We start from the raw sequence: 55970 nt of genomic DNA, 5'->3' as shown, positions 1-55970 counted from the left end.
CGCCGACCAGGACGTCTACGTCTCCACCATCGGCGGCGCCCGCGTCACTGAGCCGGCCGCCGACCTCGCGACGGCCCTCGCGATCGTCTCCGCCCGCACCGGCGAGCCGCTGCCCACCGGCACCGTCGCGGTCGGCGAGGTCGGCCTCGCGGGCGACATCCGGCCCGTCACCGGGCTGGACCGTCGCGTCGGGGAGGCCGCCCGCCTGGGTTTCGTGCGCGCCGTCGTCCCCGCTGGGACGTCGGTCAAGGCGCCCGCCGGGATGCAGCTGCTCGAGGCCCGGCACCTCGCCGAGGCGGTCGAGCTCGCCGGGGTCGGCGTCCGATCGGCGGATCGCCGGGGCGATTCACCCCTGACGTCGTAGGATTCCCCCGTGGCTCCCTCCTCCGTGCACTCCGATGCCCTGCTCAGGGAGACCCTCGCCGCGGTCGCCCCCGGCACCGAGCTGCGCGACGGGTTGGAACGCATCCTGCGCGGGCGGACCGGCGCGCTCATCGTGCTCGGTCTCGACAAGACGGTCGAGCAGATGTGCTCCGGCGGCTTCGAGCTCGACGTCCAGTTCTCCGCCACCCGGCTGCGCGAGCTGTCGAAGATGGACGGCGCGTGCGTCCTCGACCACGACGCCACCCGCATCCGTCGTGCCGCCGTGCAGCTCCTGCCCGACCCGTCGATCGAGACCAGCGAGTCCGGCACCCGCCACCGCACCGCGGAGCGCGTGGCCAAGCAGTCCGGGCTGCCCGTGATCTCGGTCAGCCAGTCGATGCGGATCATCGCGATCTACGTCGGGTCGCACCGGCACGTGCTGGAGGACCCGGACACCATCCTGGGCCGCGCCAACCAGGCCCTCGCCACCCTCGAGCGGTACCGCTCCCGCCTCGACGAGGTGTCCGGCACGCTCTCCGCGCTGGAGATCGAGGACCTCGTCACCGTCCGCGACGTGTGCTCCGTCGTCCAGCGCCTCGAGATGGTGCGCCGGATCTCCGAGGAGATCGACGGGTACGTCGTCGAGCTCGGCGCCGACGGCCGCCTCCTCGCCCTGCAGCTCGACGAGCTCATCGGCGGCATCGGCGCCGACCGCGACTTCGTCGTGCGGGACTACGTGGAGCTCGAGCGCAGCGGTCGCTCCCTCGCCAGCGTGCACGCCGACCTCGCCGCCCTCGACTCCGCGCAGCTGCTCGACCTCGGCCACATCGGCCGCGTCCTGGAGCTGCCCGGCGGCGGGGTGGCGCTCGACGCCGCCGTCGCGCCCCACGGCTACCGCCTGCTGTCCAAGGTGCCGCGCCTGCCCGCCGCCATCATCGAGCGGCTGGTCGGGCACTTCGGCGGGCTGCAGAAGCTCCTCGCGGCGAGCGTCGACGACCTCATGGCCGTCGACGGCGTCGGCGAGCAGCGTGCCCGCGCCGTGCGCGAGGGCCTGTCCCGCCTCGCCGAGTCCAGCATCCTGGAGCGCTACGTCTGACGAGTCCGGGGCATCGGACCCGCACGGTCGACCTCACCCGCGCAGCGCCAGGCTCCACGCGACCTCCCGGTCGAGCTGACCCGTGCGGCGGAACAGCCTCACCTGCTGCGCCTCGGGCAGGGCCGCGGCGAGCGCGTCCGTCGTCGTGCGGGTGAACCCGAGCCGCTGCCAGAACGGCCCCGACCGCCGCGAGAACAGCCACGCCGTGGCGGCCCCGGACTCCCTCGCCCGGTCGACGGCGAACGTCGCCGCCGCGATCCCCGCACCCCGCCCGCGCAGGTCGGGCCGCACGGCGGTGCTGCGGATCAGCGCGTGCCGGCCGTCCGCGCTGAGCTCGTAGCCCGCGCTCGCCGCGATCCCCGCGTCGTCGCGCCGGGCCCACAGGCGCACGGCCGGCGCGTCCAGTCCCGCCACCGTGAGGTCGGCGCCGCGCAGGAAGTCGGTCAGGTCCGGGACGTCGACGGGGAGGACGGGTTCGAGCACGCCGGCACGCTACGCCACGGCGCCGGTGCCCGGTCGGCCGGTCCGCGGGCTGCCCCGGGCCCCGACGGTCAGTCGGTCGTGGCCTTCTCGTCCGCGGTGGCCTTGCGGTCGGCGGCGCGGTCCTCGGCACCCTTCGCGTCGTCGGCCTTGGCGTCGTCGGACTTCTCGTCATCGTCCTTCGCGTCCCCCGTGGACGTCTCCTGCTGCGTCGCGTCGTCGGTCGCGCCGCCGTCCGTCGTGCCCTTCGCGGCGTCGTCCGACGTCGCGCCCTCGTCACCCGCGTCCGGGGTCGGGGTGGTCTTCGCCTCGGCCTTGGCCGCGACGGTGAACGTCAGGGGCTCGCTGGTGGCGCCCGGGACGTCCTCCAGCGACGCGGTCGCCTCGTAGGTGCCCGCCCCGACGACCGGCGCCTTCTTCGCACAGCCCTGGACGGACTTCCAGTGCACCTCGCCGGCGTCGACGCCCTCGGGCCCGAGCAGCAGCGGTCGTGACCCGTCGGAGCAGTCCGCGGACGACCAGACCTTCTCCTTGCCCGTGTCGTCGGTGATCGTCACCGCGCGGCTGGCGGCGTCGCCGTCGAACAGGCACGGCACCCGGCCCACGTTCGTGACCCGCACCATGAAGGACATCGGGGACCCCGCCGTCACCGTCGGCGCGCTCGACGAGAGCCTCAGCTCGACGTCGTCCGCACGGCACGTGGTGGCCGGACCACCCAGCTTCAGCGGCTCGGGGGCCGCGACCTTGTCGGCCGGGAGGTTCTCCGGCCCGGCGAGCAGGCTCCGCGCACCGTCGACCGCCTGCCCCAGGCCGTAGCCGCCGACGACGCCCACCGCGCACAGCAGCACCACGACCAGCATCGAGACGATCAGCGACCGACGACCGCGACGCGCCGCCGGCTTCCGCGGCCGGGGACTCGTCGTCCGGCGGGACGACGCCGAGCGCGAGCCCGCGCGCGACCCGCCCGGGGCGACCAGCTGCGACGTGGTGGCGACGCGGCGGTCGCCCCGGCGAGCTCCCCCCGAGCGGGACGACGTCGCCCGCGTCCCGGTCTGGCGCGACGACGCCGCCCGCGCACCCGAGGAGCGCGACGTCGAGGAACGCGACGTCGCGGTACGCGACGTCGAGGAACGCGCGGCCGACGAGCGGGCAGCCGAGCCGCCGGCGCCGGAGGACCGACCGGACGACGTCGCGCCGCCCCGTGCGGAGCCGCCGCGCGAGCCACCCTGGGCCGCGCCCTTCGCGCTGCCCCGGCCGGTGGCGCCCTTCGGGGGGCTCTGCGACGCCTTCTTCGGTGCGCCCTGGGCGCCGCCCGACGTCGTCCTGCGCGTCCCGCCGCCGGAGCGCCCCGTGCCCGCGGAGCCGGACCGACCCGCACCGGAGCGCGCGCCGGAACCACGCGAGGTGCTGCCACCTCGACGCCCGTCCTCCGCACGTGCCACGGGCCACCCCTCCGTCTCGATCCCTGCCGCGGCGCCACCGTACGACGCACGTCCCCACCTGCGGCGGAGCCGCGCCGCGTCGCCCAGCACCCGCCGAGCCGTGGCCCTGACAACTCGTGGGTGAGAATGGGCGCCGTGCCCGTCGTCCCCGCCCCGCTCCGCTCGACGCCGTCCGTCCCGGACACCGCGGACCCGCTCGTCGCGCGCACGGTCGCCTGGTTCGACGACGCCGCCCGGGACCTGCCGTGGCGGCGCCCGGACCGGACCCCGTGGGGCGTGCTCGTCAGCGAGGTGATGCTGCAGCAGACGCCGGTGGTCCGGGTCGAGCCGGTGTGGCGCGCGTGGCTGGAGCGGTGGCCGACGCCCGCCGCCCTCGCCTCGGCGCCCACGGCGGACGTGCTGCGCGCGTGGGACCGCCTCGGCTACCCGCGCCGCGCGCTGCGCCTGCAGCAGTGCGCGGCCGCGATCGTCGAGCGGCACGACGGCGAGGTCCCCGACGACGAGGACGCGCTGCGCGCCCTGCCCGGCATCGGCGAGTACACCGCGGCGGCCGTGCGCGCGTTCGCTTTCGGACGCCGCTCCGTCGTCGTCGACACCAACGTGCGTCGCGTCCTGGCCCGCACGCTGGGCGGCACCGCGCTCGGCGCGCCCTCCCCCACGGCCGCGGAGCGCGGGCTCGCCGCGGGCGTCGTGCCCGACGACGACGCGACCGCCGCGCGCTGGGCGGCCGCGTCGATGGAGCTCGGCGCCGTCGTGTGCACCGCCCGGGCGCCGCGCTGCGGCGCCTGTCCCGTCGCCGACCTGTGCGCCTGGCGCGCCGCCGGCCACCCGCCCGACGCAGACGCCCACCGTCGTCGCACACAGGCCTGGCACGGCACCGACCGCCAGGTGCGCGGCCGGGTCATGGCGGCGCTGCGGGCCGCCGTCGAGCCGGTGCCGCGCGCGCTGCTCGCCGACTCCGGCCTCGACCAGGGCCAGGTCGACCGTTGTCTCGGCGGCCTGGTCGAGGACGGCCTCGTCGAGCAGGACGACGCCGGGCGCTACCACCTGCCCGTCTAGCGCCACGTCGTGGGCGCTGGACGGGTGCGGGTCAGAGCTCGAGCAGCATCCGCGTGTTGCCGAGCGTGTTGGGCTTCACGCGCGCCAGGTCCAGGAACTCGGCGACGCCGTCGTCGTGGGAGCGCAGCAGCTCGGCGTACACCTCGGCGTCGACGGGCGTGCCGTCGATCTCGCGGAACCCGTGCGTGCGGAAGAAGCCCACCTCGAACGTCAGGCAGAACACCCGGCGCAGCCCGAGGCGCCGCGCCCGGTCGACGAGGCCCTCGACGAGGGCGTGCCCGACGCCGCGGCCGCGCCACGCCGGGTCGGCGGCGAGGGTGCGCACCTCCGCGAGGTCGTCCCACATGACGTGCAGCGCGCCGCACCCCACGACGCCCCCGTCGACGTCGGCGGCCACGAGGAACTCCTGCACGGCCTCGTAGTAGCCGACCATCTCCTTGGCCAGGAGGATGCGCCGCTCGGCGTACGGCTCCACGAGACGGCGCACGGCGCGCATGTCGGCCGGCATCGCGGAGCGGACGGCGAACGACGCGCCGTGGTCCTGGGGCCGGCGGTCCGCGGGCGGTTCCGGAAGCACGCCGTCACTCTACGAGCGTGATCCCCGCGCGGCGCGCGCGTCCCGGTGCACGGACGTTCACGGTTCCTCCACGAGCGCGGCGGCCGTGACCTCGTCGATCACGAGGTCGGTCACCACGCCCGCCGCGAGCGCCGCCCGCAGGGGCGCCACCTTGTTGTCGCCCGCGACGGCGCACAGCCGCCGCGGGATGCGGCGCAGCTCGGCGGGCGCGGGCCCGGTGGCGCGGGAGTTGAGGGAGATGTCGCGGTAGGTGCCGTCGGCGCGCACGAAGACGGTGCAGACGTCGCCCACGACCCTTTCGGCGTCCAGCACGGCCACGTCGTCGGGCTCCAGGTACCCGGCGGAGTACACGTGCGAGGGCACGCCCCCGGTGAGGGCCCCCACGGAGAACAGGGCGATGTCGGCGCGGCCCTGGACGTCGAGCACGCGGCGCACGGACCGCTCCCGCCACATCGCGGCCTTGGTCTCGGCGAAGTCGAAGAACGCCGGCACGGGGAAGTAGTGGACGGACGCGTCGAAGGCCGTGCCGAACCCCGAGATCAGGTCGCCCGCGTAGCTCATCCCCGAGGTGCGGGTGTTGGCGGCGCCGTTGAGCTGCACGACGGCGGACCCGCGGGTCGGCTTGTGGGGCAGGTGCTCCGTGATCGCGGCGAGGGTGGTGCCCCAGGCCACGCCGAGCACCATGTCGGAGTCGAACCAGCGCGCCAGGAGCCGCGCGGTGGTGATGGACACCTGCTGCAGGCGGTCGTCGTCGGTGGCGGAGTCCGAGACGGGCACCACGTACGCGTCGATGCCGTGCCGCTCGGCGATCTCCTGGCCGAGGCCGGGCGCCCGGGACGGGCCGGGTCGCAGCGTGATCTCGACGACGCCGGTGTCCCGCGCGCGCTTGATCAGCCGGGAGACGGTGGAGCGGGACGTGCGCAGGTGCCGCGCGATCGTCTCCATCTTCATGTCCTGCAGGTAGTACATCGTCGCGGCCATGACCACGTCGCGTTCCCGGTAGCTCGCCATGCCACCAGGATGCACCCGTGCACGTTCGTGCACCCAGGTTGCGCGGACGTGCTGGCGGTGCTGCTCTGGGAGCGTCGTCCCGATCGGAAGGAACCACGATGGCCTCCACCCGGCTCACCGCCGAGTCACGCACCCAGGCCCTCGCCGCGCTCAAGGGCTCGCAGACCCCCAGCGGCGAGCTCGACGTGCTCGTCGTCGGCGGCGGGGTCACCGGCGCCGGCATCGCGCTCGACGCCGCCACCCGCGGCCTGTCGACCGCGATCGTCGAGGCGCAGGACTGGGCGTCGGGCACGTCCAGCCGGAGCAGCAAGCTCGTGCACGGCGGGCTGCGCTACCTGCAGATGCTCGACTTCCACCTCGTCAAGGAGGCGCTCACCGAGCGCGACCTCCTGCTCAAGGACATCGCCCCGCACCTCGTCAAGCCCGTGCCCTTCCTGTACCCGCTGGAGCACCGGCTGTGGGAGCGCGCGTACGTGGGCGCCGGCATCGCGCTCTACGACACGCTCGCGTCCCTCGCCCCGGGGCGTCGCGCCATGCCGCTGCACCGGCACCTGTCGCGCCGCCGGATGTCGACGAAGTTCCCCGACCTCGCGCACGACGCCGCCATCGGCGCGGTGCAGTACTGGGACGCGTCGGTCGACGACGCCCGGCTGGTGTCCACGCTCGTGCGCACCGCCGTCAGCTACGGCGCGCACGCGGCGTCCCGCACCCAGGTCGTGGCGCTCACCAAGGGCGCCACCGGCGCGGTGAACGGCGCCGTCCTCACGGACCTCGAGAGCGGCGAGGAGATCACGGTCCGCGCCCGGCACGTCATCAACGCCACCGGCGTGTGGACGGAGGACACCGAGGCGCTCGCCGGCGACACCGGCGGCCTGCGGGTGCTGGCCTCCAAGGGCGTGCACATCGTCGTCCCGCGCGAGCGCATCAAGGGCACCGTCGGCCTGATCCTGCAGACCGAGAAGTCGGTGCTGTTCGTCATCCCGTGGTCCCGATACTGGGTGGTCGGCACGACGGACACCCCGTGGACCCAGGACCCGACCCACCCGGTCGCCACCGCGCAGGACATCGACTACATCCTCGACCACGCGAACGCCGTGCTGGCCCACCCGCTGTCCCGCGACGACATCATCGGCACCTACGCCGGCCTGCGCCCGCTGCTGCAGCCCGGCACCAAGGAGGGCACCAGCTCCGCCAAGGTGTCGCGCGAGCACACCGTCGCCAGCCCGGTGCCCGGCCTCACCGTCATCGCCGGCGGCAAGCTCACGACCTACCGCGTGATGGCGAAGGACGCCGTGGACTTCGCCATCGGCCAGCGCGCCACCGCGCTGCCGTCGATCACGCACCAGATCCCGCTGCTGGGCGCCGTCGGCCTGCAGGCCACCCGTCGCCTCGCCCGCACCTGGGCGGCGAAGTACGGGTGGAAGCCGCAGATGGTGGACCACCTGCTGCACCGCTACGGCTCGTCGCTGCGCCAGCTCGTCGACCTGTGCGAGCAGGACCCGTCGCTGGCCCGTCCGCTCGAGCACGCCCCCGCGTACCTGCGCGCCGAGATCCACTTCGGCGTCAGCCACGAGGGCGCGCTGCACCTCGAGGACCTGCTGCTGCACCGCACCCGCCTCGTGTACGAGGTCCTCGACCGCGGACTGGCAGCGCTGCCCGAGATCGCCGACATCGCGGCACCTCTGCTCGGCTGGGACGACGCGGCCAAGCAGGCCGAGATCGACGCCTACACCGCCCGCGCCCAGGCCGAGGACGCGGCGGAGCACGAGCCCGACGACGCCACCGCGGAGGCCGTACGCCTCCGCGCCACCGACGTCGCCGCCATGCAGCCCCTGCGGGGCTGACCCGACCCCGGCCGGACGTCCGGCCGGCCTCCCGCAGGGCGCTCCGCCCGACGCGGGCTCTCTCCGACCCGGAGAGGACAACGTGGTCCCTCAAGAGAAAGAGATCCGACGATGGACTCATTGATCATGCAGGCGTTCTGGTCCGAGATCCTCGGGACCGCGACGCTGATCCTGCTGGGCGCCGGCGTCGTCGCCAACGTGGTGCTCCCGAGATCCAAGGGCTTCGACGGCGGCTGGCTGCTCATCAACTTCGGGTGGGGCCTCGCGGTCTTCGCGGGTGTCTTCACCGCGTACAAGTCGGGCGCGCACCTCAACCCGGCCGTCACGATCGGGCTCTACGCCGCGCAGTCGCCGTTCGCGACGCTCACCGGGCCGGAGGGGCGGGTCACCGCCACGATCGAGCCGACCGTCGGCAACATGTTCATCTACTTCGCCGCGGAGATGATCGGCGCCATCATCGGCGCGGTGCTGGCCTACATCGTGTACAAGAAGCACTTCGACCAGGAGGCGCCCGGCGCCACCAAGCTCGCGGTGTTCTCGACCGGGCCGGAGCTGCGCTCCTACGGCTGGAACTTCATCACCGAGGTCATTGCGACCTTCGTGCTCGTGTTCTTCGTCGTCATCTCGGGCAAGACGCCGTCCGGGCTCGGGCCGCTCGCCGTCGCACTCATCGTGGTCGGCATCGGCGCCAGCCTCGGTGGCCCGACCGGGTACGCGATCAACCCCGCCCGAGACCTCGGGCCCCGCATCGCGCACGCGCTCCTGCCCATCAAGGGCAAGGGGTCCAGCGACTGGGCGTACTCCTGGGTGCCCGTCGCCGGCCCGCTCGTGGGCGGCGTGCTCGCCGGCCTCCTGGGTTCCGTCTACTCCTGATCCACCCCGCCGGCCGGGCCGCCCGGCCCGGCCGGCACCCCGCACCACCCACACCGACGTGAAGGGCAACCCCCATGGCTGACTACGTCCTCGCCATCGACCAGGGCACGACGAGCTCGCGTGCCATCGTCTTCGACCACTCCGGCCGGATCGTCTCCACCGGCCAGCTCGAGCACGACCAGATCTTCCCCAGGGCGGGCTGGGTCGAGCACAACGCCGAGCAGATCTGGAGCAACGTGCGCGAGGTCGTCGGGCTGGCGCTCACGCGCGGCAACCTGGCGCACACCGACCTCGCCGCCATCGGCATCACCAACCAGCGCGAGACCGCCGTCGTGTGGGACAAGAACACCGGCAAGCCGGTGTACAACGCGATCGTGTGGCAGGACACCCGCACGCAGGCGATCGTCGACGAGCTCGGCGGCTCCGAGGGCGCCGACAAGTACAAGTCGATCGTCGGCCTGCCGCTGGCGACCTACTTCTCCGGCCCCAAGGTGAAGTGGATCCTCGACAACGTCGAGGGCGCGCGCGAGGCCGCCGAGAAGGGCGACCTGCTGTTCGGCAACACCGACACCTGGGTGCTGTGGAACATGACCGGCGGGCCCGACGGCGGCGTGCACGTCACCGACGTCACCAACGCGTCGCGCACCATGCTGATGGACCTCGACACCCTGAGCTGGCGCGAGGACATCGCCGCCGACATGGGCATCCCGCTGTCGATGCTGCCCGAGATCCGCTCCTCCTCCGAGGTGTACGGGCAGGGCCGCCCCCGCGGCCTCGTGCCCGGCGTGCCGATCGCCGGCATCCTCGGCGACCAGCAGGCCGCCACGTTCGGCCAGGCGTGCTTCGAGACCGGCACCGCGAAGAACACCTACGGCACCGGCAACTTCATGCTCCTCAACACGGGCACGGAGAAGGTGCCGAGCAAGAACGGCCTGCTCACCACCGTCTGCTACAAGATCGGCGACGCCCCCCAGGTGTACGCCCTCGAGGGCTCCATCGCCGTCACCGGCTCCCTCATCCAGTGGCTGCGGGACAACCTGGGCATGTTCGAGGACGCCCCCGACGTGGAGTGGCTGGCCCGCAAGGTCGAGGACAACGGCGGCGCGTACTTCGTGCCAGCGTTCTCCGGCCTGTTCGCCCCGTACTGGCGCCCCGACGCCCGCGGCGCGCTCGTCGGCCTCACCCGGTACGTCAACCGCAACCACATCGCCCGCGCGGCGCTCGAGGCCGTGGCGTTCCAGACCCGCGAGGTCGTCGACGCCATGAAGAAGGACTCCGGCGTCGACCTCACCGAGCTCAAGGTCGACGGCGGCATGGTCCAGAACGAGCTGCTCATGCAGTTCCAGGCCGACCAGCTCGGCGTCGACGTCGTGCGGCCCAAGGTCGCCGAGACGACGGCGCTCGGCGCCGCCTACGCCGCCGGCATCGCGGTCGGGTTCTGGAAGGGCGAGGAGGACGTCACCGCGAACTGGGCGGAGGACAAGCGCTGGTCGCCGGCCATGGCCGAGGACGAGCGCGAGCGGCTCTACCGGTCGTGGAAGAAGGCGGTCACGAAGACCTTCGACTGGGTTGATGCGGACGTGCAGTAGCCCTTCGGCTCGCCGCCGCTGAGGGGACGGCATCGCTTCGCCCGGACGCGTTCACGGGCGCCAGGGCGCCCTCCACTTCGGGAGGGATACGTCCGGGCGAAGCGATGCCGTCCCCTCGGCTCTGCCCTCGTCCTCCGCGTGTGGGGGGCTGAGGGGCCTGGTGCTGTGCTCCGTCCGCGCCAGGCCGTGCCGGGGGAGGCTGCGTCAGGGGACGACGACGAGGGCCGAGGCGGCGAGCGTCAGGGCGAGGCCGAGGGCCTGGCGACGGGCGAGCCGTTCGTGCAGGAGCTTGAGGCCCACCAGGACCGGGACCACCGGGTAGAGCGCCGACAGGGTGACCGCCACCGCGACGAGCTCGGTCCGGGCGGCGAGCAGGTAGCAGACCAGGGCCGCGGCGGCCAGGACGCCGCTGGAGGCCGCCGCGAGGCGCAACGCCGGGGTGGGGGCGGGTCGCGGCTCTGCGGGCGGGCGCCGGAGCGCCAGGAGCGCGAGCGCCGCGACGCACCCGACCGCCGTCACCCGGCCCGCGGCCACCGGCCAGATGCCCGACCCGCCACCGGACTGGGCGAGCGCGAGGTACTGCACTCCGATGCCGACGCTCGCGGTCAGACCGTCGCGCACGGCCCGCGCGTCCCCCGCCGGCGCCCCTGGCCCGCCCCGTGCCACGAGCCAGAGCGCGGGCAGGGCCAGCAGCACGCCCGTCCACGTCCACGGCGCGGGTCGCTCCCCGAGGGCCAGCGCTGCCACGACGACCGGCAGGGCGAGGCCGCCCACGGCGCTCACGGGTACCACCAGGGACATGGCGCCCCGGCTCATCCCCCGGAACAGCGCGACCATCGCGACCCCGGTGCCGACCCCGGAGAGGCCGCCCCAGAGCAGGTCGGCCGACGTCGGCCCGGCTCCCCCCGCGAAGGGCGCCACGACGCCCGTCACGACGAGGCCGCCGACCTGGCCCCAGAGCGCGACCCGGACGAACGGCATCCGCCGCGAGACGATGCCGCCCACGACGTCCGACACCCCGTACAGGAGCGCCGACGCGAGCGCGAGCAGGGCGCCCACGGTCAGGGGGTCGCACGGGAGAGGTGGGGGCACACGGCCATCCCTCCTGCCTAGCGGCGACCCCCGGTGGTCGCACCCGCGCCGGGGCCGTGGCCCGTCAGGAACTCCCGCGCCGTGGCGAGCAGAAGGTCCCGCTCGCCGTCGACGCTGAAGTCGGGGTCGGTCGCGACCCGTTCGAGGAAGCCGCCGGAGAGCAGGGCGAGCCACGAGGCGATGCGCGCGGGCGGGAGGTCGGCGCGGACCTCCCCCGCCGCCTGACCGCGCTCGACCCACGGCAGCAGCAGGTCGCGCTGGGCCCGGTCGTCCGCGGCGAGCGCGTCGGCGACGGCGGGCAGGTGCATGACGCCGGCGACGGCGCGCACGAAGCCGGGGATGCGGGCGTCGGCGGCGTCGTCGGCCCACGAGCCCACGAGCTCGAGCAGGACGGCGAGCGGGTCGGTGCGACCCTCGAGGGCCGCCGCCTTCTCGACCGTCTCGGCGGTGCCGAGCTCGAGGATCGCCAGGACGAGCTCCGTCTTCGTGGCGAAGTAGTGGAAGAACGTCCCCGACCCGATCCCCGCCTCGCGGCAGATCGCCGCGGTCGTCGCGCCCTCGTAGCCGCGCTCGGCCAGCACCGTCAGCCCGGCCGCGACGATCTGCAGGCGGCGCGCCTCGTGGCGCTCCGGGTCAACCCTGCGCGCCACGGGCGTCCTTCATGGGCACGACGCCGAGCCGCCGCACCTGCAGCCGGTCCTCGCGGACGCGCGCGGCGAGCCCGTGGGCGGCGAGCGCCCCGTCGACCTCGGCGACGGCCGCGGCGTCCTTGCGCTCGGCGAGCCGCCGGCGCAGCAGGGCGTGCTCCTCGGCCGAGAACCCGGGCCGGCCGTCCATCCACCGCTCGTACGCGTGCTCGTGCGGGTCGGCGTCACGCCACGGCCAGCCGTGCGCCTCGAACGCGGCCTGGAGCTCGTCGCGCCGCAGCGTGTCCGCGTCCAGCCGTTCCCGCGGGGCGCCGGCCGCCCCGAGGAGGACGACGTACCGGGCGTCGCGGAAGACGTCGGCGACGTCGGTCCGCTCCACCCAGCCCTCCCGGTCGTCGGTGCGGTGCTCCAGGTGGTCGTCGGCGACCGTCAGCCGCAGCGCCTCCCCGACCGTGCTGAGCGCCAGGACGACGCCGGCGACGACGCCCAGCCCGCCGAGGATCGGCACCGACCACGCGAGGGGCAGTCCCGCGAGGAGCTCGACGGGGCCGAGGCTCGGCAGCGGGGTGCCCTCCAGGAACCCGTGCAGCCAGCGGGCGAGCGGCGGGAGCGCGAACCCCAGCACGACGCCGAGGGCGACGGTCGCGAGCAGCACGAGCGGCGGCACCCAGCGGGGCTGGCGCACCTCGGACGGGGTCAGGGTCGGCACGCCGACAATTGTTGGAGCATGTACTCCAATAATGCAACCCGGCCTACGCTGGGCCGGTGAGCAACGGCACCGTCACCTCGACGCGCGAGTACACGATCCCCGGCGTCCACGTCACCGACCGCACCCTCACGGTGCCGCTGGACTGGTCGCGCCCCGACGACGGGCGCACGATCTCCCTCTTCGTCCGCGAGCTCGTGGACCCCACGAGGCGCGCCGACGACCTGCCGCTGCTCGTCTTCCTCCAGGGCGGCCCGGGCGGCAAGGGTCCTCGCCCCACCGGCCCCGACGGCTGGGTGGGCGCGGCGCTCGAGCGGTTCCGCGTGGTGCTGCTCGACCAGCGCGGCACCGGCCGCTCGACGGCGGTCCGCGCTGGCGCGCTCACCGCGCTGGGGTCCGCCGAGGCCCAGGCCGAGCACCTGACCCGGTTTCGCGCCGACTCGATCGTCGCCGACGCCGAGCACGTGCGGAAGACCGTGTACGGCGCCCGGCGCTGGTCGACGCTCGGTCAGTCGTACGGCGGGTTCCTCACGCTCACGTACCTGTCGCGCGCCCCCGAGGGCGTGTCCGCGTCGTACGTCACGGGCGGGCTGGCGGGCCTCACCGCGAGCGCCGAGGACGTCTACCGGCGCACCCAGCCGCGCGTGGTCGCCAAGAACGCGCTCTGCCGCGAGCGGTACCCCGACGACGTCGACCGCGTGGCGCGCATCGCCGACCGGCTCGCCACGGGCGACGTCCGCCTGCCCGGCGGCGACGTGCTCACCGTCGAGCGGTTCCAGACCCTCGGCATGGCCTTCGGCATGGGCCCCGGCTTCGAGCGCGTGCACTGGATCGTGGACGAGGCCTTCGACGACGACGCGCCGGACGACCTGACCGACACCTTCCTCGCCGAGGTGGAGGCCGCCACGGGCTTCGCCACCAACCCGATGTACGCCGTCCTGCACGAGTCGATCTACGCGCAGTCCGGCACCGGCGCCACGGCATGGGCGGCGCAGCGGGTGCGCGACGACGACGCGTCGTTCGACGCCGACGCCCGGCCGCTGCTGTTCACGGGCGAGATGATCTACCCCTGGATGTTCGAGCAGGTCTCGGCGCTGCGCCCGTTCCGCGCCGCCGCCGAGGCGCTGGCCGCGCGCACCGGCTGGGACGACCTGTACGACCTCGACGTCCTCGCCCGCAACGAGGTGCCGCTCGAGGCCGCCGTCTACCACGACGACATGTTCGTCGACGCCGGGCTCTCGCTGGAGACGGCGGCCCACGTCGGGAACGCTCGCACCTGGGTGACCAACGAGTTCGAGCACGACGGCCTGCGCCTGGGCGACGTCTTCCCCCGGCTCCTCGCCCGCATGGACGCCCGCGGGGGCGCGCGCCCGTGACCGCGCCGGCCGGGCGGCGGCGCGCCTCTCAGGTCGCCGCCGTCCAGGCCTTCCCGGGCCAGTACGCCCACTCCTCGAAGTCCGCGACGCGACCGTCGGGGGCGAAGCGCAGCACCCACAGGTCGCGGTACTCCTGCTCCCGGGGCGCGGTGTAGCCCACCTCGACCCGGACGACGGCGACGTCGCCCTCGACGGCGAGCGGCTCGGCCGCCATCGTGAACGCCGAGTCCTGGTCGACGGTCCAGAACCCGCGGATCGCGTCGTGGCCCACGAGCTCCTCGGGGTCGTAGGGCGAACGCGCGTACCGCGCGTCCGGCGTGAACAGGCGCGCGACGGCGTCGGCGTCGCTCTCGCGCCATGCCTGCTCGTACCCCGCGACCCAGCTCCGTACCGACTCCCGGTCCACCATCCGTGCAGTATGACGGCGGACGGCGCGCCACACCCGTTCGGGACGTCGCTGCAGGTGAGGGCCGGTTCTCGCTACCGTGCTGGGCGTCGAAACCCTCACGACCAGGAGCTGATCGCGATGACCCACGACTCCCCCGCCCCCGACCTCCCCGTGCTCGAGACCGACGTCCTCGTCGTCGGCACCGGGCCCGCGGGCGCCTCGGCGGCCCTCTTCCTCGCAACCTACGGCACGCGCGTCGTGGTGGTGACCAAGTACGGCCGCCTCGCCGACAGCCCCCGCGCGCACATCACCAACCAGCGCACGATGGAGGCGCTGCGCGACATGGGGCTCGAGGACGCGCTGCTGCGCGAGGCGACGCCGTGGGACTCGATGGGCAACACGACGTTCTGCACGAGCCTGACGGGCGAGGAGCTCGGGCGCATCCCCTCCTGGGGCACCGACACGGCGCGCCGCGCCCGGTACGAGCTGCAGAGCCCGAGCCCGATGGTCGACGCGCCGCAGACCATCACCGAGCCGATCCTCGTGCAGGCGGCGCAGGAGCGCGGGGCGACCGTGCGCTTCGACACCGAGTACGTCGACCACGTGCAGGACGCCGACGGCGTCACCACCACCGTCCGCGACCGGCTCACCGGGGCGACCTACAGGGTGCGCTCGCGCTACCTCGTCGGTGCCGACGGGGCGCGGAGCAGGGTGGCGGAGCACCTGGACCTGCCCTACGAGGGCCCGGGGGCCGTGGGCGGGTCGCTGAGCATCGTGTTCGAGGCCGACCTCTCCCGCTTCGTCGCCCATCGGCCGTCGGTCCTCTACTGGATGCTGCAGCCGGGCGCGGAGCGCGAGGGCGTGGGGCTCGGCGTGCTGCGCATGATCAAGCCCTGGACCGAGTGGATGGTCATGTGGGGCTACGAGGTCGCCGCCGGCCCGCCGGAGCTCACCGACGAGTTCGTGCGCGAGCTCGCCGTGAACCTCGTGGGCACCGACGACTTCGAGATGCGCGTGAGGTCCGCGTCCCCGTGGACCGTGAACCACCACTACGCCACGACCCTGGCGAGGGGTCGCGTCTTCTGCGTGGGCGACGCCGTCCACCGGCACCCTCCGACGAACGGCCTGGGCTCGAACACGTCGATCCAGGACTCCTACAACCTCGCCTGGAAGCTCGCCCACGTCCTCGCCGGGACGGCGGACCCGGCGCTGCTGGACTCCTACGACGCCGAGCGGGCCCCGGTCGCGCGGCAGATCGTCGAGCGCGCCAACCAGAGCATCGCCGACACGGGCCGCATCCTCGCCGCGCTGGAGCTCGAGGACACGAGCGACCCCGCGCGGCTCGAGGCCCAGCTCGAGCTCCGCAAGGCGCCGGGCGCGGACGGCGAGCGGGTGCGCGCCGCCCTGCGCGAGGCCATCGCCTTCAAGCAGTACGAGTTCGACGCGCACGGGGTGGAGCACAACCACCGGTACGCCTCGGGCGCGGTCCTGCCGGACGGCACGCCGGAGCCGGAGTTCGCACTCGACCCCGAGCTGTACGCCCAGCCCACCACGTGGCCGGGCGCCCGGATCCCGCACACCTGGGTGACCGTCGACGGCGTCAAGGCGTCGACCCTCGACCTCGTCGGGCAGGGGCGGTTCACCGTCGTCACCGGGATCGGCGGGGAGGCGTGGGTCGACGCGGCCGGGGAGCTCGGCGAGGAGCTCGGGCTGGACCTCACGACCGTCGCGATCGGCCCCGGCCGGGACGTCGAGGACCCCTACGGGACGTGGGCGGACCTGCGGGAGATCGAGGACTCCGGGGTGCTGCTCGTCCGCCCGGACCTGCACGTCGCGGCCCGCCGGGCGAGTGCTCCCGCCACGGCGGCCGAGGCGCGGGAGTGGCTCGCGGACGCCCTGTCCGCCGTGCTCGGCCGCGGCCCCTCCGCGACGCCCGACGAGCCCGCCGCCGAGGCGGTGCTGGCCGGCGTGTGACCTGACCGTGAGCCGTCCCGCCGCCCTCGGCCGTCGAGGGCGGCGGGAACCGCGGGGTACCGTCGTTCGTCGGACTGTCGGGCCGGCCCCGTCGTCCGGCGCACGCACACACGAAGGTGACACCAGCATGAGCTCGACCTCCCCCACCCCGATCCTGCGCGCGTCCGGCCTCGTGGTCGGCTACGGCGGCCCTGCGATCCTCGAGGGGATCGACCTGGAGCTGCTGCCCGGGGCGGAGCCCGTGGGCGTGGTGGGCGAGTCGGGCGCCGGGAAGTCGACCCTGGTGCAGGCACTGCTGGGGCAGCTGCGCATCCGCGAGGGGCACGTGACGTTCCAGGGGCGGACGGTCGCCAAGCTCGGCCGGCGCGACAAGAAGAGGTTCCGCGCGGCGGTGCGCACGGTCGCGCAGAACGGGCTCGACGTCGACCTCCGCTGGACCGTGGAGCGCGCCGTCTCCGGTGCGCTGTCGGACGCCCGCAAGGCCGGCCGCGCGAGCGGTCGCACCGTGGCGGACCTGCTGGACGACGTCGCGCTCGAGCCGCACTTCGCGAAGCGCGCGATCTACTCCCTCTCCGGCGGGGAGAAGCAGCGCCTCGCGCTCGCCCTCGCCCTGGCCACCCGCCCCGAGGCGCTGCTGCTCGACGAGCCGCTCACCGCCGTCGACCCGGCGATGCGCGGCGAGATCGTGCGCCGCCTCACCGACGCCACCCGCGCCGAGGGCACCGCGGTGCTGCTGGTCTCGCACGACGTCGAGCTGGTCGGCCGGCTGTGCCCGACCGTGCACGTGCTCGCGGACGGCACGTTCGTCGCCTCGGGCCCGATGGGCGACGTCATGGCCGCCGGCTCCGACGACGACGCGCACCCCGCCGTCCGTGGCCTCGCCGAGGCGGCGCCCCTCGCGGCGCAGCGCTTCCGCTGACCTGATCTCTCGCGGCGCCACCACCCGGTTCCTGACGACACGCTCCCGACGAGACGTTCCCGACGGAACCGGGCCGCGCCGCGACGCGTTCACCGGGTGACGACACCGGGGCGACCGACGGCGCCTCGGCCGCCGAACGACCGAGAGGACCCCGGTGGACGCGGACACCTGGTGGAACATCGCGCTCGTCCTGCTCTTCGTGCTCCTGGGCGGCGTGTTCGCCGGGACGGAGTTCGCCCTCGTCTCGCTGCGGGGCACGCAGATCGACCAGCTCGAGCGCAGCGGCCCTCGCGGCCGCCGGGTGGCCGGGATCGCCCGCGACCCGAACCGTTTCCTGGCCGCCGTGCAGATCGGCGTCACCGTGGCGGGCTTCTTCTCCGCGGCGTACGGCGCGTCCACCCTGGCGCCCGACGTCGCCCCCGCGCTCGAGTCCCTCGGCCTCCCGGAGGGCGCCGCCGCGACGGTCGCGCTCGTCGGCCTGACCCTCGTCATCGCCTACCTGTCGCTGGTGCTCGGCGAGCTCGTGCCCAAGCGGATCGCGCTGCAGCGCACCGCGCAGGTCGCCCTGGCCGTCGGGCCGCCGCTGGACCGCTTCGCCGTGCTGATGCGGCCCGTCATCTGGCTGCTGTCGCGCTCGACGGACGCCGTCGTGCGCCTGCTGGGCGGCGACCCCAGCCTGCGCTCGGAGGAGATCACCGAGCAGGAGCTGCGCGACCTCGTCGCAGCCCACCCGGGCCTGCACGAGGACGAGCGGCGCATCCTCTCGGACGTCTTCGCCGCCTCGGAGCGCAGCCTCGGGGAGGTGATGCGCCCCCGGGGCGACGTCGTCTTCCTGCGGGCGGACCTGCCGCTCGCCGAGGCCGAGGAGCGCACGCGCGACCTGCCCTACTCGCGGTACCCCGTCACGGGCGAGGACGTCGACGACGTGCTCGGCTTCGTGCACGTGCGCGACCTCGCCCGCGGCGCGGGGGCGCCGTCGGCCGGCCGGCGCACGGTGCGCGACGTCGCCCGGCCGGTGCTCGACCTGCCGGCGACCGGACGCCTGCTGCCGACCCTCGCCGAGATGCAGCGCACCCGCACGCACCTCGCGCTCGTCGTCGACGAGTACGGCGGGACCGACGGCATCGTCACGCTGGAGGACCTCGTCGAGGAGCTCGTCGGCGACATCCGCGACGAGCACGACCCGCTCGCCGCCGTGCACGTGGCGGGCACGTACGACGCCGGTCTCACGATCGAGGACTTCGCCCGGCTCACCGGCGTCGAGCTGCCCGACGGTCCGTACGAGACCGTCGCGGGTTACGTCCTGGCACGGCTGGGGCGCCTGGCCGAGACCGGCGATGCCGTCGTGGTCGACGACGCCGGCCCCGCCACGGACCACCCGGATGCGGACGGCGAGCACGTCCTGCGCGTGACGGCGGTGGAGGACCGCCGCATCCGCGAGGTCCGCCTCGACTGACCTGCGTGCTGCCCCGCCCTGCCGCCCGCACCATCAGGAGGGGTCGGCGGCGGGGGCGTGCCGCTGCAGGAAGGCGAAGACGTCGGTGTCGTCGACGCCGGGGAACGCACCGCGCGGCAGCGCCGCGAGCACCTGCTGGTGCATGCGGGCGCTGGGCCAGGCGACGCCGTCCCAGCGCTCGGCGAGCTCGGCGGGCGGGCGCTGGCAGCACGACGGGTCGGGGCACGTGGAGGCGTGCCTTACCTGGGTGTCGCGCCCGCGGAACCACTTGGCGTGCGCGTACGGCACGCCCACGGTGATGGAGAACTGCCGCCCGTCCGCGCCGGTGCCGGTCTGGACCGAGTCCCAGAAGGTGCCCGCCGGGGTGTCGGTGTACTGGTACGACTCGGTGGCGCGGTCGCGGCGCGTGAACGCCTCGCGCCCCGCCCACCAGCGGCACACGAGCTGACCCTCGATGGCGCCGGTCACGTCCTGCGGCAGGGGCAGCCCGTCGTTGGCGTACCCGCGGAACAGCGCGCCGTCGTCGCCCACGCGCAGGAAGTGCAGCGGGATGCCGAGGTGCACGGTGGCGAGGTTGGTCAGGCGCATGGCCGCGGCCTCGTGGGTGACACCGAACGCGTCGCGGAAGTCCTCGACCGCCAGGTCCTTCTCCCGCTTGCGCCGCTGCAGGAACTCCACCGCGACCGACTGCGGGATGAGGCAGCTCGCCGCGAAGTAGGTGATCTCCACGCGCTGCTGCAGGAACTCGGCGTAGCTGCGCGGCCGTTCGTGGTCCAGCACGCGGTGCGCGATGGCCTGCAGCGCGAGCGAGCGCAGCCCGTGCCCACCCGGGATGGACGCCGGCGGCAGGTAGATCCGGCCGTTCTTCAGGTCCGTGACCGACCGCGCCGACCGCGGCAGGTCGTCCACGTGCAGGATGGTCAGTCCCAGCTGCTCGGCCATGCGCGCCACCGTGCGGTGCGTGAGGGCGCCCGCCCCCGCGTACCCGGCGCGGTGGGTCAGCTCCTCGCCGAGCGCCTCGATCTGGGGCAGGTAGTTGTCGCGTGCCTGGCGCTCGTGGCGCAGCTCGGTGTTCGCGCGACGCGCCTCCTCGGGGGTGGCGATCGCCTCCTCCTCGCGTCGCGACAGCTCCGTGTGCAGGCCGACGAGCTGCTCCAGCACGGGCATCGGGAGCTTCTGGCTGGGCTTGACCGACGGCAGGCCGAGCGCCCCGAAGAGCGGTCCGCGCTGCGCGCGCTCCAGGGCGATCTCCAGCTCCGCCCGGCGCGACGGCGGCTCGTCGGCGAGCAGGTCGGGCACGGCCATACCCACGGCGTCGGCGATCGAGCGCAGCAGCGACAGCCTCGGCTCGCGCCGTCCGTTCTCGATCAGGGACAGCAGGCTCGGCGCCGAGCCCACCCGCTCCCCCAGCGCCTCGAGCGTGAGGCCACGCGACGTGCGCGCGTGCCGGATGCGCCGGCCGAGGGTGATGAGGTCCGGCGAATCCGTCCCCGGGACGTCCTTGGCAGCCATGGTTTGACGGTACGTGAAGATCGGCAGTTCTTCACAGCCGATCCGCTGGAAAGTCAGTGCGACGGGGAGGGAGGCTGGAGACAGCCCACCCGGCCGCGCACGCCGGGGCCTCGACGGACGGAGCACCCGATGACCTTCACCGCGAACCCGCGCCGCACGCGACTCGCGATCGCCGAGCTCGCCCCGGACGTCCTGGCCCCCAGCGCCCTGGCGCCCGCGGAGCACGCCGGCGCGGCGTCGTCGCGCGCCACCGCGCCGTCGCCGCGGGACCCCCGCGCCTGGGTCCGGGAGGTCGCCGAGCTCACGCAGCCCGACGAGATCGTGTGGTGCGACGGCTCGCCCGCGGAGAAGCAGCGCCTGCTCGACCAGATGGTCGAGGCCGGCACGCTGATCAAGCTGGACGAGGCGAAGCGACCGAACTCCTACCTCGCCCGGTCGAACCCGTCCGACGTCGCCCGCGTCGAGTCGCGCACCTTTATCTGCTCCGAGCGCGAGGAGGACGCCGGCCCGACGAACAACTGGCGCGCACCCGCCGAGATGCGCCAGGTGCTGACCGGGCCGGACGGCGTCTTCGCCGGCTCGATGCGCGGCCGCACCATGTACGTGGTGCCGTTCTCGATGGGACCCGTCGGCGGCCCGATCTCGCAGGTGGGCATCGAGATCACCGACTCGCCGTACGTCGTCGTGTCGATGCACGTCATGACGCGGGTCTCGCCGCAGGTCATGGACCTCATCGACGGCGGGCAGCAGTGGGTGCCGGCCGTGCACTCGGTGGGCGCCCCGCTGGCGGACGGCGAGGCCGACGTGCCGTGGCCCTGCAACGACACGAAGTACATCGTCCACTACCCCGAGTCGCGCGAGATCTGGTCGTACGGCTCCGGCTACGGCGGCAACGCCCTGCTGGGCAAGAAGTGCTTCGCGCTGCGCATCGCGTCGGCGATGGCCCGCGACGAGGGCTGGCTCGCCGAGCACATGCTGCTCGTCCGCGTGACCTCGCCGGAGCAGCGGCAGTACCACCTCGCCGCCGCGTTCCCGAGCGCGTGCGGCAAGACGAACCTCGCCATGCTGCGCCCGACCATCCCGGGCTGGACCGTCGAGACGCTCGGGGACGACATCGTGTGGATGCGCCCCGGCCCGGACGGCCGCCTGCGCGCCATCAACCCCGAGGCCGGCTTCTTCGGCGTCGCGCCGGGCACCGGTGTCGAGACCAACCCCACCGCCGTCGAGACCTTCACGCACGACGCGATCTTCACGAACGTGGCGCTGACCGACGACGGCGACGTGTGGTGGGAGGGCCTCACGCCCGAGCCGCCGGCGCACCTGATCGACTGGCAGGGCAACGACTGGACGCCGGACTCCGACACCCCGGCCGCGCACCCGAACTCCCGGTTCACGGTGGCCGCGGCCCAGTGCCCGACGATCGCCGACACCTGGGAGGACCCGGCGGGCGTGCCGGTCGACGCGATCGTCTTCGGCGGCCGCCGCGCCACCAACGTGCCGCTCGTGACCCAGGCGACGAGCTGGGACCACGGCGTCTTCATGGGCGCCACGATCAGCTCCGAGCGCACGGCCGCGGCCGAGGGCACGGTCGGCGAGCTCCGCCGCGACCCGTTCGCGATGATGCCGTTCTGCGGCTACAACATGGCCGACCACTGGGCGCACTGGCTCGCGGTGGGCAAGGGCCTCGACGCCGACAAGCGGCCCAAGGTGTTCCAGGTGAACTGGTTCCGCAAGGGCGAGGACGGCAGCTTCCTGTGGCCCGGGTTCGGCGAGAACTCGCGTGTCGTCGAGTGGATCGTCACCCAGCTCGACCGGGCGCGCGGCCTGCGCACCGACGCCGGCGCCGTGCACTCCCCCGTCGGACTGCTGCCCGCGGCGGGCGCGCTGCGCACCGACGGCCTCGACCTGTCCGACGACGACCTCGCCGCCCTCTTCGACGTCCCGGTCGAGGCGTGGCTCGCCGAGACGGCGCTGACCGGCGAGTTCTTCGAGACCTTCGGCGACCGCGTGCCCGACCAGCTCTGGGCGCAGCTCTCCCTGCTGCGCGAGCGGCTCGGCGCGCGCGGCTGACCCACGGACCCGGGCCCGCCGGAGAGGCACCGGCGGGCCCGTACCCCTCGCTCGGCGCGGCAGTCCGGGTTCGCGGCGGCAGTTCGTCCTGCCGCGCCGAGCCGAGACTGCCGCGCCGAACCGCGTCGGGCGTCAGGCGTAGACCGTGCCCATGAGCTCGCGGACGTCGGCGAGCGTGCGGTCGGCGACCTCGTTCGCCCGGGCGTTCCCCCGGGCGAGGACGTCGCGCACGACGGCGGGACCGTCGGCCGCCAGGGCGGCCCGCCGCTCGCGCAGCGGGCGCAGGCCCTCCACGACCGCCTCCGTCACGACCGCCTTGAGCCGCCCCGCCCCGGCGTCGCCGACCGACGCGGCCAGCGCGTCCGGCGTCGTACCCGCGAAGTGCGCGCCGATGCGCAGCAGGTTCGCCACCTCCGGCCGGGCCTCCGGGTCGTAGGCGATGTGCCGCTCGGAGTCGGTGCGGGCGCGGCGGAAGAAGCGCACCGTCTCGTCCTCGGTGGCCCGCAGCTCGAGCGCGTTGCCGCGCGACTTGCTCATCTTGGCGCCGTCGTTCCCCAGCACGGTGAGCGACGGCGTGAGCAGGGCATCCGGCTCCGGGAAGTACGGGCGGGCGCCCGCGTACCGCTGGTTGAACCGCCGGGCCACCGTCCGCGTGGTCTCCAGGTGCGGCAGCTGGTCGAGCCCGACGGGCACGAGGTTGCCGTGGCAGAACAGGATGTCCGCCGCCTGGTGCACCGGGTAGGTGAAGAGCAGGCCGGACATGCCCCGCCCCTGCCGCTTCTCGGCGTCCGCGGCCTCCGCCTTCACGGTGGGGTTGCGCTCCAGCTCGGCCACGCTCACCAGCGACAGGAACGGCAGCAGCAGCTGGTTCAGGGCCGGCACCGCCGAGTGGGTGAACACGGTGGAGCGCGCCGGGTCGATGCCCGCGGCGAGGTAGTCGAGCACCACCTCGCGCACGACGGCGGGCAGGTCGCCGGTGTCGTCGCGGTCGGTGATGACCTGGTAGTCCGCGACGACGAGCACCACCTCGACGCCGGCGTCCTGCAGACGCACCCGGTTGTCGAGCGTGGCGAGCAGGTGGCCCAGGTGCAGCGTGCCGGTCGGCCGGTCGCCGGTGAGGACGCGGAAGCGGCCCGGGTCGCGCGAGATCTCCCTCTCGATCTCGGCGGAGCGGGCCTGCGCGACGCCGGCGCTCGTCGTCGCGGGGGTGGGGGCGGTCAGGACGGTCGGTGCGGTCATCGGTGCGGCTCCTCAGGGGATCGCCGCCCGTCGGACCGGTCCGGACACGAGAACGTCCCGGCTGCGACGGGCAGCTCGGGACGGGGACGTGGGTGCGTCGGGTCAGGGCTGCGGAGGCAGCCACCACCAGCACGCGCGCGTCGTCATGACGTCAGCCTACGCCTGGGCGGCCAGGCAGAATACGGGTCGTGATCCGCTGCCTGTTCGCTCTGTCCCTCGGCGTGCTCGCGGCGTCGATCCTCGGCGACGCCCTCACCGGCGACCCGCTCTACGGCACCCTGCTCGTCGTCGCGATCGTGGTGGCGAGCATCGGCCTGCCGCTCACGATCATTGGCGGCGTCGTGGGGGGCCTGGGCGGCGCGGACCCGAAGAAGGTCGCCGCGGCGAAGGCCGCGGGGCGCACGACGCTCGCCCGGGTGACGGGCATCCGGGCCACCGGGTCGGCCGTCAACGACCAGCCGGTGTGCGAGATCGAGCTGCTGGTCGTCCCCCGCCAGGGGCACGGGCCCTACCGCACCACGACCCGGCAGGTGGTGAACCTGGCGCGGCTGGCGGCGTTGCAGCCGGGTGCCGTCGTGGTCGTGACCCAGCTCGACCCCGAGCGCCCGGAGGTGGTGCTCGACGACTCCCCCGATCACGACTGGCTGCGCCGCGCCGAGACCGACCGGCAGGTGCGCGACCTGCGCGACGCCGACGTCTGGGAGGCGCCGCGCCGCGGGCGGGCGCCGGGCGCGATCCGGCGCATCCCGTTCGTCGTCTTCCCCGTGCTGGCCGTCGTCGGCTTCGCCGCGGCGCTCTACCCCGCCTGGGGCGAGGCGGGCCGCCTGGTCGAGACGCGCTCGATCGACACCGTCCGCGCCGAGCACGACGCCGCGGCGGCCGCCGAGACCTCGATGTTCACCCCGGGGAACCTGCGGCCCGCGATCGACGCCGTGCTCGCGCTGTCGGGGGACGAGGTCACGGAGGTCTACGTCTTCGACCAGTGGGTGCGGGTCACGGCCCCCACCTCGCCGGGGGCCACCACGACCGACGAGTGGCAGTACCGCGACGGCGAGGCGACCCGCGAGGGCGCGTCGCTCATCCAGCCGGAGCCCGAGGACGTTCCCCGACAGCTGTTCGACGCCTCGGAGATCGGCTGGGAGACCCTGCCGCCGCTGTTCGACGAGACGGAGCGCCTCACCGGGATCGACGACGCCGACGACCCGATGCTGTGGGTCTCGCGCGAGGTCTGGGCCGACGAGAAGCCCAGCGACCCGCAGGTCCACGTGCCGGTCTCCGACGACTACCACGACGGGTCGGTGGACTTCTCCGCCGACGGCGAGGTGGTCGGCACCTCCGGCGGCGCGCCGGGCTCCGAGGCCGCCGCGGCGGAGGGCGGGGCCTGACCCGCCCGACCGACGGACGCACCGCGGCGCCGTGTCCGCGGCCGGCGTGGTCAGATTCTCCCGTGGAGAGCGCAGCGCGACAGAGGGCCGAGAGCGCCCGCGGACCCGTCCCGATCCTGGGCCGCGACGCCGAGCTCGCCCGCGTCGAACGCCTCGCCGCCCCGGGTTCAGGCGGCGTGCTGCTCCTCGTCGGGGAGCCGGGACTGGGCAAGACGACGCTGCTGGAGCACGGTCGCGAGCTCGCCCGCCGGGCGGGACGGCACGTCCTCACGGCGCGGTGCGCGCGCGGCGAGCGCGAGCTGCCGTTCGCCGCGCTGCACCAGCTCCTGCTGCCGCGTCTCGACCGCCTCGACCGCCTGCCGGCACCGCAGGCGCGCGCGCTCGGGGCAGCCCTCGGTCTGCACGAGGCCACGGCCGTCCCGGACCGGCTGCACCTGGCGGCGGGGGCGCTCACGCTCCTGGGCGACGTGGGGCCCTCCACGAGCGACGGCTCCGGCGACAGCGGCACCCTCGCCGTCGTCGACGACCTGCACTGGGCGGACGACGCCTCCCGCGACGTCCTGCTCTTCTGCGCCCGGCGGCTGGCCGACGCGTCCGCAGGGACGTCTCTCCTCCTCTCCACTCGGCCGGAGGCACCCGAGCCCCTCCCGACGATCACGCTGTCCAGCCTCGACCCCAGTGACGCCGCCCGGGTCCTCGACCTGCAGCCGGTCCCTCCCGCCGCGGCCGTGCGGCACGACCTCATCCAGCACGCGGCCGGCAACCCCCTGGCGCTCGTCGAGCTGTCCCGCGCGGATGCCGCGGTGCCCTCGCCCGCGCCGCCCGACGGCCCCTGGCCGGTGAACGAGCGGATCGAGCGGGCGTTCGCCTCCCGACTCCCCGCGCTGCCCGCGCCGACGCGCTGGCTGCTGCTCCTCGCCGCGGCGGCCGACGGCGACGACCTCGCGCCCGTCCTCGCCGCCGCCGGTGAGGTGCCGGACGATGATCCGCTGGTCGCGTGGGCACCGGCCGAGACCGCGGGCCTCGTCCACCTGGACGGGCCCCGCTTCCGGTTCCGCCACCCGCTGGCACGCGCCGCGGTCTACCACGCTGCGCCCTTCGCGGAACGGCGCGGCGCACACCTGGCCCTGGCCGAGGCCGTCGACGACCTCGACCGGCGCGCCTGGCACCGCGCGGCAGCCGCCGTCGGCCCCGACACCGCCGTGGCGACCGAGCTCGAGGCCACGGCCGACCGGGCCCGCGACCGAGGGGGCTGGGCCGCGAGCGCCCGCGCGCTCGAGCGCGCGGGCGAGCTCTCGGCAGACCCGGACGAGGCGGCGCGCCGCTTCGTGCTCGCGGCGCCGGCCGCCATGTACACGGGCCGCACGGCCTGGGTGGAGCGCCTGGCCGCCCGTGCCCTCGAGGTCACCGACGACGAGCACACGCGCTGGGAGGCCGACCTCTACGGGGGATGGGCGGCTGCCTCGACACCCCGCCACCGCGCCGCGGTCGAACGCCTGACGAGGGTCGCGCGCCGGGCGGGGGCGGCCGATCCCCCGCTGGCCCTCGCCGCGCTGGCCCCCGCCGCCGTGACGGCCTACTACTCCGGCGACGACGAGCTGATCGACGACGTCGCGCGCTGCCTCGAGGCGCTGCACCCGGCCGACACCGTCCCGGTGACCGCGTGGGTGCGGGCCGCGGCCGCGCCGTTCGCCCCGGCCTCGCGCGCCACGCTGGACGGCGCGGTCCGGGCGGCCACGCACCCCGGCATCAGCGAGCTCAACGTGCTCGGCGGGGCGGCGTGGATGCTCGACGAGACCGGGCTGGCCGCGCGGCTGCTCGGCGAGCTGCTGGAGCTGTTCTCCCACGGTCCCACGCAGGGGGCCAACGCCCTCGTCACGGCGACCCTCGCCGCTGCGCTGCACGAGCTCGGCAGGTGGGACGACGCCCAGGGGCACGTCGAGGACGCGGTGCGCGTCGCGGAGGCGACGGGGATGCCGGTCGTGCGGGCGGCCGCGGTCGAGACGGCCGCCCTGCTCGCCGCCGGCCGGGGCAGGACGGAGGAGGCCCGGGACCTCGCGCAGCACGCGCTCGCCGACGTGGGGCCGGGGGCGACCCGGTCCGTGGAGGTGCGTGCGCGACAGGCGCTCGGTCTTGCCTCCCTGGTCGCCGGCGAGCCCGAGGCCGCCTACGACGCCCTCCGCCGGACCTTCGCCCCCGACGGGCGGCCCACCCACCGGCACGCCTCGGTGCACGGGATCGCGCTGCTCGCCTCCGCCGCCGCTCGCGCGGACCGGCCCGAGCGGCTCGCGGACGCGGCCCAGGTGCTCTCCGCCGTCACGGCACACGTCGGCGGCGCCCCGGGGCCGCGGGTGGCGGCCCTGCTGCACCACGCCCGCGCCCTGCTGGCCTCCCCCGACGACGCGGTGGGCGAGTACCGCGCCGCGCTGGCCGACCCTGCCGGCGCCACCTGGCCGTTCGAGCGTGCCCTCGTCCGGCTCGACCTCGGCGAGCGGCTGCGGCGCCTGCAGCGCGTGAGCGAGGCACGGACCGAGCTCAGCGCCGCACGCGAGACCTTCCTGCGGATCGGCGCCGCCTCGTTCGCGGACCGGGCGAGCGCCGAGCTCCGCGCCGCCGGGGTCGCGGTGGCGGAGCGCACGCCCGACGCCCTCGCGCAGCTCACGCCGCAGCAGCGCCGCATCGTGCGGCTGGCGGCCGAGGGACGCAGCAACCGGGAGATCGCGGAGCGGCTCTTCCTGTCCCCGCGGACGGTCGGGTTCCACCTCTACCGGGTGTTCCCGCTCCTCGGCGTGACGTCGCGCGGCCAGCTGCGCGACCTGGTCGACGCCGGAGTCCCCGGAGCGGGACCAGTCATCTGACAGAAGCGGCCGGCCACCCCCGCGGGTGAGGGTGAGGTCTCCGACCCCTGGGAGACACACCATGACCGAGTTCAGCGCGTCCCGCCGTGCCGTGGTCTTCGTCCACGGCCTGTGGCTCCACGCCGACTCGTGGACGCCGTGGATGGACCGCTTCGCGGAGGCCGGGTACGACCCGCACAACCCGGGGTGGCCCGGCGCCCCCGCCACCGTGGCGGAGGCGAGGGAGCACCCCGAGCTCGCGGGCGGCGTGGGCATCGACGACGTCGTGGCGCACTACGCCGACGTCCTCGACGGCCTGTACGTCGACGGTCTCGACCCTCGGCCCGTCGTCGTCGGGCACTCGTTCGGCGGACTCGTCGCCCAGCGCCTGCTCACCGAGGACCGGGTGGCCGCGGCGGTCGCGATCGACCCGGCACCCCTGCGCGGGAACATCCTCCTTCCGCCGAGCTCGCTGCGGGTGGCCGCCGTCGCGCTGACGACCCCCGCCAGCTTCCGGGGCACCGTCGCGCTGACCCCGGAGGAGTTCCGGTACGGCTTCGCCAACGAGCTCTCGGACGACGAGGCCGCTGCGCTCTACGACCAGTGGACGATCCCCTCTCCCGGCAGACCTCTGTTCGAGGACGCGGCGGCGAACCTGCTGCCGGGATCTCCCGCGCGGGTCGACACCCGCGACGCGGACCGCGGTCCGCTCCTGTTCATCGGTGGCGGCATGGATCACACGGCGCCCGCGTCCCTGACGCGCACCTCCGCGAGGATCCACCGGAAGCACTCCGGCGCCGTCACCGACCTCGTCGAGTTCCCCGACCGGGGACACTCGCTCACCATCGACCACGGCTGGGCCGAGGTCGCGGACGCCGCGCTCGCGTGGCTCAAGGAAAAGGGGCTGTGATGCCTTTCATCACCACTTCCGACAGCTCGTCCGGTCCCGTCGAGATCTTCTACAAGGACTGGGGCACCGGCACCCCGGTCGTGTTCTCGCACGGGTGGCCGCTCAACGCTGACGCCTGGGACCGCCAGATGATGGCGGTCGCCGACGCCGGCTTCCGCGCCGTCGCGCACGACCGACGCGGTCACGGTCGCTCCACGCAGACGGGCGACGGCAACGACATGGACCACTACGCGGACGACCTCGCCGCGCTGCTGGACCAGCTCGACCTGACGGACGTCGTGCTCGTGGGTCACTCGACCGGCGGCGGGGAGGTGGCCCACTACCTGGCGCGCCACGGCTCGGCCCGCGTGCGCAAGGCGGTCCTCGTCGGCGCCGTGCCCCCGCTGATGGTGCAGACGCCGGAGAACCCGGACGGCACCCCGATCGCGGTGTTCGACGGCATCCGGGAGGGCGTGCGGACCGACCGCTCGCAGTACTACCGCGAGCTCGCCGTCCCGTTCTTCGGCGCGAACCGCGAGGGGGCGAACGTCTCCCAGGGCGCGATCGAGCAGTTCTGGCGGCTCTCGATGCAGGCCGGCCTGAAGCCCGCGTACGACTGCATCGCGCAGTTCTCGGAGGTCGACTACACCGACGACCTGCGCGCGATCGACGTCCCGGTCTTCGTGGCGCACGGCGACGACGACCAGATCGTGCCGATCAAGGCGGCGGCCGTGCGGTCGGCCGAGATCCTCGCCGACGCGACGCTCAAGGTCTACCCGGGCGCACCGCACGGCATCGTCGGGGCGTACGAGGACGAGTTCACCAAGGACCTCGTGGCGTTCGTCCAGGCGTGACGCGACGGTGACCCTCCGGCGCCCCTCGTGGCCGGAGGGTCACCCGGCGTCACCGGGCCGGTCGGCGGGCGGCGTGAGCAGCGGCTCGAGGTCCGAGGCGTCCACGAGCGGGTCGTCGAGGTCGACCGTGATCTGCGAGCGCGCCATCACGCGGGCCGCGCCGGTGACGGCGGAGCGCAGCGCCGGGTAGTCGCCCACGCGGGTGCGCTCCAGCACGGTGCCCACGAACCGGCTGCCGCGCGGCGAGACCGTCTCCAGCGACTCGCCGTCGCGGATCTCCCCGCGCTGCGCCATGAGCGCGAGCCGCGCCGACGTACCGGTGCCGGTGGGGCTCCGGCAGAGCACGCCAGGGTGCACGTACGTGGCGGACGGGGACTCCCAGCGGCCGTCGCCGACCTGGCGCAGCGGCCCCATGAAGTGCGCGAACGGCAGCGGCCCGACGTCGCCCAGGTCGGGGTGCTCCTGGCGCAGGCCGGGTCGGGCCGCGCGGACGAAGGCGTCCCCGAACGCGGTGAGCGCCACCTGCTCCGTCGGGCCGATGTCGAACCCGTAGCGGGACGCGTCGACCAGGGCGTAGTACGCGCCGCTCCACACGAGGTCGAACAGCACGTCGCCGTGGTACGGCACCTCGACGCTCAACGCCTCGTCGGCCACGTACGCCGGCTCGCCCTCGGTGGTGATGGACACGACCCGCCCGTCGATCACCCGGGCGCTCACCCGTGCCAGGCCCGCCGGGGACTCCAGCGTCACGTCCTGCAGCCCGTCGCCGTCGCGCAGCGGGATGGCCCCGCTCTGCAGCAGGGCGGTGGCCGTGCAGATCGTGTTGGAGCCCGAGTACAACGGGTACCCCATCGCCTCCATGATCACGTAGCCGGCTTGCGCCCGCGGGTCGCTGGGCTCGACGATCAGGTCGACCGACATGGCCGGGTCGCCGTACGGCTCCGACAGCAGCAGGCGGCGCAGCCCGTCGCCCTGCTGCTCCAGGTAGCGCGCCTTCTCCAGCACGGTCCGCCCGGGCAGCGGCTCGACGCCGGACATGACGACCCGGCTGACGTCGCCGCCGGACTGCGCGTCGATCAGCTCGATGGTGCGCTCACGGCTGCGCATACCGTGCCCCCACGCCGTCCCAGTGCCGGTCCGGCACGACGACGAGCTTGCCGACGTAGGACTTCGCCAGGAACGCGCGCTGCGCGTCGTGCAGGTCGGAGAGCCGGAACGTGCGGTCCAGGAGCGGACGGATCTCGCCGTCGGAGATGTAGCGCACCAGCCGCCGGAAGGCGGTGCGCGTGCCCTGCGACGACCCGTGCAGCTCGAGCTGCTTGAGGTACATGGTGCGCAGGTCGAGCTGCACGACCGGGCCGCCGATCGCGCCCGCCGTCGTGTACCTCCCCTCGGGCCGCAGGATGCGCAGCAGGTCGTTGAACATGGGCCCGGCCACCAGGTCGGCGACGACGTCGACCGGACCGTCCACCACCCGCCCCACCTCGGCGACGAGGTCGCCGGCGTCGCGCAGCACGACGTCCTGTGCCCCGATCTGCCGCAGCGCCTCCTCCTTGCCGGCGCTCGTCACGGCGTACGGGACGGCACCGCGCACGCGGGCCAGCTGCACGATCGCCGACCCCACGCCGCCGGACGCCCCCGTCACGAGCACCCGCTCCCCCGCGGCCAGCCGCGCCCGGTCGAGCATCTGCTCCGCGGTGAGGTAGGCGCAGCAGAACGTCGCGAGCTCGGCGTCGGCGATGTCGGTCGTGATCTCGTAGGCGTTCTCGGCGGGGGCGGTCATGTACTCGGCGTACCCGCCGTCGCGGCCGTGACCGATGTAGTCGATGTCCGCCAGGCTGTCGTCGCCCTCGGGCCGGTGGTAGATGCTGAAGTCCACGACGACGCGCTCCCCGACCCGGCCGGCGGGCACGCCGTCGCCGACGGCGGCGATCACGCCGACGGTGTCCGCGCCCTGGATCCGGGGGAAGGTGAGCGTGGATCTGCCGCGTCTCCACGTCGAGACGGAGCCCGGGTCCGTCTCCGTGCCGTACGCGCCCTCGCGGACCCACACGTCCGTGTTGTTCATGCCGCACGCGTGCACGTCGATCAGGACCTCGCCCGCGGCGGGCGCGGGCGTGGGCACGTCCTCGCGGTACACCAGCCGGCCGAGGCCCCCGTGGCCGACGAGCTGGACCGCCTTCATCACCGCCGGAATCTCCGCCATCAAGGGAGCCTAGGGGCGGGAGGGGCCTCCCGTCATCGGGTGCCGCGGCACGACGTCCGGCCCCGCGCACGGCCGGTGGGAGAATCGGGCCCGTGCCCGACCAGCTCCCGCCCGTGCCCGCGTCCCCGTTCGCCCACGTCGTGTACTACGAGCCCCGGATTCCGGGGAACACGGGCTCCGCCATCCGCCTCGCCGCCGTCACCGGAGCGCGGCTGCACCTCGTGGAGCCGCTGGGCTTCGACCTGTCCGAGGCGAAGCTCAAGCGCGCCGGGCTGGACTACCACGACCTCGCCGTCATGGACGTGCACCCGACGTTCGACGCCGCGCTCGACGCCCTGCCCGAAGCGCGCGTCTTCGCCTTCACCGCGCACGCCGACACCACCTACACGGACGTCGACTACCGCCCCGGCGACGTCCTGCTCTTCGGCCCCGAGCCGACCGGCCTGCCCGCCGAGGCGATGGACCACCCGCGCGTCACCGACCGCGTGAAGATCCCCATGCTGCCCGGCCGGCGCTCGCTCAACCTCACCAACGCCGCGTCCATCGTCGTCTACGAGGCGTGGCGGCAGGCCGGGTTCCCGGGCGCCGTCTGAGCACGAGGCGGCGGGGCGTGGCGCGCCGTCACCCGGCCAGGACGTCCAGGAATCCCCGGGCCGCCCTGCTCACGTGGCCGCGCACGGTCGTGCACGTTCTTGCCCGGCTCGGTCATGCGTCCGCCCCGACGACGCGCACGAGCTCGCCCAAGCGGGCCATGACGTCGGAGCCCGGGTCGGCGTCCGTGACGACACCCGCGACGGCGTCGAAACCGATCACCTCGAACGGGGACGCGGCGCCGATCTTCTCCGACGAGCCCAGCACGAACGTCTCCGCGGCGCGGCCGGCCAGCGCCCGCTTCATGGCGGCCTCGTCCGGGTCGCCGGTGGTGAGCCCGGCGTCGGGGTGGATGCCGGTGACCCCGAGGAGGAAGACGTCGGCGGAGACCCGCTGCGCAGCCTCGACCGCGGCCGCTCCGCTCGCCACCGCGGAGTGCTTGAAGAGCCGGCCGCCGAGGACGAAGACCTCGGCCACAGGGTGCGCGACCAGCGCCGTCGCCACGGTCGGGCTGTGCGTGACCACGGTGCACTCCAGGTCCGGCGGGAGCGCCCGTGCCACCGCGAGCGCCGTCGTCCCGCCGTCGAGGATCACCGTGCTCCCCGGGTCGATCAGCCGCACCGCCGCCGCGGCGACGAGCTCCTTGCCCGCCACCGAGACCTGCTGCCGGCCGGCGTAGTCGACGACCGCCGGGGAGACCGGCAGCGCGCCTCCGTAGACGCGCTGGCACAGTCCCTCGGCCGCCAGTTCGCGCAGGTCGCGCCGGATGCTGTCCTCCGACAGGCCGAGCTCCGCCGCGACCGTCTTGGCCACGACCTTGCCGTCGCGACGGAGGGTCTCGAGGAGGTGGTCACGCCTCTCGGCAGCCAACATGGCGTTTCTCGTTTCTTCGTAGTGCTGCATGTTTGTGTCTAGTCTACGGGTATGACCCGACCACTGCTCATCCTCGTCGCCGGCCCCTACCGCTCCGGCACCGACGGCGACCCCGCCGCGATGGAGGCCAACCTGCGCCGGCTCGAGGAGGCCGCCTGGCCCCTCTTCGCCGCCGGGCACGTCCCCATGATCGGCGAGTGGGTGGCGCTGCCGGTGCTGCGCTCGGCCGGCGCCACGCTGGACGACGACCTCGCGGACGACGTGCTCTACCCGACGGCGCAGCGGCTGCTGCAGCACTGCGACGCCGTGCTCCGGCTCCCCGGCGAGTCGACCGGGGCCGACCAGGACGTCGCGATCGCCGAGAGCCGGGGCCTCCCCGTCTACTACGACGTCGCCGACGTGCCGCGCCTCGCGGACGCCGACCGGTGAGCGGCCTCCCCGGCGTCGACGTCCCCGACCACCGCGGCCGGACGGGCCTCGACCGGGCCGGACGGGACCTGCGCCGCAACCCGGACGTCGTCGTGCGCGACGTCGAGCTCACCTCCCGGGGCTGGCACGTGCTGCGCCGCACGACGTTCGACCATCGCCGGCGCGACGGGAACTGGCACACCCTCGAGCGGGAAACCTACGACCGCGGGGACGGCGCCACGATCCTCCTGCACGACGACGCGCGGTCCACCGTGCTGCTCACCCGCCAGTTCCGGTTCCCGGCGTACGTCAACGACCACCCGGACGGCATGCTGATCGAGACGGCCGCGGGCCTGCTCGACGACGACGACCCCGAGACCGCGATCCGCCGCGAGGTCGCCGAGGAGCTCGGCGTCGCCGTCGGCCCGGTCGCGCACGTCTTCACCGCGTACATGAGCCCCGGGTCGGTCACCGAGAAGGTCCACTTCTACGCCGCCTCCTACACCCCGGGCGACCGTGTCGGGCCCGGCGGCGGCGTCGCCCACGAGGGCGAGGACATCGAGGCCGTCGAGCTCCACCGCGACGACGCCCTGGCCATGGTCCGCGACGGCCGCATCGTCGACGGCAAGACCATCATGCTGCTCCAGTGGTGGGCACTGCGGGGGTGACGACAGGATGTCCACCATGCGCAGCAGCCTCTTCCACCACACCGAGCCGCAGGGCGAGCCCGGCAGCTTCCAGCTCGTCAACCCCCGGATGCTCAAGGTCGACCTCGCCGGCTCCGGCGGGTTCTTCTACGCCAAGCAGGGGTCGATGGTCGCCTACCAGGGCGACGTCGACTTCGCCTACGAGGGCGCGGGCGGCATGACCAAGCTCTTCAAGAAGGCGTTCACCGGCGAGGGCATGTCGCTGATGAAGGTCGCCGGGAGCGGCGACGTGTTCCTCGCCCAGGACGCCGACGAGGTGTTCGTGCTGTACCTGGAGAACGAGAGCGTCACCGTCTCGGGCAGCAACATCCTCGCGTTCGAGAGCTCGCTGACCTGGGACATCAACCGCGTGCAGGGCGCGTCGGTGCTCAGCGGCGGGCTGTTCAACACCACGTTCACCGGCTCCGGCGCGCTCGCCGTCACCGCCTACGGCACGCCCGTGGTGCTCGAGGTCGACGAGCCCACCTACGTCGACATGCAGAGCGTGGTGCTCTGGTCCACGACCCTCACCAGCACCGTGCGCAAGACGGCGAAGCTCGGCGCCGCCATCGGCCGCGGGTCGGGCGAGGCGTACCAGCTCGGCCTCACCGGGCAGGGGATCGTCGTCGTGCAGGCGTCGGAGGGCCACCCGCTGCCGAACCAGAGCTGACGCCGGTCCGGGCGCGGCCGCCCGCGGCCGCTCAGCCCCTCAGGCAGGGGCGAGCACCTCGACGCGGTTGCCCGCGCCGTCCCGCGTGTGGAACCTCAGGTACCCCGCGAACGTCCCGCGCTCGGAGCGGTCGACGGCGAAGCCCGCGGCCTCCAGCCGGTCCGCGGTCGCGTCGAGGACGGCGACGTCGTCGACCACGAGGGCCGGGTGCGCCTTGCGTGCCGGGGCGAACGGGTCCTCCACGCCGACGTGGATCTCGGCGGCGACGGTACCGTCGCCGTCGAACCCCCGGAACCAGCAGCCGCCGCGTCCCGCCAGCTCCGGGGGCTTCGCCACCTCGGTCAGGCCGAGCCCGGTGCCGTAGAAGGCGCGGGCGGCGTCCTCGCCGCCCGGCGGGCAGGCCACCTGCACGTGATGCAGCCGCATGTCGTCTCCTCGTCGCAGGAAGTATCTCGACGTCAAGATATCCGGTCGCGTGCGCGCTCTCGACGACGGCGCTCCGCGGCAGCCCGGACGGCCCACCCGCCGCCCATGAAGATCGGCACGTTGACCAGGAACCGGCCGAACGGAGAGAGGTCGGGCGCGAGCGCCTCGATCACGTAGACCGACGCGCCCGCGAGGGTCACGAACAGCGCGGCGATGAGGAAGACTCGCACCCCGTCAGCCCTCCAGCAGCCAGGAGGCCGCGCGGCGCAGGAGCTCGGCGTGGGACGGCGAGTCGTAGGCGCGGACGTCGTGCCCCAGCCCGGAGTACACGGTGCGGCCGCCGTGCGCGTCGGCGACCCAGACGGCGGGGTGCCGCTCCCCGTCGTCGCCGACCACCCAGCCCAGCACCTGCGACGACGGCGCCACGCGCAGGTGGCAGTACCGCTCGTCGACCACGTCCACGGCCCCGAGCCCCTCCGTGATCGGGTGCGCCCCCACCGCCAGCGGCACCGTGGTGGGGCCCAGCGGCGGGTGCATCGACTCCCCCGGTACCCACCGGCCGCCGAGCACCTCCTCCCACTCCGCGTGGTCGCCGAACGCGTTCGCCGCCTGGTGCACCGCGAGGATCCGTCCGCCGGCACGCGCCCACGCGTCGAGGCGTGCGTGGAACGGCGCCCAGGCCGCGTCGTCAGGGCCGATGCCCGCCTCCCGCAGCCCCGGCCACGGCGTGCCCGCGTTGACGACGAGCAGGTCGACGTCGTCCAGGTCGTCGAGGCCGTCGGGGAACGTCGAGCGCACGACGACCTCCGGGGCGCCGGTCGTCAGGTCCAGGCCCGAGAGCACCAGCGCCAGCCGGTGCGACGTCGCCGCGTGGTCGTGCCAGGGGTCCTCGTGGCGGCCGCGGCCGGCGAGGATCAGGATGCGGGGAGGTCGGGAGTCGCGCGTCGTCGTCACGACGCACCATCCTGCCCGGCCGCCCCGGGTCCGGGCCACCGAGCGACCAGGAACGATCGCGCCGCACCGCGATGCCCTGACGTTCGCGGCGGCAGTTCGGACTCAGCGCGGCAGTTCGAACTGCCGACGTGAGCGCGAACTGCCGCCGCGACGCGGAGACGGCGCCGTCACGCCTCCAGCAGCACCGCCGACCCCTGGCCCCCGCCCCCGCACAGCGCGGCGGCGCCCACGGACCCCGGCCCGAGCAGCTCCAGCCGCCGGGCGAGGTGCCCCACGACGCGCGCGCCGGACGCCCCGATGGGGTGGCCCAGCGCGATGGCGCCCCCGTGCGCGTTCACCAGCTCGGGGTCGAGGCCGAGCATGTCGACCGACGCGAGCACGACCGCCGCGAACGCCTCGTTGATCTCCAGGGCGCCGAGGTCGCGCGGGGACAGGCCCGCCCGCTCGCAGGCGGCGGCGATCGCGTTCGCCGGCTGCGCGTGCAGACCGACGTCGGGCCCCGCGACGAGCGCGTGGGAGCGCACGCGGACGCCGGACAGCCCGCGTGCCGCCGCCACGTCGTCCGCCGCGAGCACCAGGGCCGCCGCGCCGTCGGAGATCTGCGACGCGTTGCCGGCCGTGATGGTGCCGCCCTCGCGGAACGCCGGCCGCAGCCGGCCCAGTCCGTCGAGCGTGGAGTCCGGGCGCACGCCGTCGTCGGCCTCCACCCGCACGGTGCCGCGGCGGCCGGGGACGTCGTAGGGCGCGATCTCCTCGGCCAGCAGGTCCGCCGCCTTGGCGGCCCGCGTGTGCGACGCGACCGCCAGCGCGTCCTGCGCCTCGCGCGTGTTCCAGGCCGCGGCGGCCATCGCCTCGCCGTGCCGCTCGGTGCTCAGCCCCATCGAGTCGTGCTCGAACGCATCGGTGAGCCCGTCGTGCGCCATCGTGTCGATCAGCTCGACCGGACCGAACTTCTTCCCGGCGCGCGAGCCGACCCACGCGTGCGGCGCCAAGGTCATCGACTCCATCCCGACCACCGCGACGACCTTCGCCTCGCCGCCCGAGATCAGCCGGTGCGCCTGCACCACCGCCTCCGCCCCGGACAGGCAGACGGCGTTGAGCGTCACGGCCGGCACGGTCATCGGCACTCCCGCGCCGACGCCCGCCTGCCGGGCCGGGTTCTGACCGGCGCCGCCCTGCAGCACCTGCCCGCCGACGACGACGTCCACCTCCCCCGGCTCCACGCCCGCCGCCGCGAGCGCCGCAGCCAGCGCGTGCGCGCCGAGCGTCGTCGCCGGCACGGACGCGAACGCCCCGTTCGAACGCACGAACGGCGTCCGCCGGTACCCCACGATCACGGTCATCGTCGTCCCTCCTCCACCGCCGCGGCCGAGCCGTCGCCCGTCCCGGCGTCGTCTTCCGGATCCTCCTCCAAATCCACGACCAGCTCCGCCTCGGTCGCCTCGCGCACCTCGTCGACGGTCACGCCCGGCGCCAGCCGCCGCAGCACGAACGCGGCCTCGAGGCCGTGGTCGGTGACGTCCAGGACGGCGCGGTCGGTGACGATCCGGTCGACGACGCCCTCCCCCGTGAGCGGCAGCGTGCAGCGCCGGCGCAGCTTGGGCGACCCGTCGCGGGCCACGTGGTCCATGAGCGCGACGATGCGCCGCGCCCCCACGACGAGGTCCATCGCGCCGCCCATGCCCTTGACGAGCTTGCCGGGCACGGTCCAGCTCGCCAGGTCGCCGGTCGCGGACACCTGCAGCGCGCCGAGGATCGCGATGTCGATGTGGCCGCCGCGGATCATGGCGAACGAGTCGGCGGCGTCGAAGAAGCTCGCGCCGGCGACCGCGGTGACCGTCTGCTTGCCCGCGTTGATGAGGTCCGCGTCCTCGGTGCCCTCGACCGGGAACGGCCCGATGCCGAGCAGCCCGTTCTCGCTCTGCAGCGTGATCCCCACGCCGGGCGGCAGGTGGTTCGCCACCAGCGTCGGGATGCCGATGCCGAGGTTGACGTAGTCGCCGTCCTGCAGCTCGGCGGCAGCCACGGCGGCCATCTCGTCGCGCGTCCAGGTCATGCCGCACCTCCCGCCGTCGTCGTGTCGCCCACGCTGCTCACCGGTGCGGGGCGCACCGTGCGCTGCTCGATGTCCTTGACCCGCTCGCGAGCGAGCACCAGGCGGTGCGTGTAGATGCCCGGCGTCACGACGACGTCCGGGTCGATCGGCTCGTCGGTGATCTCCTCCGCCTCGACCACGGTGACCCGCCCGGCCGTGGCGATGACCGGGTTGAAGTTCCGCGCCGTGTACCGGTAGACGAGGTTGCCGAACCGGTCCGCGCGGCGCGCGTGCACCAGGGACAGGTCCGCCACGATGGCGCGCTCCAGCACGTACCGCCGTCCGTCGATCTCGTCGACCGGCTTGCCCTCGGCGACGGGCGTGCCGACCCCGGTGGGCGTGTAGAACGCAGGGATGCCCGCGCCTCCCGCGCGCAGCCGCTCGGCGAGCGTGCCCTGCGGCACGAACTCCACCTCGAGCGCGCCGTCCAGGTACTGCTGCGCGAACAGCTTGTTCTCCCCCACGTACGACGACAGCACCCGCCGCACCTGGTCGTTCTCCAGCAGGATGCCGAGCCCCTTGCCGTCCACGCCCATGTTGTTCGACACGACCGTCAGGTCCTTCACCCCGGAGTCGCGCACCGCCTCGATGAGGTCGTTCGGGTTGCCGCTCAGGCCGAACCCGCCGACGGCGATGGTCATGCCGTCGTGCAGCAGGCCGTCCAGCGCGGCCACGGCGCTGGGCTGCAGCCGGTCCACCGTCCTCGACACCGTCATCGTCGTCCCCCGTTCTCCTCGACCGTACGTCCGACGGCGGGGCCGTCGGGAGTGACTTCCGCGCTCTGCTCCGCCTGCTCGGACCGGCGCAGCACGGCCTCGGCGTGCCGCAGCAGCGGCGCGTCGACCATCTGGCCACCGACGGTGAGCACGCCGGAGTCGACGGCCCTGCCGGCGGGCAGGTCCGCGAGCGCCTCCGCCCGGCCGGACGCCGCGGCGAGCACCTCGCGCGCCCGCTCCACCTCGGCGTCGGACGGCGCGAACGCGGCGCGCACGACGGCGACGTGGCTCGGATGCACGCACAGCGACGCGACGAACCCGCTGGCCGCGGCGTCCTGTGCCTCGGCCCGCAGGCCCGCGAGGTCGTCGAGCTCGAGGTGCACGGCGTCGATCGCGGCCTTACCCGCCGCGCCGGCCGCGAGCAGCACCGCCGACCGCGCGTGCCGCGCGACGTCGCGGTAGCCGCCGTCGACGAACCGGCTGGAGGTGCCGTGCAGCGACGCCACCAGGTCCTCGGCGCCCCACGCGAGCGCGACGACGTCGGGCCGTGCGGCCAGGGCGGGCGCGGCGAGCACGCCCGCCGCCGTCTCGCACAGCGCGACGACGGCGTACGGGCCGCCGTCCGGCGCGAGCAGCGGGCCGACGAACCGGCCATCCGCCTTCGGCAGCATCACCGTGCGGTACGGCGTGCGGGCCAGGGCGGCGAGGTCGGCGTCGTGCTCCGGGGTGCCGACCGCGTTGACGCGCACGATCACCCGTTCCGGGTCCAGCACCGTGTCCACCAGCGCGGCGCGGGCCGCCTCCTTGCGCCCGGGCGCGACGGCGTCCTCGAGATCGAGGATCGCCGCGTCGGCGCGGTCCAGGGCCTTGGCGAACCGGTCGGGCCGGTCGGCCGGGCAGAACAGGAGCGCCGGGCCGAGCGTGAACGGGGCGGGGTTCACAGCACGCCCCCGCCGTGCTCGCTGGCGTTCCTGTGCTCGTGCTCCTCGTGGCCCTCGCGCGTCCACATCAGCATCGTCCGCCCCGCCTTCGCCACGACCTCGCCGTCCTGGTTGCGGCCCACGTGCTCGACGGTCACGACGCCCGTGCCGGGGCGCGAGCGCGACAGCCGCCGGTCGACGACCGTCGTCTCCCCGTACAGCGTGTCGCCGTGGAACATCGGGTGCGGGAACGCCACCTCCGTGAAGCCGAGGTTCGCCACGAGGGTGCCGCGCGTCAGGTGCGCGACCGACAGCCCCACCAGCGTGGCCAGCGTGAGCATCGAGTTCACCAGGGGGCGGCCGAACGGCTGCGTCGCCGCCCACGCCGCGTCCAGGTGCAGCCCCTGCGGGTTCATCGTGACGGACGTGAACAGCACGTCGTCCGCCTCCGTCATCGTCCGGCCCGGCCGGTGCACGTACCGCACGTCCGGCTCCAGCTCGTCGTAGTACAGCCCGCGCTGCACCTCGTCACGCATGACGTGCTCCCTCCTCGCTCGTGCTCACGACGCCAGCCCCAGGTCCCGGGCGATGACCATGAGCTGCACCTCCGTGGTGCCCTCGCCCACCTCGAGGATCTTGGCGTCCCGGTAGTGCCGCGCCACCGCGTTCTCGTTGAGGAAGCCGTAGCCCCCGAAGATCTGCGACGCGTCGCGGGCGTTCGCCATCGCGGCCTCCCCGCCCACCAGCTTCGCGACGGACGCCTCCGCCTTGAACGGCTTGCCGTGCACCTGCTTGAGGGCGGCGTCCAGCCAGCACAGCCGCGCGGAGTGCACGCGCGCCTGCATCCGGGCCAGCGTGAACGCGATGTGCTGGTTGCTGCCGATCGCGTGGCCGAAGACCTCCCGCTCCTTCGCGTAGCGCAGCGCCTCCTCGAGGCAGCCCTGCGCGGCCCCCGTGGCCAGGGCGGCGAAGGCGATGCGGCCCTCGTCGAGCGCGCGCAGGAAGTTCGCGTACCCGCGCCCCTGCTCGCCCAGCAGGTTGCCGGTCGGGACGCGGACGCCGTCGAGCGTCAGGGGGTGCGTGTCGGAGGTGTGCCAGCCGACCTTGTCGTAGCTGGGGCCCACCGTGAGGCCCGCCGTGCCCGCCGGCACGAGGAACGACGAGAGCTCGGGATGGGTCGCACCGTCCGCACCCGTGCGCGTCCCGGTCACCGCGGTGACCGTGAGGACGCTGGTGATCGGCGTGCCGGAGTTGGTGATGAACTGCTTGGAGCCGTCGATCACCCACTCGCCCGTACCCTCGTCGAGCCGCGCGGTGGTGCGCGTGGCACCGGCGTCCGACCCCGCCCCCGCCTCCGTGAGGCCGAAGGCGGCGAGCGCACGGCCGTTGACCAGGTCGGGCAGCCAGCGCTGCTTCTGCTCGTCCGTGCCGTGCCGGAAGATCGGCATGATGCCCAGCCCGACGCCCGCCTCGAGCGTCACCGCGATCGACTGGTCCACCCGCGCGAGCGCCTCGACCGCGAGGCACAGGGACACGTAGTCCTTGCCCTGCCCGCCGACGTCCACCGGGAACGGCAGGCCGAACAGCCCCAGCTCGCCCATCTGCTCGATGATCTCGACCGGCAGGCGCCGCTCGGTGTCGTACCGGTAGGCAGCCGGCGCCACCACCTGGTCCGCGAACTCGCGCACCACGGCGCTGAGCTTCCGCTGCTCGTCGCTGAGCACGGTGGACTGGGTCTCGCTGATCATGACGCTCCTCGGGTGTCGGAGTGTGCTGCCGCCACGGCGGGGTCTGCCGGCGCGGGAGCGTGGTCTTCGGGGGTGTCGACGGGTGGGTCGACAGGCTGTTCGGCGGTCGGATCGACGACGGCGACCACCTGGTCGAGGCGCACCTGGTCGCCGGCGCGCACGTCGAGGCGCACGACGCCGCCGACGGGCGCGAGCAGCGGGTGCTCCATCTTCATCGCCTCGACGACGACGACGGGCTGGCCGGCGGCGACGACGTCGCCGTCCGCGACGGGCACGGCGGACACCGTGCCGGGCATCGCGACGCGCACCGGTGCGCGGGTCGCTCCGCCCGCCGCGCCGTCGTCGCCGAGCGCGCGCTCCGCCCGCCGTCGTGCGGCCAGCGCCGCCCGGTCGAGCACCGTGCACGACGACGTCCGCCCGTCGAGGTGCGTCCACACCACCGCCGGCGCTGCCGTGAGCGGGCGGTCGGCCCCGTCGCCCGGCGTGTCGTGGGCGTGTCTCCCGCTCCCCGCGGCGACCAGGGTGCGGGTGACGCCGTCGACGGTGAGCAGGTGGCGTCCGCCGGCCGTGCCGCCGAGGGTGCGCAAGGAGGCGCGGACCGGCTCGTCGTCGACGGTGACGACGGCGTCGTGGGGTGTCCCGGTGACGGTGACGGCGTGCTCCGCGCCCGCCGCGTCGACGAGCACCGCGCGGCGCGGCGCGGGCGCGCCGTTGAGCCGCCAGCCGTCGGCGGCGGCCCACGGGCCGGTCGCCGCAGGGGAACCGGCGCCGACGGCGAGCAGCGCCGCCGCGACCAGCGACCTGCCGGGCGTCCGCGCCTCCGCGGCACCCGGTGCAGCGGACCGCTCCGTCACGAAGCGGTCGATGAGCCCGGTGTCGAGGCGGCCGGCGCGTACGTCGTCGTCGGCGAGCAGGTCGCGCAGGAAGCCGGCATTGGTCTCGACGCCCAGCACGACGACGCCGGCCAGCAGCCCGTCGAGCCGTGCGATCGCCTCGGCGCGGGTGGGCGCCCAGGCCACGGCCTTCGCGAGCATCGGGTCGTAGTCGCCGGTCACCTCGGCGCCCGCCAGCAGGCCGCTGTCCAGCCGCAGGGGCGTGGCCCCCGGGCCGGCGGGGGCGCCGGCGTCGTCGTAGCGCAGCACCCGGCCGGCGGCAGGCAGGAACCCCCGCGCGGGCTGCTCGGCGTACAGGCGGGCTTCGACGGCGTGACCGTCCAGCCGGACGTCGCCCTGCGCGAGGCCGAGCGGCTCCCCCGCCGCGACACGCAGCTGCTGCTCCACGAGGTCGAGACCGGTGACCAGCTCGGTCACGGGGTGCTCCACCTGCAGGCGGGTGTTCATCTCGATGAACCAGAACGCGCCGGGGTCGTCGCCGGGCACGAGGAACTCGACGGTCCCCGCGCCGACGTAGCCCACCGACCGCGCCACCGCGCAGGCCGCCTCCCCGAGCCGGGCCCGGGTCGCGTCGTCGACGGCGGGGGACGGCGCCTCCTCCACCACCTTCTGGTGGCGGCGCTGCAGCGTGCACTCGCGCTCGCCCAGGTGCACGACGGCGCCGTGCGCGTCGGCGAGCACCTGCACCTCGATGTGCCGCGGCCGCTCGACGAGCCGCTCGAGCAGGAGCCCGTCGTCGCCGAACGACGCCGCGGCGACCCGGCGGGCCGACGCCAGCGCGCCCGGCAGCTCGTCCGCGGCGCGCACGACCTCCATGCCCTTGCCGCCGCCGCCCGCGACGGGCTTGACGAGCAGGGGGAACCCGACGTCCGCCGCCGCCGCGACGAGCGCCGCGTCGTCGAGCCCGTCGTCGAGCGTGCCGGGCAGCACGGGCACGTCGTGGGACGCGACGAGGCGCTTGGCCGCGGCCTTGTCCGCCATCGTCTCGAGCGCCTCGACCGACGGCCCGACGAAGACGACGCCGGCGCGCTCGCACGCCCGCGCCAGGGCGGGGTTCTCGGACAGGAAGCCGTAGCCCGGGTGGATCGCGTCGGCGCCGGTCGCGACGGCCGCCGCCACGACCGCCTCGACGTCGAGGTAGCTCTGCGCGGCCGGTGCCGGGCCGAGGCGGACGGCGACGTCGGCCTCCCGCACGTGCCGGGCGTCCGCGTCGGCGTCGGAGTACACGGCCACGGAACGGATCCCCCGCCGCCGCAGGGTGCCGATCACGCGGCACGCGATCTCGCCGCGGTTGGCGACGAGGACGGTCGAGAGCTCTCGGGTACCCATCGCCCTCACATCCGGAAGAGCCCGAAGCGGGGCTCGTCGTCGGGGGCGGTCGGGGAGCCGCCGGGCAGCGGGGTGCGGGCGCAGACGCCCAGCGCGAGGCCGAGCACGCGTCGGGTGTCGGGCGGGTCGACGATCCCGTCGTCCCACAGGCGCGACGTCGCGTGGTACGGGCCGCCGGCCACCTCGTAGCCGTCGCGGATCTCGGCGCGGAACGCCTCCTCCTCGCCCGCGTCCCATTCCTCGCCCCGGCGGGCGAGCTGGTCGCGCTTCACGGTCGCGAGCACCGACGACGCCTGCGCGCCGCCCATCACCGAGATGCGGGAGCCGGGCCACGACCACAGGAAGCGCGGCGAGTACGCCCGCCCGCACATGGCGTAGTTCCCGGCGCCGAACGAGCCGCCCACGATGACGGTCAGCTTCGGCACGCGGGTGGTCGCGACGGCGGTGACCATCTTGGCGCCGTCCTTGGCGATGCCGCCCGCCTCGGCGTCGCGGCCCACCATGAAGCCGGAGATGTTCTGCAGGAACAGCAGCGGGATGCCGCGCTGGTCGCAGAGCTCGACGAAGTGCGCGCCCTTGAGCGCCGACTCGCGGAACAGCACGCCCGCGTTCGCCAGCACCCCCACCGGGTGGCCGTGGATCCGCGCGAACCCCGTGACGAGCGTGGTGCCGTACTCGGGCTTGAACTCGTGCAGCTCGCTCCCGTCGACGAGTCGGGCGATCACCTCGCGCGGGTCGTAGGGCTGCTGCACGTCCACCGGCACGGCGGCGTACAGACCCTGCGGGTCGACGACGGGCTCCCGGGAGGGCGTGACGTCCCACGCCGGCTCGGGGTCCGACGGAAGCGTGCTCACGATGTCGCGGACCAGGTCGAGCGCGTGCTCGTCGTCCTCGGCGAGGTGGTCGACGACGCCGGACCGCCGCGCGTGCAGCTCGCCCCCGCCCAGCTCCTCCGCCGTGACGTCCTCGCCGATCGCGGCCTTCACCAGCGGCGGGCCGCCCAGGAAGATCGTGCCCTGGTCGCGCACGATGACGGTCTCGTCGCTCATCGCCGGCACGTACGCGCCGCCCGCCGTGCACGAGCCCAGCACGGCCGAGATCTGCGGGACGCGCGCCGCCGACAGCCTCGCCTGGTGGTAGAAGATCCGGCCGAAGTGGTCGCGGTCGGGGAACACCTCGTCCTGCCGGGGGAGGAACGCGCCGCCCGAGTCCACGAGGTAGACGCACGGCAGCCGGTTCTCCAGCGCGATCTCCTGCGCCCGCAGGTGCTTCTTCACGGTGAGCGGGTGGTAGGTGCCGCCCTTGACGGTCGCGTCGTTGCAGACCACCATCACCTGCCGCCCGCTCACCAGCCCGATGCCGGCGATGACGCCCGCGCCCGGCCAGGCCCCGTCGTCCACGCCGAACGCCGCGAGCGGCGCCACCTCGAGGAACGGGCTGCCCTCGTCGAGGAGCCGTGCCACGCGGTCGCGCGGCAGCAGCTTGCCGCGGGAGACGTGCTGGTCGCGGGCGCGCCGGGTGCCGCCCTCCGCGGCGACGGCGGTGCGCTCGCGGAGCCGGTTCGCGAGCGCTCGCTGTGCCTCGTCGTTGGCGCGGGCGGCGTCGGCGCGGGGGTCGACGGCGGAGTCGAGGACGGTCACGCGGGCTCCTCTCCCTCGGGGACCGGGCCGGGGGCGTCCCCGCCCAGCAGCAGGGCGAGCGCCGGGTCGGCGAGCACCGCCCCCAGCTCGGCGAGGAAGCGGGCGCCCTGCTCGCCGTCCACCACACGGTGGTCGAACGTGAGGCTCAGCGTCGTCACCTGCCGCAGCGCGACCTCGCCGTCGTGCTCCCACGGCCTGCGCGCCACCTGGCCGAGGCCGAGGATCGCGGGCTCGCCCGGGTTGAGGATCGGCGTGCCCGAGTCGACCCCGAAGACGCCGATGTTCGTGATGGTCAGCGTCCCGTTCATCAGCCGCTCGGGCGTGGTCCGGCCGGCCCGCGCCGTCGCCGTGAGGTCCGTCAGCGCGGCGGCGAGCCCGGTGAGCGACAGCGTGTCCGCGGCGGGGACGTGCGGCACGACCAGCCCGCGGTCCGTCGCGACGGCGATGCCGAGGTTCACGTGCGCGGGCCGCACGATCTCCGCCTCGCCGTCCGGCAGGTCGACCCAGCGGCTCGTGAGCGAGGGGTGCTGCGGCAGCAGCGCGAGGACGGCGCGCGCCACCAGCGCGAGCACCGTGATCCGCTGACCGCCCGCCATCGGGTGCGTCTTGAGCCGGGCCAGCAGGTCCATGCTCGCCGTGACGTCCACGGTGAGGAACACCGACGCCTGCGGCGCCGCCGCGCTCGCGACCATTGCCGCCGCCGTGCGCCTGCGCACCCCGCGCACGGGGGTGCGCTCCTCCTTCGTGCCCGTCGCGGCGACCGTCGTCGTGCCCGCGGGCGCCGCCGTCCCGCCCGACGACGCCGCCTCGACGTCCTCGCGCGTGATGCGCCCGTGCGGGCCGGTCCCCGTGACCGTGGCGAGGTCGATCCCGTGCTGCCGCGCCAGCGCCCGCACGACCGGCGTCGAGCGCGGCCGTTCCCCGTGCCCGTCCGACGGCGTGGCGGGCGCGACCCCGTTCGCGGAGGCGGCCGGGGCCGCCGTCGTCGCGGCGGGAGCCGAGCCGGCGACCGGGGCGTCGTCCCGCCGCCGTCGCCGCGCCGGGCGTCCCGTGCGCGCAGGCCGCGCGCCGTACCCGACGAGGTTCGGCTCCGGGCTGTCCTCCCCCGCGGAGACCGTCGAGCTGTCAGGACCAGGGGCAGGTTCCGGTGCGCCCGGTCCTGACAGGTCGAAGGTGACCAGCGGCTCGCCGACCTCGACGGTCTGCCCCTCCTCGGCGTGCAGCACCCGCACGACGCCGGCGCACGGCGACGGCAGCTCGACCAGCGCCTTGGCGGTCTCCACCTCCGCGATCACCTGGTTGAGCTCGACGGCGTCGCCCACGGCCACGCGCCACTCGACGACCTCGGACTCGGTCAGCCCCTCGCCCAGGTCGGGCAGCTTGAACTCGCGCGTCGCCATCACGCTCCCACCTCCACGCCGGCACTCGACGCCGGCACCCGGCCGAGCACGCGGTCGACGGCGACGAGCACGCGGTCGAGGTCGGGCACCTGGTTGCCCTCGAGCTTCGCGGGCGGGTACGGGATGTCGTAGCCGGTGACGCGCGCGGGAGGCGCCTCGAGGAAGTCGAAGCAGCGCTCGGTGACCGACGTCGCGATCTCGGCGCCGACGCCGGCCTGCCGCGGCCCCTCGTGCAGCACGACGAGCCGCCCGGTGCGCCGCACGGACGCCGCGATCGTGTCGTGGTCGATCGGGGACAGCGAGCGCAGGTCGATCACCTCGACCGAGACGCCCTCGTCGGACGCCGCGGTGGCGGCGTCGAGCGCCGTCGCGACGTGCGAGCCGAACGTCACGAGCGTGACGTCGTCGCCCGGCCGGACCACCCGCGCGGTGCCCATCGGCGGCGCGTCGTCGAGCGGCAGGTCGGCGTCCACCTCGCCCTTGACGTGGTAGAGCCGCTTGGGCTCGAAGAACACGACCGGGTCGTCGCAGGCGACCGCCTGGCGCAGCACGGTCGACGCGTCCTGCGGGTTCGACACCGACACCACGCGCAGCCCTGCAGTGTGCACGAAGTACGCCTCCGGAGACTCGGAGTGGTGCTCGGCGGCGCCGATGCCGCCCGCGACGGGGATGCGGATCGTCACGGGCAGCTTCACCTTGCCGTTCGTGCGGGCGTGCATCTTGGCGAGCTGGCTGACGATCTGGTCGAACGCCACGTAGACGAAGCCGTCGAACTGGATCTCCACCACGGGCCGGTAGCCGCGGTACGCGAGGCCGACGGCGGTGCCGAGGATGCCGGACTCCGCGAGCGGCGTGTCCACCACGCGGCGCGGGCCGAACTCCGCCTGCAGCCCGTCGGTCACGCGGTACACGCCGCCGAGGCGGCCGATGTCCTCGCCGAGCACCATGACGGCCGGGTCGTCGGTCATCGCGCGGCGCAGCCCGGCGCCGAGCGACTTGGCGAGGGTCAGGGTCTGGGTGGTCATCGGTCGGCCCTCTGTCCGGCGTCGCCGCCCGTGGTGTCGGTGTCCGTGTCGGCGAAGCCCGCCAGGTAGGCCGCATGCTCCGCCCGCTCGGCCGCCACGGTCGGGTGCGGCTCGGCGTACACGTGGTCGAAGACGCTCAGCGGCGGCGGGTCCTCCAGGGCGACGACGCCGGCCCGCAGCTCGGCGGCGACGGCGTCGGCCGCGGCGCGCACCCGCGCCTCGTCGTCGTCGGCGAGCAGGCCGCCCGCCCGCAGGTACGCGGCGAGCCGCGCGACCGGGTCGCGCTCGGCCCAGGCGTCCAGCTCGGACGCGTCGCGGTAGCGGGTGGGGTCGTCGGCGGTGGTGTGCGGGCCCATCCGGTAGGTCACGGCCTCGACGAACGTCGGGCCCCCGCCGGTGCGCGCCCGGTGCAGCGCCTCGCGCGTCACGGCGAGGACGGCGAGGACGTCGTTGCCGTCCACGCGCACGCCGGGGACGCCGAAGCCGTCCGCCCGGCGCACCAGCGGCACGCCCGACTGCAGCGTCACCGGCTCGGAGATCGCCCACTGGTTGTTCTGGCAGAACAGCACCAGCGGCACCTGCCACGTCGCCGCGAAGACGAACGCCTCGTTGACGTCGCCCTGGCTCATCGCGCCGTCGCCGACGTACGCCACGACGGCGGCCGTGCCGTCGTCGTCCACGGCGACGACGCCGCGCTCGACGTCGGCCTGGATCCCCAGCGCGTAGCCCACGCCGTGCAGGGCCTGCGCGCCGATGATGACCTGCGGCGTCGCCATGTTCACGGCGTACGGGTCCCAGCCCGACGCGGTGATGCCGCGCCACACGCGCAGCAGGTCCACGGGGGCGACGCCGCGCTTGCGGGCGACGGCGTGCTCCCGGTAGCTGGAGAACACGAAGTCGTCGGACCGCAGGGCGGCGGCCGAGCCCACCTGGGCGGCCTCCTGCCCCTGCAGCGGCGGCCACAGCGCGAGCTCGCCCTGCCGCTGCAGCGCCGTCGCCTCGGCGTCGATGCGCCGGGCCACGACCATCTCCTCGTACAGCGCCAGCAGCGCCGCCCGGGCGTCGTCCGTGCCCGCGTCGACATCCGTCAGCCAGCGGTCGAGCGCCGGGTCGGGGTGGCGCACGCCCTTCTCGTCGAGCAGGCGGACCGTGCCGTCTGCATACGTCTCGTCCGTCGTACCGGACGCCGTCTCCGCCCGCGCTGCACCCGCTCGTGACAGGTCGTCGCGGGACGTCGAACCCATGGTGCTGGGCATCGTCGCCTCACCTCGCGTGTCGCCGGCCGCTCCGCGTCGAGCGCCGGATACCGCGAACGTAACGCCGCTCACAGAGTGCGACCAGCACCCCGCGACACGTTGAGCAGAGTGCTCAGGCCGGCCCCGTTAGGCTGGTCGATGTGCGCAGCTACGACGCCGTGGACCTGAGCCTCCTGACGGCCCTCGCCGACGACCCGCGGGCCACCGTCGCCGCCCTCGCGGAGCGCCTGCGCCTGTCCCGGAACACGGTGCACGCGCGGCTGACCCGGCTCGAGGAGTCGGGCGCCTTCCTCGACTTCGACCGCCGCATCAACCCCGCGGCCCTGGGTCACCCGCTGACGGCGTTCCTCGAGGTCACCGTGCGCCAGCGCGAGCTGCCCGCGATCGTCGACCGGCTGGCCGAGATCCCGGAGGTCGTCCAGGCGTACGGGCACAGCGGCGCCGCCGACCTCCGCGTGCACGTCGTGTGCCGGGACACCGACCACCTGTTCCGCATCGACGCCGCGATCCTCGCCATCGACGGCGTGGAGCGCACCGAGACGTCGCTGTCGATGGGCGAGCTGATCCCCTACCGCATCCGGCCCCTCATCGAGGCGGCGCGGCGCTCGCTCTGACGGGGTCCGCCCGCTGCCCTGCCCTTCGAGCAAGCGATCTGTCGCGGCAAGGCCAGGTCTGCCGCGACAGATCGCTTGCTCGAAGGTCAGTCGGTCCAGCGGACGACGAGGTCGGCGCCGTCCCGCGTCGCCCGGATGAGCTCGGCGTTGACCTGGTCCGAGCCGCGCGCCCAGCGGCGGGCGTCGTCGCGGCTCTTGCCGAAGGCGTGGTGGCGCTCCTCCAGCCGGGCGAGGCGGACGTCGTCGGGCGCGTCGAGGTACCAGACCTCGGCCATGCGGGCCCGGGCGGCGGGCCACGCGCCGGTCGGCGCGAGCAGGTAGTTCCCCTCCGTCACGACCAGCGGCACGTCCGACGGCACGGCCACCCCGGCCGCGACGGGCTCCTCGATCTCGCGGCGGAAGACCGGCGCGTAGACCGGCGGGTCGCCGGGCCGCGCGTCGGCGAGGCGGGCGACCAGCGCCGCGTACCCGGCGTCGTCGAACGTGTCGATCGCGCCCTTGCGCTCCCGCCGGCCGAGGTCCGCCAGGACGGCGTTCGACAGGTGGTAGCCGTCCATCCCGACCTCGACGGCGAGCGCCGACCCGAGCCCGTCGACGACCGCGCGAGCGAGCGTCGACTTGCCGGCACCCGGCGCACCGACGATCCCGAGGACCCGCCGCTCGCCGGGCACCGCCAGCCGTCGGGCGCGTGCGACGAGCTCCGCCATCGTCGCCGCGACCGCCGTCACCCCTCGTCCCGCGAGCTGTCGGACCCGGGTCGGTCCCTACCCCCGTGCGGCTCTGACAGCTCGGGGAGGTGGGCGAGCCAGGCCCGCGGTCCGACCTTCCCGACGCGCACGCTCGCGACGCGCACCGCGGCGGCGCAGGCGTCCGCCAGCCCGGCACCGCGGGCGAGCGCCACGGCCAGCGCGCCGTGGAACGCGTCGCCCGCGCCGAGAGTGTCCTGCACGTCGACCGTCGGCACGGGCACGGTGCCGCGCTCGCCGACCTCGACGGCGCCGTCGTCGCGCCGGCGCGGCAGGGCCCAGGTCACCGGGTCGCCGCCGTGCGTGACGACGGCGGCCCCCGCCCCGAGCAGCAGCGCGCCGTGCGTGGCGTCGGTCGCGCCGGGCGCGACGTCCCGCGGCACGGTGAAGTCGGCGCTGAGGGCCGCGACGTCCGCGGCGGGCAGCAGCTCGGCGAACACGGGCCGCCACCGGCCGCCGTCCACCACGATCAGCGGCCGGGGACGCAGGCCGTCGACGTGCGCGAGCACGGCCCGGGCGATCTCCGGGTGATGGCCGTCGAAGAGGACGACGTCCGGCCGCGGCAGGCCCGCGAGCGCGTCGGGCCGCGGCGCGGGCACCTCGACGAGCGAGGCGTCGGGCGAGACCACCGACCGCTCGCCCGTCGCGGCGTCGACCAGGACCGCCGAGACGGCGAGCGGGAACTCCTCGTCCGGGCCCGCGACGTCGTGCACCTCCACCTCCCGGTCGTCGAGGTCGGCCCGCACCGCCTGCGCGATCGGCCCGGCGCCGAGCGCGCTGACGAGGATCGCGTGCGTCTCGAGGGCGGCCGCCGTGACGGCGGCGTTGGCCGCCGGGCCGCCGGCCGCGACGTCCTGCCGCGACGCGGTCACCTTCTCGTTCGCGCCCGGTCGTCCCGACGCCCGGTGCACGACGTCGAGCGTCGTCAGCCCGACGAACCAGCAGACCACCATCGGTCCCCCTCTCTCCGTCGTCGGTGTTCGGTCAGCGGCCGGTGCCGTCCACGGCGTGCGGCTCGATGGCGGCGATCTCGTCGTCGGTGAGCGCCGGCGCGGACAGCGCGGCCACGTTGTCCTCGAGCTGCGCCACGGACGAGGCGCCGATGAGCGCCGACGTCACGCGCGCGTCGCGCAGCACCCACGACAGGGCGAGCTGCGCGAGCGTCTGGCCGCGACCCTCCGCGACGGCGTTCAGCGCCCGCGCCCGGTCGAGGTAGGTGTCGGTGAGGTTCGACGACGACAGGAACGGCGAGTCGCTGCGCGCGGCGCGCGAGCCCTCCGGCGCCGAGCCGCCCAGGTAGCGCCCCGTGAGCAGGCCCTGCGCCAGCGGGGAGAAGACGATCGTGCCGACCCCGAGGTCCTCGACGACGTCGAGCAGCGACTCGCTCTGGTGGCCGTCGTAGGCGTCGTCGCGGTCGGCGATCTCCACGTGCCGGTTGAACATCGAGTAGCTGGGCTGGTGGATGAGCAGCGGCACGCCCAGGTCGGCGAGCACCTGCGCGGCCTCACGCGTGCGCGACGGCGAGTAGTTGGAGACGCCGACGTACGTCGCCTTGCCCTGCTGGACGGCGGACGCGAGCGCGCCCATCGTCTCGGTGAGCGGCGTCGAGGGGTCCGGCCGGTGGTGGTAGAAGACGTCGACGTGGTCCAGACCCATCCGGGTCAGCGACTGGTCGAGCGAGGAGAGCAGGTACTTGCGGGACCCGTGGTCGCCGTACGGGCCGGGCCACATGTCGTAGCCCGCCTTCGTGGAGATGACGAGCTCGTCGCGGTACGGCGCGAGGTCCTTCGCCAGGTGGCGGCCGAAGTTCTCCTCCGCCGAGCCGTACGGCGGGCCGTAGTTGTTGGCCAGGTCGAAGTGGGTGATGCCCAGGTCGAACGCCCGGCGCAGGATGGCGCGCTGCGTGTCGAACGGGTTCACGTCGCCGAAGTTGTGCCACAGGCCCAGCGACAGAGCGGGCAGGTCGAGACCGGAGCGCCCGGTGCGGCGGTAGGTCATCGACTCGTAGCGGGCGTCGTCGGCCAGGTACCGAGGTGCGAGAGGCATGACCCCATCCTCGCGCACCCGGCCGACGCGCCGCGCGCCCCGCTCACTCCGCCGGCGGCACCGGGAAGTTGGCGCGGAACACGTTGTCCGGGTCCCAGTCCCGCTTCACCTCGCGCAGCCGGGTGAGCGTGGGCTCGGGGAAGGCGTCGACGAGCCGGGCGGGCCGGGTGTCCGTGTCGAACGAGAGGTAGAGCCCGTCCGTGTACGGCGCCATGACGTCGTCCCACACGGCGTCGAGCCTGGTCTGCGACGACGACATCGCCGACAGCAGGAAGTTCTGGTGCCGGTGCGCGTACGCCGTCGCGCCCTCGTCGACGTCGTTCGCGGCGCCGCCGGTGGCGCGCACCTGCAGGAAGTACGCCTCCCCGGACAGCGCGAGCTTCTCGAACGCACGGGCGGTCGCGGTGTCCAGGTGCGCCACCAGCCCCGAGCGCACGGCGGGGTCGCCGCCGCCCTGGTGGTGCTTCTCCCCCGCCTGCACGACGCCCGCGTAGGGCAGCAGGTACGCCTGGTGGCCCAGGAGCGGCCCGGCGCCGGCCAGCCGCTCGAGCTGCTCGACGGCGGCGTCCGTGTCGTCGCCCGCCCACACGGTCATGAGCTGGGCGACCGGGCCCTCCCCACGACGTCCCGGCGACAGGATGAGGAAGCTCGTGAGCTCCCGCGGCGCGGACTCGACGACGGCGCCCCACCGCTCGAGGGTCCCCGCGACGTCGGACGCGTCGAGCGTCATCTGGGAGAACACGACGGCGCCCTGATCCCCCAGCGCCATCGCCTCGATCTCCACCCACGTCACGACGCCCAGGTTGCCGCCCGCGCCGCGCAGTCCCCAGAAGAGGTCCGGGTTCTCGTCGGCGGACGCCCGCACCACGCGCCCGTCCGCCGTGACCATCTCCGCCGCGACGACGTGGTCGATCGTCAGCCCGTACAGGCGGCCGAGGAAGCCGACGCCGCCGGCGGTGGCCAGCCCGCCCACGCCGACGCCGCCGGAGTCGCCGGAGCTGATCGCCCAGCCGCGCGGCGCGAGCACCTCGGCGACGCGCCCCCACGTGGCGCCCACCCCGACGCGCACGCGCCGGGTGGCCTCGTCGACCACCTGGACCTGGTCCAGCGCGCCCAGGTCGACGACGATCCCGCCGTCGTTGGTCGACCGGCCGCTGATGCCGTGCCCGCCGGAACGCACGCCGAGCGGCACGTCCTGCGTGCGCGCCCAGGCGATCGCCTCGGCGACCTCCGCCGTCGTGCGCGGCCGCAGGACCAGGCCGGGCGCGCCGGAGCGCAGGTAGTTGTGCCGCACCGCGTCGTACGCGCGGTCGCCGGGCTCGACGGCGGACGCGGCCAGCGCCGCGGGCACCGCGGCGTAGTCGATGCCGGGCCGGCGCAGCGCGAGGGCCCGCCCGCCGCGCTGCGTGGCGGCGGGCGCCGTGCCCGACGTCGCCCGCTCGCGCGCCACCAGCTCGCGGACCGCGGGCGCGACCTCCTGGCCGTAGACCTGGATGAGGGTCGGGTCGTCGGCGGCGAGGATGACGGTGCCGATGCCGTCCTCGAGCGCGAGGGCCGCCAGCTCGTCGACCCACTGCTCCACCGGCCCCTGCAGGAAGCCCTGCGGCTGCCCGGTCACCGCGCCCTGCACGTTGAGCAGGCGGCGGATCTCGGCCGGATGGCGGCCCGCCTCCTCGGCGGCCTCGTCGATGATCGCGTGCCCGCGTTGCAGGTCACCGTCCTTGAGGTACGCGAGCGACGGCAGCCAGCCGTCGGCCTTGCGGGCGATGAGGCGGAGCATCCGGGGCTTGAGCGCGCCGAGCCAGATCGGGACGTCGTGGGCGGGCTCGGGCCCGCGCTTGGCGCCGACGACGCGGTGGTGGTCGCCCTCGACCCGCAGCGCGCGCCGCTCCCGGCCGTCCCAGAGGCCGCGGACGATGTCGAGCGCCTCCTCGAGCGCGTCGACGGACTCCCCCGGGGTCAGGCGGGTGCCGCCCATCGCGACGATCGGGTCCCAGAACCCGCCCGCGCCGAGGCCGAGCGCGGCCCGCCCGCCGGACAGCAGGTCGAGGGACGCGACGGCGCGCGCCAGCACGGCGGGCGGCCGCAGCGGCAGGTTGAGCACGTTGCCCGCGACGGTCACCCGCTCGGTCTGCGCGGCCACCCACGACAGCAGCGTCCAGGTGTCGAGGAACCCGGGCTGGTACGGGTGGTCCTGGAACGTCACCAGGTCGAGCCCGGCCGCCTCGGTGACCTGCGCGAGGCGCACCGGCTGCTGCGGGTCGCGGTTCGTGGGGGTGAGGAACGTGCCGAAGACCAGGTCGTGGCCGTAGTCCGTCATGCGGGACCTTTCGCGGGAGGACCGCTCCCGTCGTCCGGGAGATCGTCTGTCACACAGACGATATCAGCGGCAACTCTTCTGGGGAGCCGCGCATTCCGCTTACGATGGCACCGTGAGCACCACCGCCGACCCCACGCGCAGCACCACGGAGACCGCCGCCGGCCCGGACGCCCCGTCCCCGCTGGGCTGGTCGCTGGCCGCGCTGCTGCGCGAGTGGAGCGCCCGCGTCGCCGCCGCCTGCGCCGACGTCCCGCACGGCGGGCGCGGCTACGAGGTCCTCGCCGCCGTCACCCACGACGCGCCGCCCACCCAGGCGGCGCTCGCCGCCCGGCTCGGCATCGACCGCACCGTGATGACCTACCTGCTCGACGAGCTGGCCGGCTGCGGTCTCGTCGAGCGGCAGCCCGACCCGGCCGACCGGCGCGCCCGCCGGATCGTCGTGACGGACCACGGCCGGGCCGTGCTCGCCGACCTCGACGCCCGCGTGCGCGTCGCGGAGGACGAGCTGCTCGCCGGGCTGGACGACGCCGAGCGCGACGCCCTGCGTCATCTGCTCGTGCGCGCCGCCACCGGCGCCGCGCCGGGCGACGACCGGTGCGCCGTCGTCGCGCGCGTCGTCGACCCGTCCGCCTGACCCTGCGAGAACCCTTCGAGAAAGCGATCTGCCGCGCCCACCCGGCGGGTGGGGCGGCAGCTCGCCGGTGTCTTATAAAAAAAAACCAGCCCCCGA

The 55970-nt window shown here is 74.8% G+C and carries 52 protein-coding genes (1 of these 52 running past the window's edge); 21 read left to right on the top strand and 31 right to left on the bottom strand.

What is annotated here, in order from left to right; genetic code table 11:
- A protein-coding gene (gene radA / locus ACFQ8T_RS17370) for a DNA repair protein RadA (protein ID WP_430547732.1) crosses the window boundary here: on the top strand, positions 1-364 show its end. It extends 1082 nt beyond the left edge of the window; the window shows 364 of its 1446 coding nt (coding positions 1083-1446); its start codon lies off the left edge, out of view; the stop codon is at positions 362-364.
- A 9-nt stretch (positions 365-373) separates the two neighbouring features.
- Positions 374-1459, top strand: coding sequence for a DNA integrity scanning diadenylate cyclase DisA (disA, locus tag ACFQ8T_RS17365; protein WP_429764986.1), 1086 nt, complete (start codon positions 374-376; stop codon positions 1457-1459).
- Positions 1460-1492: 33 nt separating this feature from the next.
- On the opposite strand, the gene ACFQ8T_RS17360 is transcribed toward disA, so the two are convergent.
- The gene (locus ACFQ8T_RS17360) at positions 1493-1942 is read right to left on the bottom strand and encodes a GNAT family N-acetyltransferase (RefSeq protein ID WP_430547731.1); all 450 of its coding nucleotides are present in this window, start codon (positions 1940-1942) and stop codon (positions 1493-1495) included.
- A 68-nt stretch (positions 1943-2010) separates the two neighbouring features.
- Positions 2011-2799 carry a hypothetical protein gene (locus ACFQ8T_RS17355; RefSeq protein WP_430547730.1) on the bottom strand — a complete coding sequence of 263 codons (789 nt, stop codon included), beginning with the start codon at positions 2797-2799 and terminating at the stop codon, positions 2011-2013.
- 708 nt (positions 2800-3507) lie between these two features.
- Here ACFQ8T_RS17355 and ACFQ8T_RS17350 point away from each other — a divergent pair.
- The gene (locus ACFQ8T_RS17350) at positions 3508-4440 is read left to right on the top strand and encodes an A/G-specific adenine glycosylase (protein ID WP_430547729.1); all 933 of its coding nucleotides are present in this window, start codon (positions 3508-3510) and stop codon (positions 4438-4440) included.
- 31 nt (positions 4441-4471) lie between these two features.
- Here the strand turns inward: ACFQ8T_RS17350 and ACFQ8T_RS17345 are convergent, their stop codons facing one another.
- Both ACFQ8T_RS17345 and ACFQ8T_RS17340 read right to left on the bottom strand, forming a co-directional pair.
- Entirely contained in the window at positions 4472-5017 is a 546-nt protein-coding gene (locus ACFQ8T_RS17345) for an amino-acid N-acetyltransferase (protein ID WP_429764994.1), read from the bottom strand.
- A gap of 57 nt (positions 5018-5074) precedes the next feature.
- Positions 5075-6028, bottom strand: a complete 954-nt coding sequence (locus tag ACFQ8T_RS17340; protein WP_430547728.1) for a sugar-binding transcriptional regulator — start codon at positions 6026-6028, stop codon at positions 5075-5077.
- Positions 6029-6126: 98 nt separating this feature from the next.
- Here ACFQ8T_RS17340 and ACFQ8T_RS17335 point away from each other — a divergent pair, with 98 nt between their 5' ends.
- From ACFQ8T_RS17335 to glpK, 3 genes are all read left to right on the top strand, one after another.
- Positions 6127-7872, top strand: a complete 1746-nt coding sequence (locus ACFQ8T_RS17335; RefSeq protein ID WP_430547727.1) for a glycerol-3-phosphate dehydrogenase/oxidase — start codon at positions 6127-6129, stop codon at positions 7870-7872.
- Positions 7873-7983: 111 nt separating this feature from the next.
- A complete protein-coding gene (locus tag ACFQ8T_RS17330) occupies positions 7984-8745 on the top strand; it encodes an MIP/aquaporin family protein (RefSeq protein WP_430547726.1) in 762 nt (253 codons plus the stop codon).
- Positions 8746-8819: 74 nt separating this feature from the next.
- The gene (glpK, locus tag ACFQ8T_RS17325; protein WP_430547725.1) at positions 8820-10334 is read left to right on the top strand and encodes a glycerol kinase GlpK; all 1515 of its coding nucleotides are present in this window, start codon (positions 8820-8822) and stop codon (positions 10332-10334) included.
- Positions 10335-10538: 204 nt separating this feature from the next.
- Here glpK and ACFQ8T_RS17320 read toward each other — a convergent pair whose 3' ends face one another.
- From ACFQ8T_RS17320 to ACFQ8T_RS17310, 3 genes are read right to left on the bottom strand one after another with little or no spacing between them, the layout of a single operon-like run.
- Positions 10539-11426: an EamA family transporter gene (locus ACFQ8T_RS17320; RefSeq protein WP_430547724.1), complete on the bottom strand. Its 888-nt coding sequence runs from the start codon at positions 11424-11426 to the stop codon at positions 10539-10541.
- A gap of 17 nt (positions 11427-11443) precedes the next feature.
- A complete protein-coding gene (locus ACFQ8T_RS17315) occupies positions 11444-12076 on the bottom strand; it encodes a TetR/AcrR family transcriptional regulator (RefSeq protein ID WP_430547723.1) in 633 nt (210 codons plus the stop codon).
- Positions 12060-12782, bottom strand: a complete 723-nt coding sequence (locus tag ACFQ8T_RS17310) for a hypothetical protein (RefSeq protein WP_430547722.1) — start codon at positions 12780-12782, stop codon at positions 12060-12062. Before ACFQ8T_RS17310 ends, ACFQ8T_RS17315 begins: the two co-directional genes overlap by 17 nt.
- 56 nt (positions 12783-12838) lie before the next feature.
- Here ACFQ8T_RS17310 and ACFQ8T_RS17305 point away from each other — a divergent pair, with 56 nt between their 5' ends.
- On the top strand, positions 12839-14155 hold the full coding sequence (locus tag ACFQ8T_RS17305; protein WP_430547721.1) for an alpha/beta fold hydrolase: 1317 nt from the start codon (positions 12839-12841) through the stop codon (positions 14153-14155).
- Positions 14156-14183: 28 nt separating this feature from the next.
- On the opposite strand, the gene ACFQ8T_RS17300 is transcribed toward ACFQ8T_RS17305, so the two are convergent.
- Positions 14184-14564 carry a YybH family protein gene (locus tag ACFQ8T_RS17300; protein WP_430547720.1) on the bottom strand — a complete coding sequence of 127 codons (381 nt, stop codon included), beginning with the start codon at positions 14562-14564 and terminating at the stop codon, positions 14184-14186.
- A 117-nt stretch (positions 14565-14681) separates the two neighbouring features.
- On the opposite strand from ACFQ8T_RS17300, the gene ACFQ8T_RS17295 reads away from it, so the two are divergent.
- The 3 genes from ACFQ8T_RS17295 to ACFQ8T_RS17285 all read left to right on the top strand — a co-directional run bounded on the left by ACFQ8T_RS17295 (position 14682) and on the right by ACFQ8T_RS17285 (position 18892).
- The gene (locus tag ACFQ8T_RS17295; RefSeq protein ID WP_430547719.1) at positions 14682-16517 is read left to right on the top strand and encodes an FAD-dependent oxidoreductase; all 1836 of its coding nucleotides are present in this window, start codon (positions 14682-14684) and stop codon (positions 16515-16517) included.
- Positions 16518-16644: 127 nt separating this feature from the next.
- A complete protein-coding gene (locus tag ACFQ8T_RS17290; protein WP_430547718.1) occupies positions 16645-17436 on the top strand; it encodes an ABC transporter ATP-binding protein in 792 nt (263 codons plus the stop codon).
- A gap of 154 nt (positions 17437-17590) precedes the next feature.
- Positions 17591-18892, top strand: coding sequence for a hemolysin family protein (locus ACFQ8T_RS17285; protein ID WP_430547717.1), 1302 nt, complete (start codon positions 17591-17593; stop codon positions 18890-18892).
- Positions 18893-18925: 33 nt separating this feature from the next.
- Here ACFQ8T_RS17285 and ACFQ8T_RS17280 read toward each other — a convergent pair whose 3' ends face one another.
- Positions 18926-20404, bottom strand: coding sequence for a helix-turn-helix domain-containing protein (locus ACFQ8T_RS17280; RefSeq protein ID WP_430547716.1), 1479 nt, complete (start codon positions 20402-20404; stop codon positions 18926-18928).
- A gap of 129 nt (positions 20405-20533) precedes the next feature.
- Between ACFQ8T_RS17280 and ACFQ8T_RS17275 the strand changes: the two genes are divergently transcribed.
- A complete protein-coding gene (locus ACFQ8T_RS17275) occupies positions 20534-22474 on the top strand; it encodes a phosphoenolpyruvate carboxykinase (GTP) (RefSeq protein WP_430547715.1) in 1941 nt (646 codons plus the stop codon).
- Positions 22475-22606: 132 nt separating this feature from the next.
- On the opposite strand, the gene trpS is transcribed toward ACFQ8T_RS17275, so the two are convergent.
- The gene (trpS, locus tag ACFQ8T_RS17270; RefSeq protein WP_430547714.1) at positions 22607-23713 is read right to left on the bottom strand and encodes a tryptophan--tRNA ligase; all 1107 of its coding nucleotides are present in this window, start codon (positions 23711-23713) and stop codon (positions 22607-22609) included.
- 188 nt (positions 23714-23901) lie between these two features.
- Between trpS and ACFQ8T_RS17265 the strand changes: the two genes are divergently transcribed.
- The 4 genes from ACFQ8T_RS17265 (at position 23902) to ACFQ8T_RS17250 (ending at position 29678) form a co-directional block, all read left to right on the top strand.
- Positions 23902-25098 (top strand): hypothetical protein, encoded by a 1197-nt coding sequence (locus ACFQ8T_RS17265; RefSeq protein WP_430547713.1) that lies wholly within the window; start codon positions 23902-23904, stop codon positions 25096-25098.
- Between the two features lie 62 nt (positions 25099-25160).
- Positions 25161-27956 carry an AAA family ATPase gene (locus ACFQ8T_RS17260; RefSeq protein WP_430547712.1) on the top strand — a complete coding sequence of 932 codons (2796 nt, stop codon included), beginning with the start codon at positions 25161-25163 and terminating at the stop codon, positions 27954-27956.
- Positions 27957-28017: 61 nt separating this feature from the next.
- Positions 28018-28845 (top strand): alpha/beta hydrolase, encoded by an 828-nt coding sequence (locus ACFQ8T_RS17255; RefSeq protein WP_430547711.1) that lies wholly within the window; start codon positions 28018-28020, stop codon positions 28843-28845.
- Positions 28845-29678 carry an alpha/beta fold hydrolase gene (locus tag ACFQ8T_RS17250; RefSeq protein ID WP_430547710.1) on the top strand — a complete coding sequence of 278 codons (834 nt, stop codon included), beginning with the start codon at positions 28845-28847 and terminating at the stop codon, positions 29676-29678. The genes ACFQ8T_RS17255 and ACFQ8T_RS17250 overlap by 1 nt, the downstream gene beginning before the upstream one ends.
- Positions 29679-29717: 39 nt before the next feature.
- Here ACFQ8T_RS17250 and ACFQ8T_RS17245 read toward each other — a convergent pair whose 3' ends face one another.
- Positions 29718-30785 (bottom strand): proline racemase family protein, encoded by a 1068-nt coding sequence (locus ACFQ8T_RS17245; protein ID WP_430547709.1) that lies wholly within the window; start codon positions 30783-30785, stop codon positions 29718-29720.
- Positions 30772-31884, bottom strand: coding sequence for an alcohol dehydrogenase family protein (locus ACFQ8T_RS17240; protein ID WP_430547708.1), 1113 nt, complete (start codon positions 31882-31884; stop codon positions 30772-30774). The genes ACFQ8T_RS17245 and ACFQ8T_RS17240 overlap by 14 nt, the downstream gene beginning before the upstream one ends.
- Before the next feature lie 92 nt (positions 31885-31976).
- Here ACFQ8T_RS17240 and ACFQ8T_RS17235 point away from each other — a divergent pair, with 92 nt between their 5' ends.
- Positions 31977-32477, top strand: coding sequence for a tRNA (cytidine(34)-2'-O)-methyltransferase (locus ACFQ8T_RS17235; RefSeq protein ID WP_430547707.1), 501 nt, complete (start codon positions 31977-31979; stop codon positions 32475-32477).
- A 112-nt stretch (positions 32478-32589) separates the two neighbouring features.
- On the opposite strand, the gene ACFQ8T_RS17230 is transcribed toward ACFQ8T_RS17235, so the two are convergent.
- Positions 32590-33348 (bottom strand): DeoR/GlpR family DNA-binding transcription regulator, encoded by a 759-nt coding sequence (locus ACFQ8T_RS17230; RefSeq protein ID WP_430547706.1) that lies wholly within the window; start codon positions 33346-33348, stop codon positions 32590-32592.
- Between the two features lie 51 nt (positions 33349-33399).
- Between ACFQ8T_RS17230 and ACFQ8T_RS17225 the strand changes: the two genes are divergently transcribed.
- From ACFQ8T_RS17225 to ACFQ8T_RS17215, 3 genes are read left to right on the top strand one after another with little or no spacing between them, the layout of a single operon-like run.
- On the top strand, positions 33400-33777 hold the full coding sequence (locus tag ACFQ8T_RS17225; RefSeq protein WP_430547705.1) for a DUF4406 domain-containing protein: 378 nt from the start codon (positions 33400-33402) through the stop codon (positions 33775-33777).
- Positions 33774-34424: an NUDIX domain-containing protein gene (locus ACFQ8T_RS17220; RefSeq protein ID WP_430547704.1), complete on the top strand. Its 651-nt coding sequence runs from the start codon at positions 33774-33776 to the stop codon at positions 34422-34424. The genes ACFQ8T_RS17225 and ACFQ8T_RS17220 overlap by 4 nt, the downstream gene beginning before the upstream one ends.
- 16 nt (positions 34425-34440) lie before the next feature.
- Positions 34441-35112 carry an AIM24 family protein gene (locus tag ACFQ8T_RS17215; RefSeq protein ID WP_430547703.1) on the top strand — a complete coding sequence of 224 codons (672 nt, stop codon included), beginning with the start codon at positions 34441-34443 and terminating at the stop codon, positions 35110-35112.
- A gap of 39 nt (positions 35113-35151) precedes the next feature.
- Here ACFQ8T_RS17215 and ACFQ8T_RS17210 read toward each other — a convergent pair whose 3' ends face one another.
- From ACFQ8T_RS17210 to ACFQ8T_RS17145, 14 genes are all read right to left on the bottom strand, one after another.
- The gene (locus ACFQ8T_RS17210) at positions 35152-35538 is read right to left on the bottom strand and encodes a VOC family protein (RefSeq protein ID WP_430547702.1); all 387 of its coding nucleotides are present in this window, start codon (positions 35536-35538) and stop codon (positions 35152-35154) included.
- A gap of 32 nt (positions 35539-35570) precedes the next feature.
- A complete protein-coding gene (locus ACFQ8T_RS17205) occupies positions 35571-35768 on the bottom strand; it encodes a hypothetical protein (protein ID WP_430547701.1) in 198 nt (65 codons plus the stop codon).
- Positions 35769-35772: 4 nt separating this feature from the next.
- Positions 35773-36492, bottom strand: a complete 720-nt coding sequence (locus ACFQ8T_RS17200) for a ThuA domain-containing protein (RefSeq protein WP_430547700.1) — start codon at positions 36490-36492, stop codon at positions 35773-35775.
- A 167-nt stretch (positions 36493-36659) separates the two neighbouring features.
- A complete protein-coding gene (locus tag ACFQ8T_RS17195; RefSeq protein WP_430547699.1) occupies positions 36660-37835 on the bottom strand; it encodes an acetyl-CoA C-acyltransferase in 1176 nt (391 codons plus the stop codon).
- Positions 37832-38548, bottom strand: coding sequence for a 3-oxoacid CoA-transferase subunit B (locus tag ACFQ8T_RS17190; protein ID WP_430547698.1), 717 nt, complete (start codon positions 38546-38548; stop codon positions 37832-37834). Before ACFQ8T_RS17190 ends, ACFQ8T_RS17195 begins: the two co-directional genes overlap by 4 nt.
- Positions 38545-39303: a CoA transferase subunit A gene (locus ACFQ8T_RS17185; protein ID WP_430547697.1), complete on the bottom strand. Its 759-nt coding sequence runs from the start codon at positions 39301-39303 to the stop codon at positions 38545-38547. Before ACFQ8T_RS17185 ends, ACFQ8T_RS17190 begins: the two co-directional genes overlap by 4 nt.
- Positions 39300-40244 carry an HpcH/HpaI aldolase/citrate lyase family protein gene (locus ACFQ8T_RS17180; protein ID WP_430547696.1) on the bottom strand — a complete coding sequence of 315 codons (945 nt, stop codon included), beginning with the start codon at positions 40242-40244 and terminating at the stop codon, positions 39300-39302. Before ACFQ8T_RS17180 ends, ACFQ8T_RS17185 begins: the two co-directional genes overlap by 4 nt.
- Positions 40241-40759, bottom strand: a complete 519-nt coding sequence (locus ACFQ8T_RS17175) for a MaoC family dehydratase (RefSeq protein WP_430547695.1) — start codon at positions 40757-40759, stop codon at positions 40241-40243. The genes ACFQ8T_RS17180 and ACFQ8T_RS17175 overlap by 4 nt, the downstream gene beginning before the upstream one ends.
- 24 nt (positions 40760-40783) lie before the next feature.
- Complete coding sequence (locus ACFQ8T_RS17170) at positions 40784-41971, bottom strand: acyl-CoA dehydrogenase family protein (protein ID WP_430547694.1); 1188 nt, start codon at positions 41969-41971, stop codon at positions 40784-40786.
- Entirely contained in the window at positions 41968-44193 is a 2226-nt protein-coding gene (locus ACFQ8T_RS17165) for an acetyl/propionyl/methylcrotonyl-CoA carboxylase subunit alpha (protein WP_430547693.1), read from the bottom strand. Before ACFQ8T_RS17165 ends, ACFQ8T_RS17170 begins: the two co-directional genes overlap by 4 nt.
- Positions 44194-44198: 5 nt before the next feature.
- Positions 44199-45833, bottom strand: a complete 1635-nt coding sequence (locus tag ACFQ8T_RS17160; protein ID WP_430547692.1) for a carboxyl transferase domain-containing protein — start codon at positions 45831-45833, stop codon at positions 44199-44201.
- A complete protein-coding gene (locus ACFQ8T_RS17155) occupies positions 45830-47233 on the bottom strand; it encodes a dihydrolipoamide acetyltransferase family protein (protein ID WP_430547777.1) in 1404 nt (467 codons plus the stop codon). Before ACFQ8T_RS17155 ends, ACFQ8T_RS17160 begins: the two co-directional genes overlap by 4 nt.
- Positions 47233-48258: an alpha-ketoacid dehydrogenase subunit beta gene (locus ACFQ8T_RS17150; RefSeq protein ID WP_430547691.1), complete on the bottom strand. Its 1026-nt coding sequence runs from the start codon at positions 48256-48258 to the stop codon at positions 47233-47235. Before ACFQ8T_RS17150 ends, ACFQ8T_RS17155 begins: the two co-directional genes overlap by 1 nt.
- On the bottom strand, positions 48255-49514 hold the full coding sequence (locus ACFQ8T_RS17145; protein WP_430547690.1) for a thiamine pyrophosphate-dependent dehydrogenase E1 component subunit alpha: 1260 nt from the start codon (positions 49512-49514) through the stop codon (positions 48255-48257). Before ACFQ8T_RS17145 ends, ACFQ8T_RS17150 begins: the two co-directional genes overlap by 4 nt.
- 140 nt (positions 49515-49654) lie before the next feature.
- Here ACFQ8T_RS17145 and ACFQ8T_RS17140 point away from each other — a divergent pair, with 140 nt between their 5' ends.
- Positions 49655-50128, top strand: coding sequence for an Lrp/AsnC family transcriptional regulator (locus ACFQ8T_RS17140; protein ID WP_430547689.1), 474 nt, complete (start codon positions 49655-49657; stop codon positions 50126-50128).
- An 86-nt stretch (positions 50129-50214) separates the two neighbouring features.
- On the opposite strand, the gene ACFQ8T_RS17135 is transcribed toward ACFQ8T_RS17140, so the two are convergent.
- Genes ACFQ8T_RS17135 through ACFQ8T_RS17120 form a run of 4 tightly spaced genes read right to left on the bottom strand, consistent with a single transcriptional unit; the run spans position 50215 to position 55240 of the window.
- A complete protein-coding gene (locus ACFQ8T_RS17135) occupies positions 50215-50835 on the bottom strand; it encodes a nucleoside/nucleotide kinase family protein (protein ID WP_430547776.1) in 621 nt (206 codons plus the stop codon).
- A 17-nt stretch (positions 50836-50852) separates the two neighbouring features.
- Complete coding sequence (locus ACFQ8T_RS17130) at positions 50853-51827, bottom strand: PfkB family carbohydrate kinase (RefSeq protein WP_430547688.1); 975 nt, start codon at positions 51825-51827, stop codon at positions 50853-50855.
- 31 nt (positions 51828-51858) lie between these two features.
- Positions 51859-52920: an L-glyceraldehyde 3-phosphate reductase gene (gene mgrA, locus ACFQ8T_RS17125; RefSeq protein WP_430547687.1), complete on the bottom strand. Its 1062-nt coding sequence runs from the start codon at positions 52918-52920 to the stop codon at positions 51859-51861.
- Between the two features lie 43 nt (positions 52921-52963).
- Positions 52964-55240, bottom strand: a complete 2277-nt coding sequence (locus ACFQ8T_RS17120; RefSeq protein WP_430547686.1) for an LLM class flavin-dependent oxidoreductase — start codon at positions 55238-55240, stop codon at positions 52964-52966.
- Between the two features lie 112 nt (positions 55241-55352).
- On the opposite strand from ACFQ8T_RS17120, the gene ACFQ8T_RS17115 reads away from it, so the two are divergent.
- Complete coding sequence (locus tag ACFQ8T_RS17115) at positions 55353-55874, top strand: MarR family winged helix-turn-helix transcriptional regulator (protein ID WP_430547685.1); 522 nt, start codon at positions 55353-55355, stop codon at positions 55872-55874.
- Positions 55875-55970: the final 96 nt, after the last annotated feature.

This window comes from Isoptericola sp. NPDC056618, assembly GCF_042792715.1.
GTDB classification, from domain to species: Bacteria; Actinomycetota; Actinomycetes; order Actinomycetales; family Cellulomonadaceae; genus Isoptericola; species Isoptericola nanjingensis.
This window is presented reverse-complemented; position numbering and strand designations above follow the sequence as displayed.

What these genes read in the sequence shown, in the direction of transcription:
- ACFQ8T_RS17355 (WP_430547730.1), bottom strand. Translation starts at nt 2,799, where the DNA reads ATGCTGGTCGTGGTGCTGCTGTGCGCGGTGGGCGTCGTCGGCGGCTAC.
- ACFQ8T_RS17350 (WP_430547729.1), top strand. Translation starts at nt 3,508, where the DNA reads ATGGGCGCCGTGCCCGTCGTCCCCGCCCCGCTCCGCTCGACGCCGTCC.
- ACFQ8T_RS17340 (WP_430547728.1), bottom strand. Translation starts at nt 6,028, where the DNA reads ATGGCGAGCTACCGGGAACGCGACGTGGTCATGGCCGCGACGATGTAC.
- ACFQ8T_RS17335 (WP_430547727.1), top strand. Translation starts at nt 6,127, where the DNA reads ATGGCCTCCACCCGGCTCACCGCCGAGTCACGCACCCAGGCCCTCGCC.
- ACFQ8T_RS17330 (WP_430547726.1), top strand. Translation starts at nt 7,984, where the DNA reads ATGGACTCATTGATCATGCAGGCGTTCTGGTCCGAGATCCTCGGGACC.
- glpK (WP_430547725.1), top strand. Translation starts at nt 8,820, where the DNA reads ATGGCTGACTACGTCCTCGCCATCGACCAGGGCACGACGAGCTCGCGT.
- ACFQ8T_RS17300 (WP_430547720.1), bottom strand. Translation starts at nt 14,564, where the DNA reads ATGGTGGACCGGGAGTCGGTACGGAGCTGGGTCGCGGGGTACGAGCAG.
- ACFQ8T_RS17295 (WP_430547719.1), top strand. Translation starts at nt 14,682, where the DNA reads ATGACCCACGACTCCCCCGCCCCCGACCTCCCCGTGCTCGAGACCGAC.
- ACFQ8T_RS17290 (WP_430547718.1), top strand. Translation starts at nt 16,645, where the DNA reads ATGAGCTCGACCTCCCCCACCCCGATCCTGCGCGCGTCCGGCCTCGTG.
- ACFQ8T_RS17280 (WP_430547716.1), bottom strand. Translation starts at nt 20,404, where the DNA reads ATGGCTGCCAAGGACGTCCCGGGGACGGATTCGCCGGACCTCATCACC.
- ACFQ8T_RS17275 (WP_430547715.1), top strand. Translation starts at nt 20,534, where the DNA reads ATGACCTTCACCGCGAACCCGCGCCGCACGCGACTCGCGATCGCCGAG.
- trpS (WP_430547714.1), bottom strand. Translation starts at nt 23,713, where the DNA reads ATGACCGCACCGACCGTCCTGACCGCCCCCACCCCCGCGACGACGAGC.
- ACFQ8T_RS17255 (WP_430547711.1), top strand. Translation starts at nt 28,018, where the DNA reads ATGACCGAGTTCAGCGCGTCCCGCCGTGCCGTGGTCTTCGTCCACGGC.
- ACFQ8T_RS17250 (WP_430547710.1), top strand. Translation starts at nt 28,845, where the DNA reads ATGCCTTTCATCACCACTTCCGACAGCTCGTCCGGTCCCGTCGAGATC.
- ACFQ8T_RS17245 (WP_430547709.1), bottom strand. Translation starts at nt 30,785, where the DNA reads ATGCGCAGCCGTGAGCGCACCATCGAGCTGATCGACGCGCAGTCCGGC.
- ACFQ8T_RS17240 (WP_430547708.1), bottom strand. Translation starts at nt 31,884, where the DNA reads ATGGCGGAGATTCCGGCGGTGATGAAGGCGGTCCAGCTCGTCGGCCAC.
- ACFQ8T_RS17230 (WP_430547706.1), bottom strand. Translation starts at nt 33,348, where the DNA reads ATGTTGGCTGCCGAGAGGCGTGACCACCTCCTCGAGACCCTCCGTCGC.
- ACFQ8T_RS17225 (WP_430547705.1), top strand. Translation starts at nt 33,400, where the DNA reads ATGACCCGACCACTGCTCATCCTCGTCGCCGGCCCCTACCGCTCCGGC.
- ACFQ8T_RS17215 (WP_430547703.1), top strand. Translation starts at nt 34,441, where the DNA reads ATGCGCAGCAGCCTCTTCCACCACACCGAGCCGCAGGGCGAGCCCGGC.
- ACFQ8T_RS17210 (WP_430547702.1), bottom strand. Translation starts at nt 35,538, where the DNA reads ATGCGGCTGCATCACGTGCAGGTGGCCTGCCCGCCGGGCGGCGAGGAC.
- ACFQ8T_RS17195 (WP_430547699.1), bottom strand. Translation starts at nt 37,835, where the DNA reads ATGACCGTGATCGTGGGGTACCGGCGGACGCCGTTCGTGCGTTCGAAC.
- ACFQ8T_RS17190 (WP_430547698.1), bottom strand. Translation starts at nt 38,548, where the DNA reads ATGACCTGGACGCGCGACGAGATGGCCGCCGTGGCTGCCGCCGAGCTG.
- ACFQ8T_RS17185 (WP_430547697.1), bottom strand. Translation starts at nt 39,303, where the DNA reads ATGACGGTGTCGAGGACGGTGGACCGGCTGCAGCCCAGCGCCGTGGCC.
- ACFQ8T_RS17175 (WP_430547695.1), bottom strand. Translation starts at nt 40,759, where the DNA reads ATGCGTGACGAGGTGCAGCGCGGGCTGTACTACGACGAGCTGGAGCCG.
- ACFQ8T_RS17170 (WP_430547694.1), bottom strand. Translation starts at nt 41,971, where the DNA reads ATGATCAGCGAGACCCAGTCCACCGTGCTCAGCGACGAGCAGCGGAAG.
- ACFQ8T_RS17165 (WP_430547693.1), bottom strand. Translation starts at nt 44,193, where the DNA reads ATGGGTACCCGAGAGCTCTCGACCGTCCTCGTCGCCAACCGCGGCGAG.
- ACFQ8T_RS17155 (WP_430547777.1), bottom strand. Translation starts at nt 47,233, where the DNA reads ATGGCGACGCGCGAGTTCAAGCTGCCCGACCTGGGCGAGGGGCTGACC.
- ACFQ8T_RS17150 (WP_430547691.1), bottom strand. Translation starts at nt 48,258, where the DNA reads ATGACCACCCAGACCCTGACCCTCGCCAAGTCGCTCGGCGCCGGGCTG.
- ACFQ8T_RS17145 (WP_430547690.1), bottom strand. Translation starts at nt 49,514, where the DNA reads ATGCCCAGCACCATGGGTTCGACGTCCCGCGACGACCTGTCACGAGCG.
- ACFQ8T_RS17135 (WP_430547776.1), bottom strand. Translation starts at nt 50,835, where the DNA reads ATGGCGGAGCTCGTCGCACGCGCCCGACGGCTGGCGGTGCCCGGCGAG.
- ACFQ8T_RS17130 (WP_430547688.1), bottom strand. Translation starts at nt 51,827, where the DNA reads ATGGTGGTCTGCTGGTTCGTCGGGCTGACGACGCTCGACGTCGTGCAC.
- mgrA (WP_430547687.1), bottom strand. Translation starts at nt 52,920, where the DNA reads ATGCCTCTCGCACCTCGGTACCTGGCCGACGACGCCCGCTACGAGTCG.
- ACFQ8T_RS17120 (WP_430547686.1), bottom strand. Translation starts at nt 55,240, where the DNA reads ATGACGGACTACGGCCACGACCTGGTCTTCGGCACGTTCCTCACCCCC.